Source organism: Pseudomonas sp. MF09156, from assembly GCF_059862305.1.
The window spans coordinates 1-56,470 of sequence record NZ_JCBCUR010000019.1 but is presented as its reverse complement, the minus strand read 5'-3'; the positions used below and the strand labels follow the sequence as shown (position 1 = coordinate 56,470).

56 protein-coding genes (1 of these 56 cut by a window edge) are annotated in these 56,470 nt (G+C 60.6%); 20 read left to right on the top strand and 36 right to left on the bottom strand.

The annotated features are described in order from the left end of the window. Positions 1-75: the end of a pirin family protein gene (locus AC19YY_RS26715; RefSeq protein ID WP_169956494.1), read on the top strand. 792 nt of this gene lie to the left of the window's left edge; only the last 75 of its 867 coding nucleotides appear in the window; the start codon falls outside the window, past its left edge; its stop codon occupies positions 73-75. Positions 76-167: 92 nt separating this feature from the next. On the opposite strand, the gene AC19YY_RS26710 is transcribed toward AC19YY_RS26715, so the two are convergent. The 4 genes from AC19YY_RS26710 to AC19YY_RS26695 all read right to left on the bottom strand — a co-directional run bounded on the left by AC19YY_RS26710 (position 168) and on the right by AC19YY_RS26695 (position 3,895). Then, on the bottom strand, positions 168-896 hold the full coding sequence (locus AC19YY_RS26710; RefSeq protein ID WP_170056982.1) for a dienelactone hydrolase family protein: 729 nt from the start codon (positions 894-896) through the stop codon (positions 168-170). 67 nt (positions 897-963) lie between these two features. Beyond that, positions 964-2,868, bottom strand: a complete 1,905-nt coding sequence (gene htpG / locus AC19YY_RS26705; RefSeq protein ID WP_169956490.1) for a molecular chaperone HtpG — start codon at positions 2,866-2,868, stop codon at positions 964-966. Between the two features lie 89 nt (positions 2,869-2,957). Next, complete coding sequence (locus AC19YY_RS26700) at positions 2,958-3,422, bottom strand: PaaI family thioesterase (protein WP_169956488.1); 465 nt, start codon at positions 3,420-3,422, stop codon at positions 2,958-2,960. Next, positions 3,419-3,895: a PaaI family thioesterase gene (locus AC19YY_RS26695; RefSeq protein WP_172312808.1), complete on the bottom strand. Its 477-nt coding sequence runs from the start codon at positions 3,893-3,895 to the stop codon at positions 3,419-3,421. Before AC19YY_RS26695 ends, AC19YY_RS26700 begins: the two co-directional genes overlap by 4 nt. 158 nt (positions 3,896-4,053) lie before the next feature. Between AC19YY_RS26695 and AC19YY_RS26690 the strand changes: the two genes are divergently transcribed. Then, the gene (locus AC19YY_RS26690) at positions 4,054-4,305 is read left to right on the top strand and encodes a hypothetical protein (RefSeq protein WP_029292691.1); all 252 of its coding nucleotides are present in this window, start codon (positions 4,054-4,056) and stop codon (positions 4,303-4,305) included. A gap of 73 nt (positions 4,306-4,378) precedes the next feature. Here AC19YY_RS26690 and AC19YY_RS26685 read toward each other — a convergent pair whose 3' ends face one another. From AC19YY_RS26685 to sdhC, 12 genes are all read right to left on the bottom strand, one after another. After that, positions 4,379-4,780, bottom strand: coding sequence for an MAPEG family protein (locus tag AC19YY_RS26685; RefSeq protein WP_169956484.1), 402 nt, complete (start codon positions 4,778-4,780; stop codon positions 4,379-4,381). Next, positions 4,777-5,517 (bottom strand): DUF599 domain-containing protein, encoded by a 741-nt coding sequence (locus AC19YY_RS26680; protein WP_169956482.1) that lies wholly within the window; start codon positions 5,515-5,517, stop codon positions 4,777-4,779. Before AC19YY_RS26680 ends, AC19YY_RS26685 begins: the two co-directional genes overlap by 4 nt. 199 nt (positions 5,518-5,716) lie before the next feature. After that, positions 5,717-7,030 (bottom strand): branched-chain amino acid transport system II carrier protein, encoded by a 1,314-nt coding sequence (brnQ, locus tag AC19YY_RS26675; RefSeq protein ID WP_169956480.1) that lies wholly within the window; start codon positions 7,028-7,030, stop codon positions 5,717-5,719. Between the two features lie 416 nt (positions 7,031-7,446). Beyond that, on the bottom strand, positions 7,447-8,328 hold the full coding sequence (sucD, locus tag AC19YY_RS26670) for a succinate--CoA ligase subunit alpha (RefSeq protein WP_057438865.1): 882 nt from the start codon (positions 8,326-8,328) through the stop codon (positions 7,447-7,449). After that, entirely contained in the window at positions 8,328-9,494 is a 1,167-nt protein-coding gene (gene sucC / locus AC19YY_RS26665; protein WP_003233235.1) for an ADP-forming succinate--CoA ligase subunit beta, read from the bottom strand. Before sucC ends, sucD begins: the two co-directional genes overlap by 1 nt. A gap of 202 nt (positions 9,495-9,696) precedes the next feature. Next, a complete protein-coding gene (lpdA, locus tag AC19YY_RS26660; protein ID WP_169956478.1) occupies positions 9,697-11,133 on the bottom strand; it encodes a dihydrolipoyl dehydrogenase in 1,437 nt (478 codons plus the stop codon). 99 nt (positions 11,134-11,232) lie between these two features. After that, the gene (odhB, locus tag AC19YY_RS26655; protein ID WP_170056980.1) at positions 11,233-12,459 is read right to left on the bottom strand and encodes a 2-oxoglutarate dehydrogenase complex dihydrolipoyllysine-residue succinyltransferase; all 1,227 of its coding nucleotides are present in this window, start codon (positions 12,457-12,459) and stop codon (positions 11,233-11,235) included. Positions 12,460-12,503: 44 nt separating this feature from the next. Then, complete coding sequence (locus AC19YY_RS26650) at positions 12,504-15,335, bottom strand: 2-oxoglutarate dehydrogenase E1 component (RefSeq protein ID WP_169956474.1); 2,832 nt, start codon at positions 15,333-15,335, stop codon at positions 12,504-12,506. Between the two features lie 260 nt (positions 15,336-15,595). Beyond that, positions 15,596-16,300 (bottom strand): succinate dehydrogenase iron-sulfur subunit, encoded by a 705-nt coding sequence (locus tag AC19YY_RS26645; protein ID WP_169956472.1) that lies wholly within the window; start codon positions 16,298-16,300, stop codon positions 15,596-15,598. Between the two features lie 11 nt (positions 16,301-16,311). Continuing rightward, positions 16,312-18,084, bottom strand: coding sequence for a succinate dehydrogenase flavoprotein subunit (gene sdhA, locus AC19YY_RS26640; protein ID WP_076963916.1), 1,773 nt, complete (start codon positions 18,082-18,084; stop codon positions 16,312-16,314). Between the two features lie 3 nt (positions 18,085-18,087). Beyond that, positions 18,088-18,456, bottom strand: coding sequence for a succinate dehydrogenase, hydrophobic membrane anchor protein (gene sdhD / locus AC19YY_RS26635; RefSeq protein WP_029292670.1), 369 nt, complete (start codon positions 18,454-18,456; stop codon positions 18,088-18,090). Next, the gene (gene sdhC / locus AC19YY_RS26630) at positions 18,450-18,824 is read right to left on the bottom strand and encodes a succinate dehydrogenase, cytochrome b556 subunit (protein ID WP_003172804.1); all 375 of its coding nucleotides are present in this window, start codon (positions 18,822-18,824) and stop codon (positions 18,450-18,452) included. The genes sdhD and sdhC overlap by 7 nt, the downstream gene beginning before the upstream one ends. A 364-nt stretch (positions 18,825-19,188) precedes the next feature. On the opposite strand from sdhC, the gene gltA reads away from it, so the two are divergent. Then, positions 19,189-20,478 (top strand): citrate synthase, encoded by a 1,290-nt coding sequence (gene gltA / locus AC19YY_RS26625; RefSeq protein ID WP_003222994.1) that lies wholly within the window; start codon positions 19,189-19,191, stop codon positions 20,476-20,478. 244 nt (positions 20,479-20,722) lie between these two features. Here gltA and AC19YY_RS26620 read toward each other — a convergent pair whose 3' ends face one another. The 3 genes from AC19YY_RS26620 to AC19YY_RS26610 all read right to left on the bottom strand — a co-directional run bounded on the left by AC19YY_RS26620 (position 20,723) and on the right by AC19YY_RS26610 (position 23,806). Continuing rightward, positions 20,723-22,381, bottom strand: a complete 1,659-nt coding sequence (locus tag AC19YY_RS26620) for a cation acetate symporter (RefSeq protein WP_133714242.1) — start codon at positions 22,379-22,381, stop codon at positions 20,723-20,725. Beyond that, a complete protein-coding gene (locus AC19YY_RS26615; protein ID WP_029292656.1) occupies positions 22,378-22,689 on the bottom strand; it encodes a DUF485 domain-containing protein in 312 nt (103 codons plus the stop codon). Before AC19YY_RS26615 ends, AC19YY_RS26620 begins: the two co-directional genes overlap by 4 nt. A gap of 265 nt (positions 22,690-22,954) precedes the next feature. Beyond that, the gene (locus tag AC19YY_RS26610; protein WP_170042643.1) at positions 22,955-23,806 is read right to left on the bottom strand and encodes a glycine betaine ABC transporter substrate-binding protein; all 852 of its coding nucleotides are present in this window, start codon (positions 23,804-23,806) and stop codon (positions 22,955-22,957) included. 273 nt (positions 23,807-24,079) lie between these two features. Between AC19YY_RS26610 and AC19YY_RS26605 the strand changes: the two genes are divergently transcribed. Beyond that, positions 24,080-25,633, top strand: a complete 1,554-nt coding sequence (locus AC19YY_RS26605; protein WP_500605118.1) for a glycoside hydrolase family 17 protein — start codon at positions 24,080-24,082, stop codon at positions 25,631-25,633. Positions 25,634-25,712: 79 nt separating this feature from the next. Here AC19YY_RS26605 and AC19YY_RS26600 read toward each other — a convergent pair whose 3' ends face one another. After that, on the bottom strand, positions 25,713-26,081 hold the full coding sequence (locus tag AC19YY_RS26600) for a hypothetical protein (protein WP_170042641.1): 369 nt from the start codon (positions 26,079-26,081) through the stop codon (positions 25,713-25,715). Between the two features lie 237 nt (positions 26,082-26,318). On the opposite strand from AC19YY_RS26600, the gene AC19YY_RS26595 reads away from it, so the two are divergent. The 3 genes from AC19YY_RS26595 to AC19YY_RS26585 all read left to right on the top strand — a co-directional run bounded on the left by AC19YY_RS26595 (position 26,319) and on the right by AC19YY_RS26585 (position 29,058). Next, positions 26,319-27,617: a serine/threonine protein kinase gene (locus AC19YY_RS26595; protein ID WP_170042640.1), complete on the top strand. Its 1,299-nt coding sequence runs from the start codon at positions 26,319-26,321 to the stop codon at positions 27,615-27,617. Then, positions 27,610-28,398 carry an MlaA family lipoprotein gene (locus AC19YY_RS26590; RefSeq protein ID WP_169956463.1) on the top strand — a complete coding sequence of 263 codons (789 nt, stop codon included), beginning with the start codon at positions 27,610-27,612 and terminating at the stop codon, positions 28,396-28,398. The genes AC19YY_RS26595 and AC19YY_RS26590 overlap by 8 nt, the downstream gene beginning before the upstream one ends. A gap of 189 nt (positions 28,399-28,587) precedes the next feature. After that, the gene (locus AC19YY_RS26585; protein WP_170056978.1) at positions 28,588-29,058 is read left to right on the top strand and encodes a hypothetical protein; all 471 of its coding nucleotides are present in this window, start codon (positions 28,588-28,590) and stop codon (positions 29,056-29,058) included. Between the two features lie 3 nt (positions 29,059-29,061). Here the strand turns inward: AC19YY_RS26585 and AC19YY_RS26580 are convergent, their stop codons facing one another. Then, positions 29,062-29,976 (bottom strand): DUF808 domain-containing protein, encoded by a 915-nt coding sequence (locus AC19YY_RS26580; RefSeq protein ID WP_169956457.1) that lies wholly within the window; start codon positions 29,974-29,976, stop codon positions 29,062-29,064. Positions 29,977-30,110: 134 nt separating this feature from the next. Here AC19YY_RS26580 and AC19YY_RS26575 point away from each other — a divergent pair, with 134 nt between their 5' ends. Continuing rightward, positions 30,111-30,716 carry a TetR/AcrR family transcriptional regulator gene (locus AC19YY_RS26575; RefSeq protein WP_029292641.1) on the top strand — a complete coding sequence of 202 codons (606 nt, stop codon included), beginning with the start codon at positions 30,111-30,113 and terminating at the stop codon, positions 30,714-30,716. Between the two features lie 203 nt (positions 30,717-30,919). Continuing rightward, positions 30,920-31,378 (top strand): REP-associated tyrosine transposase, encoded by a 459-nt coding sequence (locus AC19YY_RS26570; protein ID WP_169956455.1) that lies wholly within the window; start codon positions 30,920-30,922, stop codon positions 31,376-31,378. A gap of 117 nt (positions 31,379-31,495) precedes the next feature. Here AC19YY_RS26570 and AC19YY_RS26565 read toward each other — a convergent pair whose 3' ends face one another. Further along, positions 31,496-31,936, bottom strand: a complete 441-nt coding sequence (locus AC19YY_RS26565) for a GlcG/HbpS family heme-binding protein (protein WP_170056975.1) — start codon at positions 31,934-31,936, stop codon at positions 31,496-31,498. A gap of 268 nt (positions 31,937-32,204) precedes the next feature. On the opposite strand from AC19YY_RS26565, the gene gcl reads away from it, so the two are divergent. The 9 genes from gcl (at position 32,205) to AC19YY_RS26520 (ending at position 43,042) form a co-directional block, all read left to right on the top strand. After that, entirely contained in the window at positions 32,205-33,980 is a 1,776-nt protein-coding gene (gene gcl, locus AC19YY_RS26560) for a glyoxylate carboligase (RefSeq protein ID WP_500605117.1), read from the top strand. A 10-nt stretch (positions 33,981-33,990) separates the two neighbouring features. Then, complete coding sequence (gene hyi, locus AC19YY_RS26555; RefSeq protein ID WP_169956451.1) at positions 33,991-34,773, top strand: hydroxypyruvate isomerase; 783 nt, start codon at positions 33,991-33,993, stop codon at positions 34,771-34,773. Between the two features lie 149 nt (positions 34,774-34,922). Continuing rightward, positions 34,923-35,813, top strand: coding sequence for a 2-hydroxy-3-oxopropionate reductase (locus AC19YY_RS26550; RefSeq protein WP_500605116.1), 891 nt, complete (start codon positions 34,923-34,925; stop codon positions 35,811-35,813). Between the two features lie 168 nt (positions 35,814-35,981). After that, positions 35,982-37,262 (top strand): glycerate kinase type-2 family protein, encoded by a 1,281-nt coding sequence (locus AC19YY_RS26545; protein ID WP_169956447.1) that lies wholly within the window; start codon positions 35,982-35,984, stop codon positions 37,260-37,262. Then, on the top strand, positions 37,252-38,667 hold the full coding sequence (gene pyk / locus AC19YY_RS26540) for a pyruvate kinase (protein ID WP_169956445.1): 1,416 nt from the start codon (positions 37,252-37,254) through the stop codon (positions 38,665-38,667). Before AC19YY_RS26545 ends, pyk begins: the two co-directional genes overlap by 11 nt. Before the next feature lie 120 nt (positions 38,668-38,787). Beyond that, complete coding sequence (locus AC19YY_RS26535) at positions 38,788-39,663, top strand: urea transporter (RefSeq protein WP_170056973.1); 876 nt, start codon at positions 38,788-38,790, stop codon at positions 39,661-39,663. 31 nt (positions 39,664-39,694) lie between these two features. Continuing rightward, entirely contained in the window at positions 39,695-40,519 is an 825-nt protein-coding gene (locus AC19YY_RS26530; protein ID WP_169956441.1) for an ion transporter, read from the top strand. Between the two features lie 93 nt (positions 40,520-40,612). Beyond that, positions 40,613-41,617 (top strand): sulfate ABC transporter substrate-binding protein, encoded by a 1,005-nt coding sequence (locus AC19YY_RS26525; RefSeq protein WP_169956439.1) that lies wholly within the window; start codon positions 40,613-40,615, stop codon positions 41,615-41,617. A gap of 228 nt (positions 41,618-41,845) precedes the next feature. Beyond that, positions 41,846-43,042 carry an MFS transporter gene (locus AC19YY_RS26520; RefSeq protein WP_170042633.1) on the top strand — a complete coding sequence of 399 codons (1,197 nt, stop codon included), beginning with the start codon at positions 41,846-41,848 and terminating at the stop codon, positions 43,040-43,042. Positions 43,043-43,084: 42 nt separating this feature from the next. Here AC19YY_RS26520 and AC19YY_RS26515 read toward each other — a convergent pair whose 3' ends face one another. The 14 genes from AC19YY_RS26515 to phnC form a co-directional block, all read right to left on the bottom strand. Continuing rightward, on the bottom strand, positions 43,085-44,449 hold the full coding sequence (locus AC19YY_RS26515; protein ID WP_500605115.1) for a M10 family metallopeptidase C-terminal domain-containing protein: 1,365 nt from the start codon (positions 44,447-44,449) through the stop codon (positions 43,085-43,087). Between the two features lie 440 nt (positions 44,450-44,889). Next, a complete protein-coding gene (gene phnP / locus AC19YY_RS26510) occupies positions 44,890-45,639 on the bottom strand; it encodes a phosphonate metabolism protein PhnP (RefSeq protein WP_492633574.1) in 750 nt (249 codons plus the stop codon). Beyond that, entirely contained in the window at positions 45,630-46,196 is a 567-nt protein-coding gene (gene phnN, locus AC19YY_RS26505; protein WP_169956431.1) for a phosphonate metabolism protein/1,5-bisphosphokinase (PRPP-forming) PhnN, read from the bottom strand. Before phnN ends, phnP begins: the two co-directional genes overlap by 10 nt. Beyond that, positions 46,196-47,341 carry an alpha-D-ribose 1-methylphosphonate 5-triphosphate diphosphatase gene (locus AC19YY_RS26500; RefSeq protein WP_500605114.1) on the bottom strand — a complete coding sequence of 382 codons (1,146 nt, stop codon included), beginning with the start codon at positions 47,339-47,341 and terminating at the stop codon, positions 46,196-46,198. The genes phnN and AC19YY_RS26500 overlap by 1 nt, the downstream gene beginning before the upstream one ends. After that, positions 47,331-48,053, bottom strand: coding sequence for a phosphonate C-P lyase system protein PhnL (gene phnL / locus AC19YY_RS26495; RefSeq protein ID WP_500605113.1), 723 nt, complete (start codon positions 48,051-48,053; stop codon positions 47,331-47,333). Before phnL ends, AC19YY_RS26500 begins: the two co-directional genes overlap by 11 nt. Further along, positions 48,050-48,859, bottom strand: a complete 810-nt coding sequence (gene phnK, locus AC19YY_RS26490; RefSeq protein ID WP_169956506.1) for a phosphonate C-P lyase system protein PhnK — start codon at positions 48,857-48,859, stop codon at positions 48,050-48,052. Before phnK ends, phnL begins: the two co-directional genes overlap by 4 nt. Next, positions 48,820-49,662: an alpha-D-ribose 1-methylphosphonate 5-phosphate C-P-lyase PhnJ gene (locus AC19YY_RS26485; RefSeq protein ID WP_169956425.1), complete on the bottom strand. Its 843-nt coding sequence runs from the start codon at positions 49,660-49,662 to the stop codon at positions 48,820-48,822. Before AC19YY_RS26485 ends, phnK begins: the two co-directional genes overlap by 40 nt. Then, a complete protein-coding gene (locus AC19YY_RS26480; RefSeq protein WP_169956423.1) occupies positions 49,655-50,731 on the bottom strand; it encodes a carbon-phosphorus lyase complex subunit in 1,077 nt (358 codons plus the stop codon). The genes AC19YY_RS26485 and AC19YY_RS26480 overlap by 8 nt, the downstream gene beginning before the upstream one ends. Beyond that, positions 50,731-51,321 (bottom strand): phosphonate C-P lyase system protein PhnH, encoded by a 591-nt coding sequence (gene phnH / locus AC19YY_RS26475; protein ID WP_172312833.1) that lies wholly within the window; start codon positions 51,319-51,321, stop codon positions 50,731-50,733. Before phnH ends, AC19YY_RS26480 begins: the two co-directional genes overlap by 1 nt. Further along, on the bottom strand, positions 51,321-51,758 hold the full coding sequence (gene phnG / locus AC19YY_RS26470; RefSeq protein WP_169956419.1) for a phosphonate C-P lyase system protein PhnG: 438 nt from the start codon (positions 51,756-51,758) through the stop codon (positions 51,321-51,323). Before phnG ends, phnH begins: the two co-directional genes overlap by 1 nt. Before the next feature lie 11 nt (positions 51,759-51,769). After that, the gene (gene phnF / locus AC19YY_RS26465) at positions 51,770-52,474 is read right to left on the bottom strand and encodes a phosphonate metabolism transcriptional regulator PhnF (protein WP_500605112.1); all 705 of its coding nucleotides are present in this window, start codon (positions 52,472-52,474) and stop codon (positions 51,770-51,772) included. 36 nt (positions 52,475-52,510) lie between these two features. Continuing rightward, complete coding sequence (phnE, locus tag AC19YY_RS26460) at positions 52,511-53,293, bottom strand: phosphonate ABC transporter, permease protein PhnE (RefSeq protein WP_032859104.1); 783 nt, start codon at positions 53,291-53,293, stop codon at positions 52,511-52,513. A gap of 190 nt (positions 53,294-53,483) precedes the next feature. Next, positions 53,484-54,485 (bottom strand): phosphonate ABC transporter substrate-binding protein, encoded by a 1,002-nt coding sequence (gene phnD, locus AC19YY_RS26455; RefSeq protein ID WP_169956413.1) that lies wholly within the window; start codon positions 54,483-54,485, stop codon positions 53,484-53,486. A gap of 32 nt (positions 54,486-54,517) precedes the next feature. Then, the gene (gene phnC, locus AC19YY_RS26450) at positions 54,518-55,351 is read right to left on the bottom strand and encodes a phosphonate ABC transporter ATP-binding protein (protein WP_170056965.1); all 834 of its coding nucleotides are present in this window, start codon (positions 55,349-55,351) and stop codon (positions 54,518-54,520) included. Positions 55,352-55,771: 420 nt separating this feature from the next. On the opposite strand from phnC, the gene AC19YY_RS26445 reads away from it, so the two are divergent. Both AC19YY_RS26445 and AC19YY_RS26440 read left to right on the top strand, forming a co-directional pair. Beyond that, positions 55,772-55,897, top strand: a complete 126-nt coding sequence (locus AC19YY_RS26445) for a hypothetical protein (protein ID WP_262381071.1) — start codon at positions 55,772-55,774, stop codon at positions 55,895-55,897. After that, complete coding sequence (locus AC19YY_RS26440) at positions 55,894-56,061, top strand: DUF6124 family protein (RefSeq protein ID WP_500605111.1); 168 nt, start codon at positions 55,894-55,896, stop codon at positions 56,059-56,061. The genes AC19YY_RS26445 and AC19YY_RS26440 overlap by 4 nt, the downstream gene beginning before the upstream one ends. Positions 56,062-56,470 lie beyond the last annotated feature (409 nt).

The following is a 56,470-nucleotide window of genomic DNA, read 5'->3' as shown; positions in this document are numbered from 1 at the left end:
CGCCAGCGCTGGGCGGCTGGGGATTGGCCGACGGTGCCAGGGGAGACAGGGAGAATTGAGTTGCCTCTGAGATAGCTATCGCGGGCAAGCCCGCTCCCACACTTGGAATGCATTCCAAAATGTGGGAGCGGGCTGCCCGCGATGGGGCCAACTCAGGCGCTAAATATTCAGCCCTTGAACACTTCATCCAACAAATTATGCATCGCCTGGAACGCCCGCCCGGCAGTCTTGGCGTCGTACATCATCTTGCCCGGCACATTCGCCTGCGGGTCAGTGAACGAATGCACCGCGCCACCGTAGCTCAGCAATTGCCAATCCACCCCGGCCGCGTTCATCTCATCTTCAAAGGCAGGCAACTGCTCCTTGGGCACCAACGGGTCAGACGCACCATGCAGCACCAGCACCGAACCCTTGATGCGCTTGGCATCCGCCGGGTTTGGCGTGTCGAGGGTGCCATGGAACGACACCGCTGCCTTCAGCGACGCCCCGGTACGTGCCAGCTCCAGTGAACAGCAACCGCCAAAACAGAAGCCAAAGGTCGCCAGCTTCGAGGTATCGACCGCGGCTTCGGCCTGACCTTGCAGTTGCGCAAAAGCCGCCTGCATGCGCTTGTTCAGCAAGCCACGGTCATTTTTCAACGGCATCATCGCGGCGCCAGCTTCATCGCCATTGGACGGGCGCACCTGTTGCCCGTACAGATCGGCGATCAACACCACATAGCCCTTGCCGGCCACGGCCTTGGCGATCTCTTCGGCGCCTGCGCTGACGCCCATCCAGTTCGGCGCCATCAACAGGCCCGGCAGCGGGTCCGTGTGGCTGGCATCGAAGGCCAGGCGGCTTTCATAAGACTGGCCATCAATCTGATAGACCACGGAACGCACGGTGACTTGGCTCATCATTTTCTCCAGTTGATATGCACGAGAACGAAAAACCCCGCCGAAGCGGGGTTTTCTTGCAGCGTTGTTAAACCGACAGTTCAACCAACAGCTTGTTCAGTCGGCGCACGTAGGCGGCCGGGTCTTTCAAGCTGTCCCCTGCGGCCAGGGCCGCCTGGTCGAAGAGGATGTGCGACAGGTCGCCAAAACGCTCTTCACTCTGCTCGCCGTCGAGTTTCTCGATCAGCGGGTGAGCCGGGTTGAATTCGAAGATCGGCTTGGAATCCGGCACCTTCTGCCCGCTGGCTTCAAGGATCTGGCGCATCTGCATGCCCAGGTCCTGCTCGCCGATGGCCAGGATCGCCGGGGAGTCGGTCAGACGGTGGGAAACCCGCACTTCGCTGACGGCATCGCCCAGTGCGGTCTTGATGCGCTCAACCAGGCCTTCTTTGGCCTTGGCCACTTCTTCGGCTTCTTTCTTCTCTTCTTCGGAGTCCAGGTTACCCAGGTCCAGGTCACCACGGGCCACGTCGACGAAGGACTTACCGTCGAACTCGCTGAGGTAGCTCATCAGCCACTCGTCGATACGGTCGGTGAGCAGCAGCACTTCGATGCCTTTCTTGCGGAAGACTTCCAGGTGCGGGCTGTTCTTGACCTGAGCGTAGGTTTCGCCGGTCAGGTAGTAGATCTTGTCCTGACCTTCCTTGGCGCGCGCCAGGTACTCGGCCAGGGACACCACCTGCTCGCCGTCCTCGCCTTGAGTCGAGGCAAAACGCAGCAGGCCGGCGATTTTTTCCTTGTTGGCGAAATCTTCTGCCGGGCCTTCCTTCATGACCTGGCCGAAGTTTTTCCAGAAGCCCTTGTATTGCTCAGGCTCGTTCTTCGCCAGTTTTTCCAGCATGTCCAGCACACGCTTGGTCAGCGCCGACTTCATGGAATCGATGATCGGGTCTTTCTGCAGGATTTCCCGCGACACGTTCAGCGACAGGTCGTTGGAGTCAACCACGCCCTTGATAAAGCGCAGGTACAGCGGCAGGAAGGATTCCGCCTGATCCATCACGAATACGCGCTGCACATACAGCTTCAGGCCTTTCGGCGCTTCGCGCTGGTACAGGTCGAACGGAGCGCGGGCCGGGACGTACAGCAGCGAGCTGTATTCCAGCTTGCCTTCGACCTTGTTGTGGCTCCAGCTCAGCGGATTTTCGTAGTCATGGGCGATGTGCTTGTAGAACTCCTGGTACTCCTCGTCCTTGACCTCGGTACGCGGACGGGTCCACAGGGCGCTGGCGCGGTTGACCACTTCCCATTCCTGGGCAGGAGCCTCTTCGCCTTCGGCCGCCGCTTGTTCTTTCGGCAGTTCGATGGGCAGCGCGATGTGGTCGGAGTACTTCTTGATGATGTTGCGCAGGCGCCAGCCATCGGCGAATTCGTCTTCACCGGACTTCAGGTGCAGCACGATGCGGGTACCGCGATCAGCCTTGTCGACGGTGGCGATTTCAAATTCGCCCTCGCCTTTGGAAGACCAGTGCACGCCTTCGCTGGCGTCGAGACCGGCGCGGCGGCTGAACACTTCAACTTTGTCGGCGACGATAAAGGCCGAGTAGAAGCCCACGCCGAACTGGCCGATCAGGTGCGAATCTTTCTTCTGATCGCCCGAGAGGTTCTTCATGAAGTCGGCGGTGCCGGATTTGGCGATGGTGCCCAAATGGGTAATCGCGTCTTCACGGCTCATGCCGATGCCGTTGTCTTCGAGCGTGACGGTCTTGGCGTCCTTGTCGAAGCTCACACGGATTTTCAGTTCTGCGCCACCTTCCAGCAACTCAGGCTTGGACAGGGCTTCGAAACGTAATTTGTCGACAGCGTCAGAGGCGTTCGAGATCAATTCGCGAAGGAAGATTTCCTTGTTGGAATACAGCGAATGGATCATGAGGTGCAGCAGTTGCTTCACCTCGGTCTGGAAGCCCAGGGTTTCCTTTTGAGTTTCCACACTCATGGTCATCAAACTCCAATTGGATGGCAGTGGCCGCGCCCTAGAGGGTTGGCGGCGGGTTGTCATCAAAGTTGGGGGCTAAGACCAGGATTTCAAGGGTGGCCCTGCTCCTGAATCTTGAAATGCGCGCGAGCGGTAGCGATGGGCTCGGCAGGGGTGCTCTGCCAGGCAGTGATCGCCACATTGGCCACCCGCCGTCCCTGGCGCCACACCTGGCAGGTTGCGTAGGTGTCGCGAAACTGCCCGGCCCGCAAGTAATCCAGGGAAAAATCGACGATCTTCGGCAGGCCTGTTTCAACCCGTGGGGTGCCTGTAGCCACCCATAGATGAAAGGCCGCCGACAACTCCATAAACCCTGCGATCACCCCGCCATGGATGGCCGGCAATATCGGGTTACCAATATTGTCCTTGTTCGCCGGCATGCGGAACAACAACTCATCCCCCAGTCGCGTGCACTCGACGCCGATCAGGCGGGCATAGGGAATCAACTCGAGCAACGCCTTATAGTCGCCGCGTTGGTGGGCCTGCTGCATCCGGGTCTTGAATTGATGGGTCATGCCTGTTCTCCCTTGATGCTGCTGCCCAGCCCCTTGGTGCCCTTCAATCGCTTGCCCATGCGCATGAACGTGCCCACTACATGGGCAATCGGCTGCTGGGGATCGTCCTGGTAAGCAAAGCCCCGGGTGAAAATCACATCGGTGGTCACCCGATAACATTGGGCAAAGCCAAACACCGTCTTGTGCGGCTCGGCCGGGTGCATGTAGTCAATGCGCAGATCCAGGGTCGGGCAGACCTCGAACTCCGGCAGCACGCACAGGGTGGCCATGCCACAGGCGGTGTCCATCAGCGAGGTCAAGGCGCCGCCATGGATGATCCCGGTTTGCGGATCGCCGACGATCTGCGGGCTGTAGGGCAGGCACAAGGTCATGCCCTCGGTGTTTGCATCATGTACCTGGATCCCCAGCACCTGACAGTGGCGCAGGGCTGAGACAAAACGTGCGGCACGCTCTAAAAGGGGGCTATCGGTCATTGGGTAAAGACTCTTATTAGTAGTGATCCGGCGAAACAAATACCCCGGAAGAAAGTTCCTTGGCAAAACGGCTTATATATCTGTGGGATTAAAGGAACTAATGCGTGCACCCCATGCTCGAAAGGCCAGTAGATATCTTCAATAAGGAGAAACACCCCATGCGCAAGACTTTCGCTGTTTCCTTGATGTTGGCTGCCGCCCTTGGCCTCGCTGCCTGCGATAAAAAATCCGAGGACAAAGCTCAGGATGCCAACCAGCATGCTGAACAAGCTCAGGAAAAAATGAGCGAAGCTCAGGATAAAGTGAACGACGCTGCAAAAGAAAACGCCGAAGCCGCCAAAGCCCAAGCTGAATCTGACGCTGCCGCCGCTAAAGAAGCTGCACCCGCTACACCTGCAACCGGTTCCTGATACCGCGGTTTAAATACCATGTTGCAAAAGAAAGCCCGCTTAATAGCGGGCTTTACTTTGCGCGAGACTTTTATCAGATCAGCAAAGTGCGAAATGTCGGACTAAGCATCAACAACAGCGAACACAGCAACCCCACCAGCCACACCAGGCTGCGTTGCCACGCCAAGTCCGCCCAATAACACGCAAGATAGACTACCCGCGCAATCACAAAGATGATCGCCAGCCAGTCAATCAGGTAGCCCTGAGTCTGGGTGGTATGGGCCATCAATACCCCCACCGCAAACAAAATAAACGCTTCAAAACTGTTTTGATGAGCAGCCACCGCCCGCGCGCCAAAGCCGGTCAGTTGTGCCTGTTGATGGCGAGGCAGATGGTTGTCATACCCGCCCTGCTCTTTCATGGCCTTGCCCACCGGCATGCGCGCCACGAAAATCAGCAACGCGCTGATAAACACACACCAGAACGGAATACTCACGATGTTGCCTCCTTGTTCGCTTCAGGCATCGGTGCCTCTGTAGGGGTATAGACCATGACTTCCAGAACGTCGGAATGAAATTCACGCCGATACAACACCAGCACCACCCCGCTGCTCATCAGCATGAACAGCCAGGGGCTGACAAACCAGGCGAGCATGGTCATCCCGAAGTAATAGGAACGCAGGCCGAAGTTGAACTGGTTGGCGGCCATGGAGATCACCCGCGCCGCCCGCGAGGCAAACGCCTTGCGCTCCTGCTCGGAGACGTGGCGTTCACCGACCATCGGCGCTGAGCCAATCAGGATGGCGGCGAAGTTGTACTGGCGCATGCACCAACTGAAGGTAAAGAAGGCATAGACAAACACCAGGGCCAGGCACAGCAGCTTGATCTCCGACATGCCCTGGGATGCCTGCTGCACCATGGGAATGTCCGCCAGCAGCGACACCGCGCGCTCCGAGGCCCCCAGCACGGTGAGGATACCGGCGAGAATGATCAGGGTGCTGGAGGCAAAGAACGAGGCGTTGCGCTCCAGGTTGCCGATCACGCTGGCATCGGCGATGCGGTTGTCGCGCAGGAGCATGCGGCGCATCCAGTCTTCGCGATACAGGTGCAACACACTGGCGAGGCAGGCAGTGTCACGGGCTTTCCAACTGGCGTAGCGGGTGTATCCGCCCCAACAGATGACAAACCACAGCGCAGCAAGCAGGTGGATCAGGTTGGCTTCGACAAATGACATGCGGGTCCTCTAAACAATAGGGCTGGCTCACTCGGACAATGTGGGGCTTGCCTGCTCCCACACTGACCGTGTTCCTGATCTGGAAAACTCATAACCCCTTCGACGTTAGCCTGCAAAAAAAGACACCGCCGAGCGCCCATAAAAAATGCCCCGGATCGATAGATACGGGGCATTTCGATGTCAGCGTGTAACGAACGCTTTAAGCGATGGCTTCGCTGCGCTTGCCGAGCATGCGGTCGACCCCGAATGCAGCCACCAGGGTGATCACACAAGGCACCAGCCAGGCCAGGCCTTGTTCGCTCAATGGCAGGTTCGCCATTTGAGTGGGCATCCAGCCAGCCAGGCCTGCGCCCTTGAGTGCGTCAATGGTGCCGAAGATGAACGAAACTAGCATCACCGGGCCAAGGATACGGCCATGCTCATGCCAGAAATCCTTGCAGAAACTCAGGGCGACCAGAACGATGCACGGCGGGTAGATCGCGGTCAGGACCGGGATCGAGAACGCGATCAGCTTGGTCAGCCCCAGGTTGGACACCAGCAGCGAGAATGCGGCGAGGATCACCACCAGCGTCTTGTAGGACAGTGGCAACACCCGGCTGAAGTACTCGGCGCAGGCACAAGTCAGGCCCACGGCTGTTACCAGGCACGCCAGGGAAATCAGCACCGCGAGGAAGCCGCTGCCCAGGGAACCGAAGGTATGTTGTACGTAGGCGTGCAGTACCGCTGCGCCGTTGGCTGCACCGGCGGCCACTTCATGGCTGCCCGAACCGAGGCGGAACAGGCTGATGTACACCAATGCCAGGCCGAGGCCGGCAATCAGTCCGGCAATGATCGCGTAACGGGTGATCAGCTGTGGCGATTCAACGCCACGGGAGCGGATGGCGTTGACGATCACGATGCCAAACACCAGTGCGCCCAGGGTATCCATGGTCAGGTAACCATTGATAAAGCCCTGGGAGAACGGTGCGGCGACGTACTCTGGCGTAGCAACGCCAATATCACCCGCAGGCAGGGCAAAGGCCGCGATGCCCAAGACCGCCAGCGCGATGATCTTCAGCGGCGCGAGGAAGCGGCCGACGGTATCCAAAAGTCGCCCTGGGTACAGGGAGATGAAGAACACCAGCAGGAAGTACACCGAGCTGTAGAGGAACAGTGCCAGCGGGCTTTCGCCGGTCAGTGGCGCCAGGCCGACTTCAAAGGAGACTGTTGCGGTACGTGGCGTGGCGAACAGCGGGCCGACTGCCAGGTAGCACGCTGCAGCCAGGATGCCACCGGCGACCTTGCCGATAGGGCTGCTCAATGCGTCCATGCCACCGCCGACCTTGGCCAGGGCGATGACCGTGACCACCGGCAGGCCGACTGCAGTGATCAGGAAGCCCAGCGCTGCCATCCAGACATGGGGCCCGGACTGCAAACCGACGATAGGCGGGAAGATGATGTTACCAGCGCCCACGAACAGCGCAAAAGTCATAAAGCCCAACGCCAGGATATCCTGGCCTTTCAACACTTTCATTTGAGGAAATACCACACTACTGAATCGGAATTTAGAGGGGGATTCCCTATGGATGAGGGAAATACTGCCGGCCCTTATGGGGACCGACCGGTCTAGCACGCGGCTTCCTTTTGGGATGCGGGCGCATAAAGAGGCGGCAAGAGTACCGAATTTGTCTGACAAACGCACTGTTGCAGGGCGGACTGTCCGATAAGCGACACTTTGATGTCGCGTTTTCATACTTAACTTGGTAATAGAAACAAATGTGGGAGCGGGCTTGCTCGCGAATGCGGTGGGTCAGCACCGAATGTATCAACTGATACACCGCATTCGCGAGCAAGCCCGCTCCCACATTTTGATCTTCAGCAACCTGCAGAATGCACAAAGGCCACCCGAAGGTGGCCTTTGTGTGGTGAAGCGTCAGTTAAGCGCGAGGCTTACTTGATCGCCCAGCCAGTCAGCTCGGACAAAGCCTTGCCGATGTCTGCCAGCGAACGCACGGTTTTTACGCCTGCGTCTTCCAGGGCAGCAAACTTCTCGTCCGCAGTGCCTTTGCCGCCAGAGATGATTGCGCCAGCATGGCCCATGCGCTTGCCCGCAGGGGCAGTCACACCAGCGATGTAGGAAACAACCGGCTTGGTCACGTGTGCCTTGATGTAGGCAGCCGCTTCTTCTTCAGCCGAACCGCCGATCTCACCGATCATTACGATCGCTTCGGTCTTCGGGTCTTCCTGGAACAGTTTCAGGATGTCGATGAAGTTCGAGCCTGGGATCGGGTCACCGCCGATGCCGACGCAAGTCGACTGACCGAAACCGGCGTCAGTGGTCTGCTTCACAGCTTCGTAGGTCAGGGTGCCGGAACGGGAAACGATACCGACTTTGCCTGGCAAGTGAATGTGACCTGGCATGATGCCGATCTTGCATTCGCCTGGAGTGATCACGCCTGGGCAGTTAGGGCCGATCAGGGTAACACCCAGCTCGTCGCACTTAACTTTAGCGTCCAGCATGTCCAGGGTAGGAATGCCTTCGGTGATGCAAACGATCAGCTTGATGCCGCCGAATGCTGCTTCCAGGATGGAATCCTTGCAGAAAGGAGCTGGAACATAGATCACGCTGGCGGTGGCGCCAGTTTGAGCAACAGCTTCTTTCACGGTGTTGAACACTGGCAGGCCCAGGTGCTCGGTACCGCCTTTGCCCGGAGTTACGCCACCGACCATCTTGGTGCCGTATTCGAGGGCTTGCTGGGTGTGGAAGCTACCTTGCGAACCGGTAATACCCTGGCAGATAACTTTGGTGTCTTTATTGATCAGGACGCTCATTATTTGCCCTCCGCAGCTTTGACAACTTGTTGAGCAGCGTCGGTCAGGCTGGTAGCAGCGATGATGTTCAAACCGCTTTCTGCCAGTACTTTAGCGCCCAGTTCAGCGTTGTTACCTTCAAGGCGTACAACAACCGGGATTTTCACGCCGACTTCTTTCACTGCACCGATGATGCCTTCGGCAATCATGTCGCAACGAACGATGCCGCCGAAGATGTTGACCAGTACTGCAGCGACGTTGGAGTCGGACAGGATGATCTTGAACGCTTCGGTAACGCGTTCTTTGGTGGCACCGCCGCCTACGTCGAGGAAGTTGGCTGGCTTGCCGCCATGCAGGTTGACAATGTCCATGGTACCCATGGCCAGGCCAGCACCGTTGACCATGCAACCGATGTTACCTTCCAGGGCTACGTAGTTCAGTTCGAACTTGGCAGCGTGCGCTTCGCGCGGATCGTCTTGCGACGGATCGTGGAAAGTCTTCAGCTTAGGCTGACGGTACATGGCGTTGGCGTCGATGTTGATCTTGGCATCGAGGCAATGCAGATCGCCGTCAGCCTTGATCACCAGCGGGTTCACTTCCAGCAGGGCCAGATCGTGATCCTGGAACAGTTTGGCCAGACCTACGAAGATCTTGGCGAACTGGGCAACTTGCTTGCCTTCCAGGCCCAGCTGGAAAGCCAGCTCGCGACCCTGGAATGGCTGAGCGCCAACCAGTGGGTCGATAGTGGCTTTCAGAATTTTTTCTGGGGTTTCGTGAGCGATCTTCTCGATGTCCACGCCACCTTCGGTGGAAGCCATGAACACGATGCGACGGCTCGAACGGTCAACGACAGCGCCCAGGTACAGCTCTTTAGCGATATCAGTGCACGATTCAACCAGGATCTTGGTGACTGGCTGGCCATTGGCGTCAGTCTGGTAAGTCACCAGACGCTTGCCCAGCCACTGCTGTGCGAAGGCCTTGGCGTCTTCTTTGCTGCGAACCAGCTTAACGCCGCCCGCTTTACCGCGACCACCAGCGTGGACCTGGGCTTTGACAACCCATTCAGTGCCGCCGATTTTGTCGCAAGCTTCTGCTGCTGCTTCCGGGGTGTCTACTGCGTAGCCCTTGGAAACTGGCAGGCCGTACTCAGCGAACAGCTGCTTACCCTGATACTCGTGAAGATTCATGCTTTTTACCGTCTTCGTTAGGTACTGCGCATTCGGCGCTGCGCTCATTATGAGTGCCGCGCCACCTGTGACTGCTGCTTGCCCAACTTCGCCGCCCTAGGGCCGGCAAAGCTGCGCAAGACTGCGTCCAGCGGATATTCCGCGGTGAGTCTTGCGCGCAAGGCTCACGACGGGCAACCGCCGTGGTTTCTTATTATCTCGCTTAGCGCTTCTTCTTGTTGGCAATGTGGATGGCATGGCCATTCACTGCCAACGCGGCTTCGTGCAGCGCTTCAGACAGGGTCGGATGGGAGAAAACCATCATGCCGATGTCTTCGGCGCTGGTGCCGAATTCCATACCGATAGCGCCCTGCTGAACCAGTTCTGCTGCGCCTGGGCCAATTACGTGGACACCCAGTACGCGGTCAGTCTTGGCATCAGCGATGACTTTGACAAAACCGCCAGTGTCGTTCGCTGCCATGGCACGGCCAGAAGCGGCAAACGGGAAGGTGCCGACGTTAACTTCAACGCCTTCAGCTTTCAACTGCTGTTCGTTCTTGCCGACCCATGCAATTTCCGGGTGGGTGTAGATAACCGAAGGGATCAGGTCGTAGTTCATCTGGGTCTTGTGACCCTTGATGCGCTCAACCACCATGATGCCTTCTTCGGATGCCTTGTGTGCCAGCATCATGCCGCGAACCACGTCACCGATGGCATAGACGCCAGGCACGGTGGTAGCGCAGTGATCGTCGACGTGGACAAAACCACGCTCGTCGATGGTCACGCCGCTGTCAGAGGCCAGCAGATCAGCGGTCACTGGACGGCGACCAACGGCAACGATCAGTTTGTCGAAAGTGATGGTCTGTTCGCCATCCTTGTCGGTGTAGGTCACGACAACTTCTTCGCCGTTGACTTTCGAACCGGTCACGCGTGCGCCCAGCTTGATGTCCAGACCTTGTTTGGTCAGGGTTTTCAGCGCTTCTTTGGACACCGCGGTGTCGGCAGCCAGCAGGAACGTGTCCAGGGCTTCCAGCACGGTCACTTGCGAACCCAGGCGGGACCAGACCGAACCCAGCTCCAGGCCGATTACGCCAGCGCCAATCACGCCCAGGCGTTTCGGTACCGATTGGAATTCCAGGGCGCCGGTCGAATCGACGATCACGTTCTGATCAACAGGAGCCGGTGGAATGTCGATTGGACGCGAACCTGGAGCCAGGATCACGTTCTCGGCTTCGATGATTTCGGTCGAACCGTCTGGCTTGGTGATTTCAACTTTCTTGCCGGCCAGCAGTTTGCCGTGACCTTGCAGGGAAGTGACGCCATTGGCCTTGAACAGGGTAGCAACGCCAGAGGTCAGGCCTTTGACGATGTTGGCCTTGCGGCCGACCATTGCTGGCACGTCCATGGTCACGCCAGCGTGGTTGATGCCGTGGATGGCAAAACCGTCCTGGGCTTCGTGGAATTTCCAGGAGCTGTCCAGCAGCGCCTTGGAAGGAATGCAACCGACGTTCAGGCAGGTACCGCCCAGGGCCAGTTTGCCTTCCTTGTCAGTGTATTTTTCGATGCACGCAGTCGAGAAGCCCAGTTGTGCGGCCTTGATGGCGGCCACGTAGCCGCCAGGGCCCGCACCGATCACTACAACGTCAAATTTCTGTGTCATGAAAATAGATCCTCTATTTGCGACAAGCTTTTAGCTCCAAGCTGCAAGCCAAGCTGATTTTTCCTACAGCTTGTAGCCCGCAACTTGAAGCTGCTTCTATCAGATATCCAGGAGCAGGCGAGCCGGGTCTTCCAGCAGATTCTTGATGGTCACCAGGAACGTAACGGCTTCCTTACCATCGATCAGGCGGTGATCGTAGGACAGCGCCAGGTACATCATCGGACGGATCACGACCTGGCCGTTGATGGCCATCGGACGCTGGATGATGTTGTGCATGCCCAGGATCGCAGCTTGCGGCGGGTTGACGATCGGGGTCGACATCATCGAACCGAAAGTACCACCGTTAGTGATCGTGAAGGTACCGCCGGTCATCTCGTCGATGGTCAGCTTGCCGTCACGGGCTTTCTTGCCGAAGCCAGCGATGCCGCCTTCGATTTCAGCCAGGCTCATCAGTTCGGCGTTACGCAGGACCGGTACCACCAGGCCACGGTCGCTGGAGACGGCAACGCCGACGTCTGCATAACCGTGGTAAACGATGTCGCTGCCGTCGATGGAAGCGTTGACTGCCGGGAAACGCTTCAGCGCTTCGGTGGCCGCTTTCACGAAGAACGACATGAAGCCCAGGCGCACGCCGTTGTGGGACTTCTCGAACAGATCCTTGTACTTCGAACGCAGGGCCATGACTTCAGTCATGTCGACTTCGTTGAAAGTGGTCAGCATCGCCATGTTCGACTGTGCTTCAACCAGGCGCTTGGCCACGGTGGCACGCACACGGGTCATTGGCACGCGCTTCTCGGTGCGGTCGCCAGCGGCGAACACAGGCGCAGCGGCAGCCGGGGCAGCAGCCTTGGCAGGTGCGGCAGCCGGAGCGTTTTTCTTGGCTTCAACAGCAGCAACCACGTCTTCCTTGGTCACACGGCCGTCTTTGCCAGTGCCTTTGATGGAAGCCAGGTTGATGCCGTTTTCTTCAGCCAGCTGACGCGCAGCCGGTGCAGCGATTGGATCTTCACCACCAGCAGCCGGAGCGGCAGCAGCAGGTGCAGCAGCCGGAGCAGCAGCAGCGGCGGCTGGAGCGGCGGCGGCAGCGCTGCCCGCTTCGATCGAGCCCAGTACCTGGTTGGACAGGACGGTTGCACCTTCTTCGGCAACGATGGCGCCCAGGACGCCGTCGGCTTCGGCCAACACTTCCAGGACGACTTTGTCAGTCTCGATGTCGACGATCAGGTCGTCACGCTTGACGGCCTCGCCTGGTTTCTTGTGCCAGGTGGCAACGGTGCCATCGGCAACCGATTCCGGGAATGACGGGGCTTTGATTTCGATAGCCATTATCTGTGGGTCCTTAAAATTCGGTTTCAGTCAGCGCGAAGGCGTTAAACAGTGAAAGCATCTTGCAGCAGTTTTTCCTGCTGCTCGGCGTGCATCGACGCATAACCACACGCAGGTGCAGCAGAAGCATCACGACCGGCATACTCCAGGCCCAGGGCCTTGTTGTGGTTGCCGATGCTGCGACGCAGGTGATGCTGGCTGCTGTACCACGCGCCCTGGTTCATCGGTTCTTCCTGACACCACACCACATGGGTGAGGTTGGTGTAAGGCGCAATGGCCTCCATCAGGTCATCTTCCGGGAACGGGTAAAGCTGCTCGATACGCACGATGGCGATGTCTTCGCGGCCTTCGGCACGACGTTTTTCCAGCAAGTCGTAGTAAACCTTGCCGCTGCACAGGATCAGGCGAGTGACCTTGGCTGCATCCAGGGTGTCGATTTCCGGAATAACGGTCTGGAACGAACCATCGGCCAGATCTTCCAGGGTCGAGATGGCCAATTTGTGACGCAACAGCGATTTCGGAGTCAGCACTACCAGCGGCTTGCGCAGCGGGCGGATCACCTGGCGACGCAGCAAGTGGTAGATCTGGGCCGGGGTAGTCGGCACGCACACCTGGATATTGTGCTCGGCGCACAACTGCAGGTAACGCTCCAGACGGGCCGAGGAGTGCTCAGGACCCTGACCTTCATAACCGTGTGGCAGCAACATGGTCAGACCGCACAGACGGCCCCACTTGTGCTCGCCGCTGGTGATGAACTGGTCGATAACCACCTGGGCACCGTTGGCGAAGTCGCCGAACTGGGCTTCCCAGATCACCAGCGCGTTAGGCGTGGTGGTCGAGTAACCGTATTCGAACGCCAGTACGGCCTCTTCGGACAGGAACGAATCGTACAAGTCGAAACGTGGCTGGCCTTCATACAAGTGCTGCAACGGGATGTAGGTGCCCGCGTCTTTCTGGTTGTGCAATACCGCGTGACGGTGCGAGAACGTACCACGGCCGATGTCCTGGCCGGTCATGCGGATCGGGTGACCTTCGAACGCCAGGGTCGCGTACGCCATGGTTTCAGCGTAACCCCAGTTGATCGGCAGGCCGCCGGCTTGCATCTTCTGACGGTCTTCGTAGATCTTCGCAACCTGGCGCTGTACCACGAAGCCTTCCGGGATTTCCAGCAGCTTGGCGGACAGTTCCTGCAGGGTTTTCAGATCGAACGAAGTGTCGTGGCGCGCAGTCCAGGCGTGGCCCAGGTATGGACGCCAGTCCACGAACAGCTCTTTGTTCGGTTCTTTGACCAGGCTTTTTACTACATGCAGACCGTTGTCCAGCGCGTTGCGGTACTCATCGATTTTCGCCTGAACACGCGCTTCATCCAGCACGCCGGCCTTGGTCAGGCTTTCGGCGTACAGCTCACGGGTGGTGCGCTGCTTGGAGATCTGCTGGTACATCAACGGCTGGGTGCCGCTAGGCTCATCCGCTTCGTTGTGACCGCGACGGCGGTAGCAAACCAGGTCGATGACCACGTCACGCTTGAACTGCATGCGGTAGTCAATGGCCAGTTGGGTCACGAACAATACGGCTTCCGGATCATCCCCATTCACATGGAGGATCGGCGCCTGGATCATCTTGGCAACGTCGGTCGCGTACTCGGTAGAGCGTGCGTCCAGCGGATTGCTGATGGTGAAACCCACCTGGTTGTTGATGACGATGTGAATGGTACCGCCGGTCTTGAAGCCGCGAGTCTGCGACATCTGGAACGTTTCCAGGACCACGCCTTGACCGGCGAATGCCGCGTCACCGTGGATGGAAATCGGCAGAACCTTCTCACCGGTGGAGTCGTTGCGACGATCCTGGCGAGCACGTACCGAACCCTCGACCACTGGAGAAACGATTTCCAGGTGGGATGGGTTGAACGCCATGGCCAGGTGGACTTCACCACCGGTGGTCATCACGTTGGACGAGAAGCCCTGGTGGTATTTAACGTCACCGGAACCCAGCTCGACCTTCTTCTTGCCTTCGAACTCGTCGAACAGCTCGCGCGGGTTCTTGCCGAAGGTGTTGACCAACACGTTCAGGCGACCACGGTGAGCCATGCCGATCACGATTTCCTTGGTGCCGTAGGAACCGGAACGCTGGATCAGCTCGTCAAGCATCGGAATCAGGCTCTCGCCGCCTTCCAGACCGAAACGCTTGGTGCCCGGGTATTTGGTGCCCAGGTATTTTTCAAGGCCTTCGGCAGCGGTGACGCGCTCAAGCAGGTGGCCACGTACATCGGCAGACAGCACCGGACGGCCACGCACGCCTTCCAGGCGATGCTGGAACCAGTGGCGCTGCTCGGAATCGGTGATGTGCGTAAATTCAGCGCCGATGGTGCGGCAATATGTCTGCTGCAACGCTTCGTGAATTTCGCGTAGGCTCGCTTCCTCTTTGCCGATGAACAGGTCGCCGGCACGGAAAATCGTATCAAGATCGGCATTGGTCAAGCCGTAGTGATTGATCGACAGGTCTGCAGGTGCAGGACGCTGCCACAGCCCCAGCGGATCAAGCTGGGCTGCCTGGTGGCCACGCATACGGTAGGCCTGGATCAGTCGCAATACTTCAACTTGCTTCTTCTCGTGCTCACTGCTCACGCTCCCGGCGGAAACCGGCTGGGCGCGGCGCTGGTTCTTTGCCAGCAGCACAAATTGATCGCGAATTGTTGCATGCGATACATCGGTGGCAGCGTTGCCGTCTGAAGACAACGTCTGAAATTTGGTGCGCCATTCTTCTGGCACAGCGTTAGGGTCGTGCAGGTAGAGCTCATAAAGCTCTTCCACATAGGCAGCGTTACCACCTGAAAGATAGCCGCTGTTCCACATGCGCTGCATCACGCTTTCTTGCATGCTTGGTCACCCTCGATTTGGGGACACCACCGGCGAAAACACCGAGTTTGCTTGCAAAAGGCCAAGTGCAGCGACCAAAACAAGCCACTTAGGATCACGCTGATAGTTCGGGTACCAACCCGAATGCCCCTGCTTGTCTCATTTCTTCAAAATAAGAGCTGCGGCTTTGTAAGTCGCTGCTCAAGTTAAAACTACGGCGCCGGTTGAAGCCTGCGCCGTAGCATTTACGGGCACAACGGTCCTGCTTTTACTACAACGTCTTACACGCCGCTTTGCAGCAGCATGTTCCGGATGTGACCAATGGCCTTAGTCGGGTTCAGGCCTTTGGGACATACGTTGACGCAGTTCATGATCCCGCGGCAGCGGAATACGCTGAACGGGTCATCCAGTGAAGCCAGACGCTCGGACGTCTTGGTGTCACGGCTGTCTGCCAGGAAGCGATAGGCTTGCAGCAGTGCAGCTGGACCCAGGAACTTGTCCGGGTTCCACCAGAAGGACGGGCAAGAAGTCGAGCAGCAAGCGCACAGGATGCACTCGTACAGACCATCGAGCTTCTCGCGCTCTTCCGGGGACTGCAGACGCTCGATGGCCGGAGCCGGCGTGTCGTTCTGCAGGAATGGCTTCACCTTCTCGTATTGCTTGTAGAAGATGCTCATATCGACGACCAGGTCACGGATAACCGGCAAACCTGGCAGTGGACGTACAACGAGCTTGTTCTTCTTGACCACGGCCGACAGCGGCGTGACACAAGCCAGGCCGTTTTTGCCGTTGATGTTCATGCCGTCGGAGCCGCAGACACCTTCACGGCAAGAGCGACGATAGGAGAAACCTTCGTCCTGCTCTTTGATCAGGGCCAGCACATCCAGCACCATCAGGTCTTTACCACCGGTATCGACCTCAAATTCCTGCATGAACGGCGCAGCGTCCTGATCAGGGTTGTAGCGATAAACACTGACTTTCAACATGGCAGCCACCCTTAGTAAGTCCGAATCTTCGGTTCAAACGTCGGAACCGTCTTCGGCGAGAAGTTCACGGCACGCTTGGTTACGCGCTTGTCACCCGGGAAGTACAGGGTGTGGCACAACCAGTTTTCGTCATCGCGATCTTCAAAGTCTTCACGAGCGTGGGCACCACGGGATTCTTTACGAACCTCGGCGGCAATCGCAGTCGCTTCAGCCACTTCCAGCAGGTTTTGCAGCTCAAGGGCTTCGATACGAGCGGTGTTGAACGCCTGGCTCTTATCGTTGATCTTGACGTTGGCGATCCGCTTGCGCAGGTCAGCCAGCTGGGCAATACCCTTCTGCATGTATTCGCCAGTACGGAATACACCGAAGTAGTTCTGCATGCAGCTTTGCAGCTCGCGACGCAGGGTTGCTACGTCTTCGCCATCAGTGCGCTCGTTCAGCGCGTTCAGGCGAGCCAGGGCAGCCTCGATATTGGCGTCGGTCGCGTCATCGTATTCGATGCCGTCGGTCAGGGCTTTTTCCAGGTGCAGGCCGGCAGCGCGGCCGAATACCACCAGGTCGAGCAGCGAGTTGCCGCCCAGACGGTTGGCACCGTGAACCGATACGCAAGCCACTTCGCCTACAGCGAACAGACCATGGATGATCTCGTCCACGCCTTCGGCGTTCTGGGTGATCGCCTGGCCATGAATGTTGGTCGGCACGCCGCCCATCATATAGTGGCAAGTTGGAACTACTGGTACTGGAGCAACTACCGGGTCAACGTGTGCGAAAGTCTTGGACAGTTCGCAGATACCTGGCAGGCGGCTGTGCAGCACTTCTTCGCCCAGGTGATCGAGCTTGAGCATCACGTGGTCGCCGTTCGGGCCGCAACCGTTGCCGGCGATGATTTCTTTAACCATCGAACGGGCAACCACATCACGACCGGCAAGGTCCTTGGCGTTCGGAGCATAACGCTCCATGAAACGCTCGCCGTGCTTGTTGATCAGGTAACCGCCTTCACCACGGCAGCCTTCTGTAACCAGTACACCGGCGCCGGCGATGCCGGTTGGGTGGAACTGCCACATTTCGATGTCTTGTACCGGAACGCCTGCACGCAGGGCCATGCCAACGCCGTCGCCGGTGTTGATCAGGGCGTTGGTGGTCGAAGCATAGATACGACCTGCACCGCCAGTCGCCAGAACGGTAGCCTTGGCGCGGATGTAGGTGGTTTCACCGGTTTCGATGCAGATAGCGATCACGCCGACGAATGCGCCGTCCTGGTTCTTCACCAGGTCAACTGCGTAGTACTCGTTCAGGAACGTGGTGCCGGCTTTCAGGTTGCCCTGATAAAGGGTGTGCAGCAGTGCGTGACCGGTACGGTCGGATGCCGCGCAGGTACGGGCAGCCTGGCCGCCTTTACCGTAATCCTTGGACTGGCCGCCGAATGGACGCTGGTAGATACGCCCCTGTTCGGTGCGGGAGAACGGCAGACCCATGTGGTCCAGCTCGAATACCGCAGCCGGGCCTTCCTGACACATGTACTCGATAGCGTCCTGGTCACCGATATAGTCGGAACCCTTGACGGTATCGTACATGTGCCAGCGCCAGTCATCGTTCGGATCCGCAGAAGCGATGGCGCAGGTGATGCCACCCTGGGCCGATACGGTGTGGGAACGGGTCGGGAACACCTTGGTGATCACGGCTGTCTTGTGACCGCCCTGGGCCAGCTGCAGTGCAGCGCGCATGCCGGCGCCGCCACCACCAATAATGATGGCGTCAAAAGAAATCGTTGGAATGTTAGCCATGAATCAGATACCCCAGAGAATCTGCACACCCCAGACGAAGTAAGCGAACATCGCGACGCCGCATACTGCCTGGAAAAGGAAACGTACTGCAGTCGCGGACTTGCCCAGCGCCATCGGCGTCAGGTAGTCGGTCGCGATGGTCCACATGCCGACCCAGGCGTGAGCGCCCAGGGCCACAAGGGCGAGCAGACTGAAGATACGCATCCCGTTGTGGGAGAACAGACCGTGCCATTGGGCGTAGCCAATGCCAGGGTTTGCAACGAGGTACCCGATCAGGAAAATGAAATAAGCCGCGAGAACGACCGCAGACACTCGTTGTGCCATCCAGTCATAGAGGCCCGAACGCGAAAGGTTCGTAACGCTGGTTACCATATCCAAACTCCTGCCAGAACGATCAGCACCACGGAAATGGCGATGATGATTTTCGAGCCCAGGCGGCCGCCTTCCAGCGTCTCACCGATGCCCATGTCCATGATCAAGTGGCGCACACCGGCTACCAGGTGATACAGCAGAGCGGACAGGAGGCCCCATGCTACGAACTTGGCCAGCGGGCTGGTCAAGCATGCCTTCACCTCGGCGTATCCTTCCTCGGAACCCAGGGATTTGCTCAATGCATAAAGCATGATGCCCAAGCCCAGGAACAGGATGATGCCGGAAACACGGTGCAGGAACGACGTAACGCCGGTGATGGGGAGTTTGATGGTCCTTAGGTCTAGGTTTACAGGTCGTTGGCTATTCACGGCTTTTTTTCACACTGAAGAGCCCCTAACAATCAGGGCAAAGTTGTTGGGGAGTGCACTGGTCAGGTAAGCACCACCCAGGGAGTGCGACCCCCAATGAAAGCAAGCCCAAAAGCCCTTGGCGGTCGGTGGCCGAGTATAGACAGTTAGGCTACTAATGACAACGCGCGCTCCTCACCCTAATAGCTGATTGCGCTGACGGGATAAAAGGCGTAAACGGCAGGCAATTTCGAGGAAAAAGTACGGTTAAAGCCTTCTGGGGCAAGACTTTAGGCAAATTGACATCTGGATTTATATCAATATAGTGGTGCGGGCCCTGCGTGGGGGGTCTGTCTGATGATTTGAAGCATAAATAGGAGGCCACATGGCTGACAAAAAAGCGCAGTTGATCATCGAGGGCGCAGCCCCCGTCGAGCTGCCCATTTTAACCGGCACCGTTGGTCCCGATGTTATCGACGTACGGGGCCTGACGGCCACGGGCCGTTTCACTTTCGACCCAGGCTTCATGTCGACCGCTTCTTGCGAGTCGAAGATTACCTATATCGATGGCGATAATGGCATTTTGCTACATCGCGGCTACCCGATCGAACAACTGGCCGAGAAATCGGACTACCTGGAAACCTGCTACCTGCTGCTAAATGGCGAATTGCCAACAGCCGAGCAAAAGGCCCAGTTTGTCAGCACCGTGAAGAACCACACCATGGTTCACGAGCAGTTGAAGACCTTCTTCAACGGCTTCCGTCGCGACGCCCACCCGATGGCCGTCATGTGCGGTGTAGTCGGCGCCCTGTCGGCCTTCTATCACGACTCCCTGGACATCAATAACCCGCAGCATCGCGAAATCTCCGCGATCCGCCTGGTTGCGAAGATGCCCACCCTGGCCGCAATGGTTTACAAGTACTCCATGGGCCAGCCCATGATGTACCCGCGCAACGACCTGACGTATGCGGAAAACTTCCTGCACATGATGTTCAACACCCCGTGCGAGATCAAACCGATCAGCCCGGTGCTGGCCAAGGCCATGGACCGGATCTTCATCCTCCATGCCGACCACGAACAGAACGCCTCGACGTCCACCGTGCGTCTGGCAGGCTCCTCGGGTGCCAATCCGTTCGCCTGTATCGCCGCCGGCATCGCCGCACTGTGGGGCCCTGCCCACGGCGGTGCGAACGAAGCCGTATTGACCATGCTCGATGAAATCGGCGATGTGTCCAACATCGACAAGTTCATCGCCAAGGCCAAGGACAAGAACGATCCGTTCAAGCTGATGGGCTTCGGCCACCGGGTCTACAAGAACCGCGACCCGCGCGCCACCGTCATGAAGCAGACCTGCGACGAAGTGCTGAAGGAACTGGGCATCAACAACGATCCGCAACTCGAACTGGCCATGCGCCTGGAAGAGATCGCACTGACCGACCCGTACTTCATCGAGCGCTCGCTGTACCCGAACGTCGACTTCTACTCGGGGATCATCCTCAAGGCGATCGGCATTCCAACCAGCATGTTCACCGTGATCTTCGCCCTGGCGCGGACCGTGGGCTGGATCTCCCACTGGAAAGAAATGCTCTCCAGCCCGTACAAGATTGGCCGCCCGCGCCAGCTGTACACCGGCTACGAGTCGCGTGACATTACCAAGCTGGAAGACCGCAAGTAAGCATTCAACTGCTTAGCTGCATTGAGAACGGCCTCCCTTAGTGGAGGCCGTTTTTGTTTGTGCTGCCTTACAGACCGCTTTCGCGAGCAAGCCCGCTCCCACAGTTGACCACATTTCAAAGGATGAACGCGGTCAACTGTGGGAGCGGGCTTGCTCGCGAAAGCAATAGCCCAGGCAACACAGAACCCCAGGCAAAAAAATACCCCGGCCTTTCGACCGGGGCATTTCTTATTGAGCTACAAGCTTAGTGGTTAACCGCCCCGCTCGCCCCCAGACCAGTCTGCGAACGCACAAACTGCGGGAAGTACAGCGCACGCTCTTTCACCGCCGCCGCCGACTTGTCGGTGATGGAGAAGAACCAGATACCCACGAACGCGATGATCATCGAGAACAGCGCCGGGTATTCGTACGGGAAGATCGCTTTTTCATGGTGCAGGATCGAGACCCAGATGGTTGGACCCAGGATCATCAAGCCAACAGCGCTGACCAGGCCCAGCCAGCCGCCAATCATCGCGCCACGGGTGGTGAGGTTCTTCCAGTACATGGAAAGCAGCAACACCGGGAAGTTACAGCTGGCAGCAATGGAGAACGCCAGGCCGACCATGAACGCAATGTTCTGGCTTTCGAACAGGATACCCAAGCCAATCGCCAGGACTGCCAGGGCGATAGTGGTGATCTTCGACACGCGAATCTCATCCTTCTCGTTGGCCTTGCCCTTCTTGATCACGCTGGCATACAGGTCATGGGACACCGCCGAAGCACCGGCCAGGGTCAAGCCGGCAACCACCGCGAGGATGGTGGCAAACGCCACGGCCGAGATGAAGCCCAGGAAGATACTGCCGCCCACCGCGTTGGCCAGGTGCACCGCCGCCATGTTGTTACCGCCCAACAGAGCGCCTGCTGCATCCTTGAACGCCGGGTTGGTGCTGACCAGCAGAATCGCGCCGAAGCCGATGATAAAGGTCAGGATATAGAAGTAGCCGATGAAGCCTGTGGCATACAGCACGCTCTTGCGGGCTTCTTTAGCGTCACTCACGGTGAAGAAGCGCATCAGGATATGTGGCAGGCCAGCGGTACCGAACATCAGGGCCAGGCCCAGGGAGAACGCCGAGATCGGATCTTTCACCAGGCCGCCAGGACTCATGATCGCCTCACCTTTAGGGTGAACCTTGATCGCCTCGGAGAACAGCATGTTGAAGTCGAAGTTGACGTGCTTCATCACCATCAGCGCCATGAAAGAGGCACCGGACAGCAGCAGCACTGCCTTGATGATCTGCACCCAGGTGGTGGCCAGCATGCCGCCGAACAACACATAAAGGCACATCAAGATACCCACCAGGATCACCGCCACATGGTAATCAAGGCCGAACAGCAGTTGGATCAGCTTGCCCGCGCCGACCATCTGCGCGATCAGGTAGAACGCCACCACCACCAGCGAACCGCAAGCCGACAGGCTGCGGATCTGGGTTTGCCCGAGGCGGTAGGACGCCACGTCGGCAAACGTGTACTTGCCCAGGTTACGCAGGCGCTCGGCGATCAGGAACAGAATGATCGGCCAGCCCACCAGGAAGCCGATCGAGTAGATCAGGCCATCGTAGCCAGAGGTGAACACCAGCGCGGAAATCCCCAGGAAGGACGCCGCCGACATGTAGTCGCCAGCAATCGCCAGGCCGTTCTGGAAACCGGTGATCTTGCCACCAGCGGCATAGTAGTCGGCCGCCGAGTTGTTACGTTTGGACGCCCAGTAGGTAATGCACAATGTTGCGCCGACAAAGGCGACAAACATCAGGATCGCCGCAATGTTCAGCGGTTGCTTGTGCACTTCACCGGTCAATGCGTCCGCCGCCCAAACGGCAGGAGCAAAAAGCGAAGCGCCGAATACAGCCAATAGACGACGGATCATTGCGCAGCCTCCTTGAGAATCGCATTGTTCAGGTCGTCGAATTCGCCATTGGCGCGTCGCACGTAGATGCCTGTGAGAACGAAGGCCGAGACAATCAGCCCGACCCCGATAGGGATTCCCCAGGTTATGGACGATTCAGGACTGATCTTGGCGCCCAGGACTTGCGGTCCATAGGCGATCAACAGGATAAATCCGGAGTACAGCCCAAGCATGATCGCCGAGAGAATCCAGGCGAACTTTTCCCTTTTTCTCACCAGCTCCTTGAAGCGCGGGCTGTTTTGAATCGAGAGGTAAATGCTGTCGTTCATTGTTTTTATCCTCGCAGCACAGCTTTTTTATTATTGGAACGTATCCACTGTATGCGGCTGCAGGACAGGTTCCAGACGACCTTAGTCTTAGAACCAGTGTAGCGAGGGTTTGGCAGGGGCTAGAAACAATTGCGCGAGCGAGCTTATGTGGCAGCGGGCTTGCCCGCGATGGCGGTGAATCAGTCAGGTACCCATCAACTGACCCACCGTAATCGCGGGCAAGCCCGCTCCTACACAAAGTGCGTTCCCACCGTTTTTGGGGGTGTTACGGAGCGGTCCACTCGGCCACACGCTCAGGGTGTTTGGCCACCCAATCCTTGGCCGCCACATCAGGCTTGGCACCTTCCTGGATGGCCAGCATGACTTCGCCGATTTCATCCTTGGAGGCCCACTGGAATTTCTTCAGGAACGCCGCGACTTCCGGGGCTTTCTTTTCCAGGCCCTTGCTGCCGATGCTATTAACCGTCTCGGCGGCGCCATAGATGCCTTTGGGATCATCAAGAAAGCGCAGTTTCCACTTGGCGAACATCCAGTGCGGCACCCAGCCGGTCACTGCGATGGAGTCTTGCTTGTCTTCGGCACGGGTCAATTCGGCGATCATTGCCGCCCCGGAACTGGCTTGCAGCTTGTAGTCCAGGCCGTATTGCTTGATGGCTTCGTCGGTCTTGAGCATCACGCCTGAACCGGCATCGATGCCCACGATCTTGTTTTTGAAGGTGGTGTCGGTCTTCAAGTCCTCGATGGACTTGGCCTTGACGTACTCCGGCACGATCAAGCCGATCTTCGCATCCTTGAAGTTGGGGCCATAGTCGACCACCTTGTCCTTGTTCTTGGTCCAGTACTCACCATGGGTCACCGGCAGCCAGGCCGAAAGCATGGCGTCGAGCTTGCCGGTGGCCACGCCCTGCCACATGATCCCGGTGGCAACCGCCTGCAGTTTCACGTCATAGCCGAGCTTTTGCCTGATCACTTCAGCCGCCACGTGGGTGGTGGCGACACTGTCCGACCAGCCGTCCACATAGCCGATGCTCAGGGTCTTGCTGTCGGCGCTGGCCAGTGTGGAACCCATCGCAACTACCAACGTGGCAGCTGCGCCCAAGAGTCGTCGCATCTTCATAGTGCTTCCCCGAAAGTGCTGCGCCCGGCGGATGCCGAGCGACGTCAACCTGTTGTCAGGTGGTGCCTTTGGATCATCAACCTGCCGCCCCTGCGGACCTGCTCTGACTACGACCTCAGCGGAGCAAGAAACGACATCACAAAGCCAGCAGGACAATTTGTAGGAACTCGCGTCAAAATCCCGCTCGAACTTTGCATGTCAAAATTATGCGGCTCCACTGAAAACCGGCAAATGCAGGTAAGATGCGCGCCTTTGCTCCTACACGGCCTGACCATGACCGCGACTGCCCGTTTCCCCTTCCTGCCTTATATATTTGCCTTGCTGCTCGGCCTGTTCGCACTCGGTGGCTACTGGTATGGCCTCGGCCAGCCAGTGGTACTGCCGGATGTGGCCAGCGCCAGCCACAAGCTGCAATGCGCGTCCTACACGCCCTTCGACAAGGACCAATCGCCGTTCGACCAGCCGTTCAAACTGCGCCCCGAGCGCATGGACGCCGACCTGGCACTGCTGGCCACGCGCTTTGAGTGCATCCGCACCTACTCCATGACCGGCCTCGAAGCCCTGCCGGACCTGGCGCGCAAACACGGCCTGAAGTTGATGATCGGTGCCTGGATCAACAGCAACCCGGTGGACAATGCCAAGGAAGTCGACCTGCTGATCGCCTCGGCCAACGCCAACCCTGACGTGGTCACGTCGGTGATCGTCGGCAATGAAGCGCTGCTGCGCAAGGAAATCACCGCCACGCAACTGGTGAAGCTGATCGAAAAGGTCAAAAGCCAGATCCAGCAGCCGGTCACCTACGCCGACGTCTGGGAGTTCTGGCTGCAACACCCGGAAATCGCCCCGGCGGTGGATTTCCTGACCATCCACCTGTTGCCGTATTGGGAAGATGACCCTGCCGGCATCGACCAGGCCCTGCGCCATGTCGGTGATATCCGTCAGACCTTCGGCAACCGCTTCGCCCCCAAGGACGTGATGATTGGCGAAACCGGCTGGCCCAGCGAAGGCCGCCAGCGGGAAACCGCCGTGCCGAGCAGAGTCAACGAAGCCAAGTTCATTCGCGGTTTTGTCGCCATGGCCGAAGCCAATGGCTGGCACTACAACCTGATCGAGGCCTTTGACCAACCGTGGAAACGCGCCAGCGAAGGTGCGGTTGGCGGTTACTGGGGCCTGTTTGACGCCGATCGCCAGGACAAGGGCATCCTCGCAGGCCCAGTCACCAACGTGCCGTACTGGCCGCTATGGCTGGGCGTTGGCGGGCTGATCCTGCTGGGCACCCTGGCGCTCGGCGGACGGGTTCGCAGCACCCGGGCCGCGCTGTTGCTGCCGCTGTTGGGTGCGGTCGCGGCGGGTTCGATTGGCAGTTGGGCCGAACTGACCCGGGTGACCGCGCGTTTCACTGATGAATGGATCTGGGCCGGGCTGTTGCTGGCCCTTAACCTGTTGGTGCTGGCCCATGGGGCCCTGGCCTTGAGCGCTCGCCAGGGTTGGCGCGACCGGGCTTTCGCCTGGCTGGAGCAACGCGCCGGCTGGCTGATCGCATTTGCCGGGTTCGCCACGGCGGTGATGATGCTGGCGCTGGTATTCGACCCGCGTTACCGCAGCTTCCCCAGCGCCGCCCTGCTACTGCCAGCCCTGGTTTACCTGTTGCGCCCGGTCAACGGGCCACGCCGGGAAATTGCCCTGCTGACCTTCATCATCGGTGCCGGCATTGCCCCGCAGCTGTATCGCGAAGGCTTGATGAACCAGCAGGCCCTGGGTTGGGCGCTGGTCAGTGGGTTGATGGTTGCAGCCTTGTGGCGTTGCCTGCGGGTGCGCAACGCCTGAGATCGCTATCGCACCGCTCCCACATTTTGATCTGTGAATACATTCAAATGTGGGAGCTGGCTGCCTGCGGTTGGCCCTATCAGACAGCCCGAGCCGCCCTGACCAACCGCAACCCGGCAATCACCAACGCAAACACCGCAAAATTGGTGTTGTACAACGCCAGCGCCGGAATCCCGAACGCCAGCCCCAGCACCGCCAAGCCCCATCCCGCGCGGCCGGGCAGCAAAAACGCGAGCACCGACGTGACCAGCGCCGCCCAGCCCATGACCTTGAAGTGGATCATCAGCCCCAGGTTGGCCCGCAACTGGCACTCCCAGCGGCTGGCGTCCTCGGCGCAGATGCCCACCCACTGCCCATCCTCCATAAACCCATAACGGGCGCCATAACTGGCAGCCAGCCATAACGGCAAGGCCAACAGCAGCAGAATCAGCGGCAAACGAGGGGACATAAGGGCACTCCGATAGGCGAAAACGGCGCCCAGCTTAATCTCCCCGGGGCCATTGGCAAGGGCTGCACACAGATAACTATTCATCAAAGCGTGCCAAAGTGTATCGTCTGGCTACTATTAGCTCGATTCCTACGCTTATTTCCGATATTTAGTGCCGATGGCTGGCACTTCGGCGATAGCGCGGTGGTCATAGCCTGCGAACTTCATTCAGCACGTTTTCCTCTTAGGGATTTAGTCATGCTCCGTTCCTTGCGCTGCGCTGCCCTGTTGGGTGGCCTTTTTTTGAGTGCGTCAGCACTGGCGGTCGATGTCGATCCGGCCAGCTATGGCTACCCTTTGACCAACCCGTTCGAGGCGACCATCGCCACGACACCACCGGACCTGCGGCCGGATCTGCCATCCATCGATGACATCAACCAGTCCGACTACACCCTGACCATGCGCCCGGAGCGTGAATTCAGCCTGCCCGACAACTTCTGGCCGGTGAAGAAGCTCACCTACCGCATTGCCAAGCAAGACCGCGCCGCGCCGCTGATCTTCCTGATCGCCGGCACCGGTGCACGCTTTGACAGCAGCCTCAACGAATACCTGAAAAAGCTGTACTACAAGGCCGGCTACCATGTCGTCCAATTGTCATCGCCCACCAGCTTCGACTTCATCAGCGCCGCCTCGCGCTTTGCCACGCCCGGCATCACCCAGGAAGACGCCGAGGACATGTACCGCGTGATGCAGGCCGTACGCGCGCAAAACGCCTCGTTGCCCGTCACCGACTTCTACCTCACCGGCTACAGCCTGGGCGCGCTGGACGCAGCGTTCGTCAGCAAGCTGGACGAAACCCGCCGCAGCTTCAACTTCAAGAAAGTGTTGCTGCTCAACCCGCCGGTCAACCTCTACACCTCCATCACCAACCTCGACAAACTGGTGCAGACCGAGGTCAAGGGCATCAACAACAGCACCACCTTCTATGAACTGGTGTTGAACAAACTGACCCGCTACTTCCAGCAAAAAGGCTACATCGACCTCAACGACGCCCTGCTCTACGACTTCCAGAGCTCCAAGGAGCACCTGACCAACGAGCAGATGGCGATGCTGATCGGCACCTCGTTCCGCTTCTCGGCGGCGGATATCGCCTTCACCTCGGACCTGATCAACCGCCGCGGCCTGATCATCCCACCCAAGTACCCGATTACCGAAAGCACCAGCCTCACGCCGTTCCTCAAGCGTGCGCTGCAATGTGATTTCGACTGCTACCTCACCGAACAAGTGATCCCGATGTGGCGCGCCCGCTCCGACGGCGGCAGCCTGCTGCAACTGATCGACCAGGTCAGCCTGTACGCCCTTGAGGATTACCTGCGCGACAGCCCGAAAATCGCCGTGATGCACAACGCCGACGACGTGATCCTCGGCCCCGGCGACCTGGGCTTCCTGCGCAAGACCTTCGGCGATCGCTTGACCGTCTACCCACTGGGCGGCCACTGCGGCAACCTCAATTACCGCGTCAACGCCGACGCCATGCTGGAGTTCTTCCGTGGCTAAACATCTCCTGCTTCTTGCGGCCTTACTCTGCGCAGGCGTTGCCCACGCGGACAACAGCAAGGCTCACGCACCGACCGTGGTCGACCAGGATGGCTTCAAGGAGCCCTTGAGCAAACTCAAGTTCAACCCTGGCCTGGACCAGCGCGAGTTCGAGCGCTCGACCCTCAACGCCCTCAACGTCTACGACCCGCTGGAGTCGTGGAACCGTCGGGTGTACCACTTCAACTATCGCTTCGACCAATGGGTATTCCTGCCGGTGGTCGACGGTTATCGCTACGTCACCCCAAGCTTCCTGCGCACCGGCGTCAGCAACTTCTTCAACAACCTGGGCGATGTGCCCAACCTGATGAACAGCCTGCTGCAACTCAAGGGCCACCGCTCCCTGGAAACCACCGGCCGCCTGCTGGTCAACACCACCCTCGGCATCGCCGGCCTGTGGGACCCGGCCACCGCCATGGGCCTGCCGCGCCAGAGCGAAGATTTCGGCCAGACCCTGGGCTTCTACGGCGTTCCCGGCGGCGCCTACCTGATCCTGCCGATCCTCGGCCCGTCCAACCTGCGCGACACCGGCGGCCTGTTGGTGGACTACACCGCAGAAACCCAGATCAACTACCTCAACGTCGCCGAAGTCAGCTCCAACCACCCGGAAATCTGGGCCCTGCGTGCGGTGGACAAGCGCTACCAGACGAGCTTTCGCTACGGCCAGATGAACTCGCCGTTCGAGTATGAAAAAGTGCGGTATGTGTATACCGAGTCGCGTAAGTTGCAGATTGCCGAGTAACTTTATCAAGCGTGCAAAAAAGGCCATCGAAACGTTCGATGGCCTTTTTTTCAACCGTCAGCAGCCCCCCCCTCGGAACCAGTTCGTACACCCTTGCCACTTAAAGTCCAGGCCCCCATGCAGATAAGCCCGACACAAAACAGGCTGACCACACTCTGCCCACCTCGAACTTTCCAGTGGAACTTCAACATGACGATATCGGTTTCCCAACCCCCCATCACGGCACCCAGCACCCCCGCTACTCCCGCCGCAGAGTCCCAAGCCTCAACAAAACCTTCTCTGGACGCCCCCAGAGGCGCCTATGGTCGACCGGCCGGCGATGATCGCAGCGCAGGACAAATCTTCAAGGACACGCCGATCCTCAAGGACATCCTCAAGCAAGACGGTCCTTTCGCGAGCAACTTCATCAATCAGCTCAAGCAGCAAACCGGCGATTGGGGCGCAGCCAATCGAAACCCCGACTCACGCGCCAACGCCGCCTATAACCTGGCGCAAGTGGCAACCTACATTGATGGCCGCGAAGGCTTGGAGCGTCAGGGCCCGAGCCAGCAAAGCGATCAGCACGTTCAGGGTTTCGGCCAGTTCGGCAGTGTTTCAGCAGGCTCGGAAGCGCAACTGCTCAAGGCATTCAGCGAAAAAGGTTACAGCGCGTTGCAATAGCACCTAACCCCTCAAGGCACGCCACGCCTTGCTCGCCACCGACACCAGCGCCAGCACCACCGCCCCGGCGATGATCCCCGCGATGGCATTGAGCAAGGTCGGCATCAGCCAGCTGATGCCACCGATGCTCTGGCTCACACTCTCAATCCAGTGATGCACCACCGGCACGCCGTGGGTCAGGATGCCGCCACCGACCATGAACATCGCCGCCGTGCCGATCACCGACAGGCTTTTCATCATGTACGGTGTGGTTCGTACAAACCCGTTGCCGATATCGCGCACCAGTTGGCCGGGCTTTTGCGCCATCCACAGGCCCAGGTCGTCGAGCTTGACGATACCGGCGACCAGGCCGTACACGCCGATGGTCATGACCAGAGCGATGCCCGACAGCACGATAACTTGCTGCATCAACGGTGCATCAGCCACGGTGCCCAGGGTGATGGCGATGATTTCGGCAGAGAGGATAAAGTCGGTGCGGATCGCGCCCTTGATCTTGTCTTTCTCGAACGCCACCAGGTCGGTTGCGGGGTCGGCCACGGCTTCGACCAACTGGGCATGTGCAGCCTGATCATCGGCCTTGCTGTGCAGGAATTTATGGGCGAGTTTTTCAAAGCCTTCGAAACACAGATAAGCGCCGCCGAGCATCAACAGTGGCGTGACCGCCCATGGCGCGAAGGCGCTGATCAATAGCGCGGCGGGAACCAGGATCAGCTTGTTGATAAACGAGCCCTTGGCAACGGCCCACACCACCGGGATTTCCCGCTCGGCGCGTACACCAGAAACCTGCTGCGCATTGAGCGCCAAGTCATCCCCCAGCACCCCGGCGGTTTTCTTGGCGGCCATTTTGGTCATCAAGGCCACGTCATCGAGGACGGCGGCGATGTCATCGATCAATACCAACAAGCTGCTTCCTGCCATGAATCGGACGTCCTAAATGTGGGATATTTCGCAGCATAGCGTGGTACAAAGCGTCGCGGGCAGATTCTTGAGGCGCGCGGATCGCCGGTGCTACCATGCGCAACCGCCTGTCCTGGCAAGGAATCATCTGGTCTATGAGCACCATTCGCGAGCGCAACAAAGAACTGATCCTGCGGGCTGCCAGCGAGGAGTTTGCCGACAAGGGCTTCGCCGCGACCAAAACCAGCGACATCGCCGCCAAGGCCGGGCTGCCCAAGCCCAACGTTTATTACTACTTCAAGTCCAAGGACAACCTCTACCGCGAGGTGCTCGAAAGCATCATCGAGCCAATCCTGGCCGCCTCCACTCCCTTCAACCCGGACGGTGACCCCAAGCAGGTGCTGAGCGGCTATATCCGCTCGAAAATCAGCATCTCCCGCGACCTGCCCTTTGCCTCGAAAGTGTTCGCCAGCGAAATCATGCACGGCGCCCCGCACCTGAGCCCCGAGCAGGTGCAGCAACTCAACGCCCAGGCCAAGCACAATATCGATTGCATCCAGAGCTGGGTCGATCGCGGCCTGATCGCCGCCATTGATCCTCATCACCTGATGTTCAGCATCTGGGCAGCGACCCAGACCTATGCAGACTTTGACTGGCAGATCTCGGCGGTGACCGGCAAGGCCAAGCTGGATGAGGCCGATTATGAAGCGGCGGCGCAGACGATTATTCGGTTGGTGTTGAAGGGGTGTGAGCCGGACTGATGGACTGTGGTGTGGCTATCGCAGGCAAGCCAGCTCCCACAGGTCCCGTGCCAGACACAAAATGTACAAACACCGAAAGTCCACTGTGGGAGCGGGCTTGCCCGCGATAGCATCGCTCAGACACATCCTGCCAAAAGCCTGCTCACCCAACTCAGCCTCCCAGATCTAGCCTCTCAGAACACCTTCTGGAGAGGGGCAATGGAATGCCTGACCTACCTGCATCAAACCGCCTGCGCATCGGGCGCTACAACGAACCTAATCAAATCTATCACCTCACCACCAATACACTGGATCGCACCCCGATATTCGAGGATTTCAGATTAGGTCGATTGGTGGTTCAGCAATTCATAATCGCTCAAAGGCAAGGGTTAGCGACTTCGCTGGCCTGGGTAGTCATGCCTGATCACTTCCATTGGCTGATTTCACTGGATAAGGGCTCTCTGGCCGATTTGATGCGCCAGGTGAAATCCAAGAGCACCCGGGTGGTCAATGCAGTAGCTGGTCGACAGGGACGCCTGTGGCAACCCGGCTTTTATGATCATGCTGTGCGCCGGGAAGAAAGCCTTGAAGGCATCGCTCGATACATCGTCGCAAATCCTCTAAGAGCAGGACTTGTCAAAAAATATGGTGACTACCCGCTTTGGGATGCCATTTGGCTTTGACTTGAGACCTATTCGCCTGCATCGCAGGCAAGCCAGCTCCCACATTTTTACCGAGTTCACAGGTCAAAATGTGGGAGCGGGCTTGCTCGCGACGAGGTTCTTACAAGCCCGGAGAAATCAAGCACTCACCCCCGCATCCGCCAACAACCCCACCCCTTCAATCGCGCTGATCGCGCATTGCTCATCAATATCCGACGTATCCCCACTGATCCCGATCGCCCCCAGCACCACCCCCGCCTGATCCCGAATCAACACCCCGCCCGGCGCCGGCACCACGCCGCCCTGCCCCAGGCTGTTCAGTGCAGCGATAAATGCCGGCCGTTGCTGGGCATCCAGCGCCAGCAAACGCGAGCCCTTGCCCAGGGCAATCGCGCCCCAGGCCTTGCCGATAGCAATTTGCGGGCGCAGCAGGCTGGCGCCGTCTTCCCGTTGCAGGGTGATCAGGTGCCCGCCGCTGTCGAGCACTGCGATGGTCAGCGGTGCAGCGGCAATGGTGCGGCCTGCGGTGATGGCCTGGCTGACCAGGTTGACTGCGACTTTCAAGGTTAGAGCGCTCATGGGTGCCGTCCTTATCTTGTTATTGAGAAAGCCTTGGGGCTCTGATTGATCAGAAGCCGGATGCAACAAATAGAACACAATAGATTTATTTTTTGTATACAATATTTCGAAACATACGCACCACACGTCGAAATACTCCCGCTAAAAAGCCTTCCGACGAATGCACAGGCCCGAGAATAAAATGGATTGACCTGCGTAGCTCGCCGTGAATACACTTTGAAGCAACACCACTTGTATACAATTACAAAACGCAAGAGGCACCAAAACCATGAGCAAAATGAGAGCAATCGAAGCCGCTGTCCTGGTGATGCGTCGTGAGGGTGTAGATACCGCCTTCGGCATCCCAGGCGCTGCGATCAACCCGTTGTATTCGGCCCTGCAAAAGGTCGGCGGCATCGATCACGTCCTCGCTCGCCACGTGGAAGGCGCTTCGCACATGGCCGAGGGGTATACCCGCACCAAGGCCGGCAATATCGGCGTGTGCATCGGCACTTCGGGCCCGGCGGGCACCGACATGGTCACCGGCCTGTACAGCGCCTCGGCCGATTCGATCCCGATCCTGTGCATCACCGGGCAAGCGCCCCGTGCCCGCATGCACAAGGAAGACTTCCAGGCCGTGGACATCACCAGTATCGTCAAGCCAGTGACCAAGTGGGCAACCACCGTGCTGGAACCTGGCCAGGTGCCGTATGCGTTCCAGAAAGCCTTCTATGAAATGCGCTCCGGCCGCCCCGGCCCGGTGCTGATCGACTTGCCATTCGATGTGCAGATGGCCGAGATCGAGTTCGACATCGACGCCTACCAGCCACTGCCCCTGGCCAAGCCACTGGCCACGCGGATCCAGATCGAGAAGGCCCTGGCGATGCTCGATCAGGCCGAGCGCCCGCTGCTGGTCAGCGGTGGCGGCGTGATCAATGCCGACGCCAGCGAACTGTTGGTGGAATTCGCCGAGATGACCGGTATCCCGGTGATCCCGACGCTGATGGGCTGGGGCACCATTCCCGACGATCACCCGCTGATGGTGGGCATGGTCGGCCTGCAAACCTCGCACCGTTATGGCAACGCTACGATGCTCAAGTCCGACGTGGTCCTGGGTGTCGGCAACCGTTGGGCCAACCGTCACACCGGCTCGGTGGAGGTGTACACCGAGGGTCGCAAGTTCATTCACGTCGACATCGAACCGACGCAAATCGGTCGGGTGTTCACCCCGGACCTGGGCATCGTGTCCGACGCCGGTGCCGCGCTGACGATGTTTATCGAAGTGGCCCGCGAGTGGAAAGCCGCCGGCAAGCTCAAGGACCGCAGCGCCTGGCTGCACGATTGCCAGCAGCGCAAAGCCACCCTGCACCGCAAGACCCACTTCGACAACGTTCCGGTTAAGCCGCAACGGGTGTACGAAGAGATGAACCAGGTGTTCGGCAAAGACACCTGCTACGTCAGCACCATCGGCCTGTCGCAGATTGCCGGTGCGCAGTTCCTGCACGTCTACAAGCCACGCCACTGGATCAACTGCGGCCAGGCCGGCCCGCTGGGCTGGACCATCCCCGCTGCGCTGGGCGTGGTCAAGGCCGACCCGAGCCGCAAGGTAGTGGCGCTGTCCGGCGACTATGACTTCCAGTTCATGATCGAAGAGCTGGCCGTGGGCGCGCAGTTCAAGCTGCCGTACATCCACGTGGTGGTGAACAACTCCTACCTGGGGCTGATCCGCCAGGCCCAACGCGGGTTTGAAATGGACTACTGCGTACAGTTGTCTTTCGACAACCTCAACGCCCCGGAACTCAACGGTTATGGCGTCGACCACGTTGCCGTCGCCGAAGGCCTGGGTTGCAAGGCCCTGCGTGTGTTCGAGCCGGGCCAGATCCAGCCCGCGCTGCGCAAGGCCCAGGAAATGATCGAAGAGTTCAAGGTGCCGGTGATTGTCGAGATCATCTTGGAGCGCGTGACCAATATTTCCATGGGCACCGAGATCAACGCCGTCAATGAATTCGAAGATCTGGCACTGGTGGGCAACGACGCACCCACTGCCATTTCATTGCTCGATTAAGGAGAACCCCATGCCGCGTTTTGCCGCCAACCTGTCCATGCTGTTCACCGAACAGGACTTTCTCGCCCGCTTCAAAGCCGCCGCCGATGCCGGTTTCAGCGGGGTGGAATACCTGTTCCCCTATGAGTTCAGCTCCGCCGAAATCAAGGCGCAGCTCGACGCCCACGGCTTGACCCAAGTGCTGTTCAACCTGCCGGCCGGTGACTGGGCCAGCGGCGAGCGCGGCCTGGCCTGCCACCCGGACCGGGTCGAGGAGTTTCGCGCTGGGGTCAACCTGGCCATCGCCTACGCCCAGGTACTGGGCAATACCCAGATCAACTGCCTGGCGGGGATTCGCCCTGCCGGCGTGGACGACGCCACCCTGGAAAAAACCTTCGTCGCCAACCTCAAGTACGCAGCCGACAAGCTGCAAGCGGTGGGCATCAAGCTGGTGATGGAAGCGATCAACACCCGCGACATTCCCGGCTTCTACCTGAACAACACCGCACAGGCCCTGGCGATTCGCGAACAGGTGGGCAGCGCCAACCTGTTCCTGCAGTACGACATCTATCACATGCAAATCATGGAAGGCGACCTGGCCCGCACCATGGCCACGCACCTGGATCAGATCAACCATATCCAGCTGGCGGACAACCCGGGGCGCAACGAGCCGGGCACCGGTGAAATCAACTACCGGTTCCTGTTCGAGCATCTGGAGCGCATTGGCTATCAGGGTTGGGTCGGCTGTGAGTACAAGCCGTTGACCACTACCGAGGCTGGTCTTGGCTGGCTCAAGAGCCATAACGCGATCTGACCAACACCATAAAAACCTGTAGGAGCTGGCTTGCCTGCGATGCAGACACCTCGGTGTATCAGGCATACCCAGGTGGCGCCATCGTAGGCAAGCCAGCTCCCACGGGGGCAGTGCAAAACCTGCATAACGAATAAAAAGAGGACTTCATCATGGCTAAAATCGGCTTTATCGGCACCGGCATCATGGGCCAACCCATGGCCGCGAACCTGCAGAAAGCAGGTCACCAACTGTTCCTCTCCGAGCACCACGGCAAGGCGCCCGCCGAGCTGGTCGCCGCCGGTGCCGTGGCCCTGGCCAACCCGCAGCAAGTGGCCCAGGAAGCGGAATTCATCATCGTCATGGTGCCCGATACCCCCCAGGTCGATGACGTGCTGTTCCGCGCCGACGGCGTAGCGGCTGGCCTGTCGCCGAACAAAGTGGTGATCGACATGAGTTCGATCTCGCCCACCGCCACCAAGGCCTTTGCCGCCAAGATCAACGCCACTGGCGCGCAGTACCTCGACGCACCGGTGTCCGGCGGTGAAGTCGGCGCCAAGGCCGCGACCCTGAGCATCATGGTCGGTGGCGAGCCGCAGACCTTCGAACGCGCCCTGGGCCTTTTCCAGAGCATGGGCAAGAACATCACCCTGGTGGGTGGCAATGGCGATGGCCAGACCGCCAAGGTGGCGAACCAGATCATCGTTGCCCTGAACATCCAGGCGGTGGCCGAAGCGCTGCTGTTCGCCGCGAAAAACGGCGCCGATCCGGCCAAGGTCCGCGAAGCGCTGATGGGCGGCTTCGCCTCCTCGAAGATTCTCGAAGTGCATGGCGAGCGGATGATCAAGGGCACCTTCGACCCGGGTTTCCGGATCAACCTGCACCAGAAGGACCTGAACCTGGCCCTGGCCGGCGCCAAGGAGCTGGGGATCAACCTGCCCAATACCGCCGGCACCCAGCAAGTGTTCAGCACCTGCACCGCGATTGGCGGCGGCAACTGGGACCATTCGGCGCTGATCAAGGGCCTGGAACATATGGCGAATTTCTCGATTCGCGATAAGTAACGTCCCCTTTTGGAATGCAATCCCTGGTAGGAGCTGGCTTGCCTGCGATAGCGGTCGTTCAGTGACAGATTAATCGCCTGACACACCGCCATCGCAAGCAAGCCAGCTCCCACATTTGGCCCTCATTCCACGTTGCAAACCCAATAACAAGAACCCGGGAGCCCGCTTATGTCGGTCGATCCGCAACACCTGCTTCGCGAGCTGTTTGCCACAGCCATCGACGCTGCCCACCCCCGGCAAGTCCTCGAACCTTATCTGCCCGCCGACCGCAGCGGCCGCGTGATCGTGATCGGCGCGGGCAAAGCTGCAGCCGCCATGGCCCTGGTCGTGGAAAACAGCTGGCAGGGCGAGGTTTCGGGACTGGTGGTCACACGCTACGGCCACGGCGCGCCCTGCCAGAAAATCGAAGTGGTCGAAGCCGCGCACCCCGTGCCCGATGCCGCTGGCCAGGCCGTGGCCAAGCGCGTGCTGGAACTGATCAGCAACCTTGGCGAAGACGACCGTGTGATCTTCCTCCTGTCCGGCGGCGGTTCGGCGCTGCTGGCGTTGCCGGCGGCGGGTATCACCCTGGCCGACAAACAAGCCATCAACAAAGCCCTGCTCAAATCCGGCGCGACCATCGGCGAGATGAATTGCGTGCGCAAGCACCTCTCGGCGATCAAGGGCGGGCGACTGGCCAAGGCCGCCTGGCCGGCCACGGTCTACACCTACGCGATTTCCGATGTGCCGGGCGACCAGGCCACGGTGATTGCCTCCGGCCCGACCGTAGGCGACCCGAGCACCTCGCAACAGGCCCTGGCGATCCTCAAGCGTTACCAGATCGAAGTGCCAGCCTCGGTGCGCAGTTGGTTGCAGAACCCGGAGTCAGAGACCGTCAAACCCGGTGACCCGTGCCTGGCGCGCAGCCATTTCCAATTGATCGCGCGACCGCAACAGTCCTTGGAAGCGGTGGCGGTCAAAGTGCGCCAGGCCGGCTTCAGCCCGCTGATCCTCGGCGACCTGGAAGGCGAAGCGCGGGATGTGGCCAAGGTCCACGCCGGCATCGCCCGGCAGATCGTGCAGCACGGCCAGCCGCTGGCGGCGCCCTGCGTGATCCTCTCCGGCGGCGAGACCACCGTGACCGTGCGCGGCAATGGCCGTGGCGGACGCAACGCCGAGTTCCTGCTGAGCCTGACCGACAGCCTCAAGGGCCTGCCAGGCGTGTACGCCCTGGCCGGTGATACCGACGGCATCGACGGTTCCGAAGACAACGCCGGGGCAATCATGACCCCCACCAGCTACGCGCGCGCCGAGGCCCTGGGCCTGTCGGCCAGCGATGAGTTGGACAATAACAATGGCTACGGCTATTTCGCGGCACTCGACGCGCTGATCGTCACCGAGCCGACCCGTACCAACGTCAACGACTTCCGCGCCATTTTGATACTTGAGACTGCTGCCCATGACGCCTGACAAGAAAGTCAAAATCCTCGCCACCCTGGGGCCAGCCACCGACGGTATCGATGACATCCGCGAGCTGGTGGAAGCCGGGGTGAATATCTTCCGCCTGAACTTCAGCCATGGCGATCACGCCGACCATGCCCAGCGCTACCAGTGGATCCGCCAGGTCGAGCGCCAGCTCAATTACCCGCTGGGGATCCTGATGGACCTGCAAGGGCCGAAGCTGCGGGTCGGGCGTTTCGCCGAGGGCAAGGTGCAACTGGTGCGTGGCCAGGCGTTGCGCCTGGACCTCGACCCCACGCCGGGCGACCAGCGACGGGTCAACCTGCCCCACCCGGAAATCATCAAGGCCCTAGAACCGGGCATGGACCTGTTGCTCGATGACGGCAAGCTGCGCCTGCGGGTGATTACCAAGCATGCCGATGCGATCGACACCACGGTGTTGAATGGCGGCGAACTGTCCGACCGTAAAGGGGTGAACGTCCCACAAGCCTTGTTGGAGCTCAGCCCACTGACCGCCAAGGACCGCCGCGACCTGAGCTTCGGCCTGGAACTGGGTGTGGACTGGGTGGCGCTGTCGTTTGTGCAACGCCCCGAAGACATCCGTGAAGCGCGCGAACTGATCGGCGACAAGGCGTTCTTGATGGCGAAGATCGAGAAGCCCTCGGCGGTGCGCCACCTGCAGGAAATCGCCGAGCTGAGCGATGCGATCATGGTCGCCAGAGGCGATCTGGGTGTGGAAGTGCCGGCCGAAAGCGTGCCGCAAATCCAGAAAGACATCATCAGCACCTGCCGCCAACTGGGCAAACCGGTGGTGGTGGCCACGCAGATGCTCGAATCCATGCGTTTCTCGCCGGCCCCGACCCGCGCCGAAGTCACGGACGTGGCCAATGCCGTGGCCGAGGGCACCGATGCGGTGATGCTCTCGGCCGAAACCGCGTCCGGCGAATACCCGCTGGAAGCCGTGCAGATGATGAGCAAGATCATCCGCCAGGTGGAGAACGGCCCGGACTACCAGACCCAACTGGATGTAAGCCGGCCCAAGGCCGACGCCACCGTGTCCGATGCCATCAGCTGCGCGATCCGCCGGATCAGCAGCATCCTGCCGGTGGCGGTGCTGGTGAACTACAGCGAGTCGGGCAGCTCCAGCCTGCGCGCGGCGCGGGAGCGGCCGGCGGTGCCGATCCTCAACCTCACGCCGAACCTGTCCACCGCGCGCCGCTTGAGCGTGGCCTGGGGCGTGCATTCGGTGGTCAATGACCGCTTGCGGCAGGTGGACGAGGTGTGTTCCACAGCGCTGGAAATCGCCCAGGCCCAAGGCATGGCGCAGCGTGGGGATACGCTGTTGATCACTGCGGGGGTGCCGTTTGGGCAGCCGGGGTCGACCAACTCGCTGCGTATCGAGACGTTGATCTAGCGTCTGTTCGGGCCTTATCGCGGGCAAGCCCGCTCCCACATTTGACCGTGTTCGCAGATCAAAATGTGGGAGCGGGGTTGCTCGCGATGGGGGCAACTCGGTCTTACTGACTTACCCACCATGCCCAACCCAACCTGCCCCGACTGGGCCGAAGCCCTGCTCAACGGCTTCAGCCAGATCTTCCTGCAACGCCACCCGCTGTGTGGCCTGCTCTGCCTGCTGGCGATCCTCGCCTGCGCCCCGGCCCTGCTCGGCGGTGCGCTGCTGGGCGGGGTCGCCGGCCTGCTCACGGCCCAGCGCCGCGACTATCCCAAGGCCGAGCGCCAGGCCGGGCTCTATAGCTATAACGGTGTGTTACTGGGGCTGCTGATCGGCCAGCACTTTGCCTGGTCAGCATTGCTGCCGCCGCTGATCCTGGCGTGCGGCGGCCTGAGTGCGATCCTGACCCGGCAATGGGTCAAGCGCATGGCCCATGGCGATGACCTGCCCGCCTATACGGTGCCCTTCGTCGGGTTAGGCTGGCTGCTGCTCGGCACGGTCTCACCGGCCACCCTGCCCCTCATTGCCGCCACTCCCCTGGACTGGCTGAGCGCGCCACTGGTCGGGCTGGGCCAGGTCGTGCTGCTGGATCGACCGCTGGCCGGCCTGCTGATCGCCCTTGGCCTGCTGTTGGCCAGCCCTCGCGCGGCGCTGTGGGCGATGCTCGGGGCCGGCAGCGGCGTGGCGCTCGGCCTGCTGCTCGACGATCCCGCCGGCGCCCTGCTCGGCCTGCACAGCTATAACCCGGCACTTGCCGCCCTGGCCCTCAGCCACTACCGGCGCCAACCCTGGCTGCCGTTGCTCGGCATCCTCCTGGCCAGCCTGCTTGCCCCGGGTTTTGCCGGCCTGCACCTGGCGCCGCTGACTGCACCGTTTATCCTCGCCTGCTGGTTGGTGCGCGCGACGTTGCGCCTGCGGCACAGGGTCAACGTGGACAGCCCGTTCGAATCCCCCTAGGCTTCGCACACCTACGATTCAGGCGGACTTCATGGACAGCAACAACGACTGGCGCCAGCGGCTCTACGTCATGGTATTTCAGAGCGACACGGTGGCCGGGCGGCGTTTTGACGGCATCTTGCTGCTGATCATCCTCGCCAGCCTGGTGATCGTGATGCTCGACAGCATCGACCAGATCCACCAGAACTACGCCGATGTGCTGGCCTATATCGAGTGGGGCTTCACGCTGATTTTCCTCATCGAGTACGGCCTGCGCCTGTATTGCTCGCCCAAACCGTTGCGGTATGCCTTTAGTTTCTACGGGCTGGTGGACTTGCTGGCCATCGTCCCCGGCATCCTGGCCCTGTACTACAGCGACGCCCAGTACCTGCTGATTATCCGCATCATCCGCATGTTGCGGATCTTTCGGGTGCTCAAGCTCGGCCCCTACCTCAAGCAGGCCAACTACCTGATGTCGGCGCTGCGCGGCAGCAAGCAGAAGATCGTGGTGTTCCTGGTCAGCGTCTGCACCCTGGTAACGGTGTTCGGCACCCTGATGTACGTGATCGAAGGCCCGGAGCACGGCTTTACCAGCATCCCCAAGGGCATCTACTGGGCTATCGTGACCCTGACCACCGTGGGGTTTGGCGACATCGTGCCCAAGACCCCGCTGGGCCAGGTGATCTCCTCGCTGGTGATGATCACCGGCTACTCGATCATCGCCGTGCCCACCGGGATCTTTACCGCCGAACTGGCCAACGCCATGCGCGGCGAGCAACTGCAACACGACTGCCCGGTGTGCCAGAAAAGCAGCCACGAACCCAATGCGGCCTTCTGTTCACGCTGTGGCAACGGGCTCTATAAAAAAGTGGAATAAGCAAAGTTCTTTTTAATCTTTAAGCGTCTATGCCGCCCCGGCTATAGTCGTGGGCTATAAGCCACTACCTTCTCGAACAACAAGGAATGAGCAGTGAAAAAACTTGTTAGCGCTTCGCTCCTGGCCGCAGGCCTCGCACTGTCTGTCGGCGCCCAGGCCGCCTCGACCACCCTGCTCAACGTCTCCTATGACGTGATGCGTGACTTCTACAAGGACTACAACGCGGCGTTCCAGAAGCACTGGCAAGCCGAACACCCGAACGACAAGCTGACCTTGCAGATGTCCTTCGGCGGTTCCAGCAAACAGGCGCGCTCGGTCATCGACGGCCTGCCGGCTGACGTGATCACCATGAACATGGCCACCGACATCAACGCCCTGGCGGACAACGGCAAACTGGTGCCCGACAACTGGGTCACCCGCCTGCCGAACAACAGCGCACCGTTCACGTCCGCCACCGTGTTTATCGTGCGCAAGGGCAACCCCAAGGCCCTCAAAGACTGGCCAGACTTGCTCAAAGATGGCGTGCAAGTGATCGTGCCCAACCCCAAGACCTCCGGCAACGGGCGCTACACCTACCTGTCGGCCTGGGGCTACGTGCTCAAGAACGGCGGCGATGAAAACAAGGCCAAGGACTTTGTCGGCAAGCTGTTCAAGCAAGCTCCGGTGCTCGATACCGGTGGCCGTGCCGCGACCACTACCTTCATGACCAACCAGATCGGCGACGTGCTGGTGACCTTTGAAAACGAAGCGGAAATGATTGCCCGTGAATTCGGCCGCGACCAGTTCGAAGTGATCTACCCAAGCGTCTCTGCCGAAGCCGAGCCGCCGGTGTCGGTGGTCGACAAAGTGGTCGATAAAAAGGGCACCCGTGCAGTGGCCGATGACTACCTGAAATACCTGTGGTCGGCCGAAGGCCAGGAAATTGCAGCCAACAACTACCTGCGTCCACGGGACCCGAAGGTACTGGCCAAGTACACCGATCGCTTCCCGAAAGTCGACTTCCTGTCGGTGGAGAAGACCTTTGGCGACTGGCGCACCGTGCAGAAGACCCACTTCAATGATGGTGGAGTCTTCGACCAGATCTACAACGGCCAGTAACTGACCGGACACGCTCAACAATGTGGGAGCGGGCTTGCTCGCGACAGCGGTGTATCAGCCAGGTATTTCTAACCTGATACGCTGCCATCGCGCGCAAGCCCGCTCCCACTTTGGGTTGTGCGCAAGACATTAATGCCAGGCATGTCTGAAATCATCAGTAACACTTACCTCGTCCCTCGCCTACCCTTTACCCTTCGCATCCTCCTTCCCCGTTTTAACGAGAACACCATGACCGCTACTCCGCCCGCGACCGCCACCATGACCCGTGGCATGGTGCTGCTGTTCGCGTTCTGCTGCGGCGCTATCGTCGCCAATATCTACTACGCCCAACCGATCATTGAACTGATTGCCCCGGACATCGGCCTGACGCCGGCCATGGCCAGCCTGATCGTGTCCCTGACCCAGATCGGCTACGCCCTGGGCCTTTTTTTCCTGGTGCCGCTGGGCGACCTGTTGGAAAACCGCCGGCTGATGATCATCACCACCGTGGTCGCCATTGCCAGCCTGCTGGGCGCGGCCTTTGCCGAGCAGCCGAACCTGTTCCTGCTGGTGTCGTTGCTGATCGGCTTCAGCTCCGTGTCGGTGCAGATTCTGATTCCCCTGGCCGCGCACCTGGCGCCCGCCGAATCCCGTGGCCGGGTGGTGGGCAGCATCATGGGCGGCCTGTTGCTGGGCATCCTGCTGGCACGGCCGGTGTCCAGCCTGGTGGCTGACCACTTCGGCTGGCGCGCGATGTTCATGGCGGCGGCGGCAATGATGGTCCTGATCAGCGTGGTACTGCTGTTGACCGTGCCCAAGCGCCAGCCGGATCACAGCGCCAGCTATGCCCAGTTGCTGCGTTCGTTGGGCACCTTGCTGCGCGAACAACCGTTGCTTCGTCAACGGGCGTTCTACCAGGGTTGCCTGTTTGCGGCCTTCAGCCTGTTCTGGACCGCCGTGCCCCTGGAGCTGTCGCGTAACCATGGGCTGAGCCAAAGCGAAATTGCCCTGTTTGCCCTGGTCGGTGCCCTCGGCGCCATTGCCGCCCCTATCAGCGGGCGCCTGGCCGATGCTGGCCATACCCACCGCGCCTCGCTGCTGGCGATGCTGTTTGCCGCACTGAGTTTTCTGCCGGCGTTTATCCACCCGATCTACAGCGTGATTGGCCTGGCGGTGACCGGCGTGGTCCTGGACTTCTGCGTGCAGATGAACATGGTCCTTGGCCAGCGCAGCATCTACGCCCTCGACGCCCATAGCCGCAGCCGCCTGAACGCGCTGTACATGACCAGCATTTTCATCGGCGGCGCCTTCGGCTCAGCGATTGCCAGCAGCGTGTATGAGCACGGCGGCTGGCTTGGGGTGATCGTGGTGGGCAGCCTGTTCCCGCTGGTGGCGCTGTTGCGGTTCTTGAGTGTGTCTCGGGCGGCATCGGCGGTGAGCGCCTGACGTTCGACACGACGCCAGTACGCTCGGGCCCCGGCCTGGGGTTCACCGGTGGATCTTCTCCAACATGCGCAAGAGCGACTGGAACATGGTGAGGGTTTGCTGGAGAAAACTCGCTACCGTCGCAAGGAGCGAAGCGCTGGTTCCTGGCTCCGGTACGGGGGCCGGCGTAGGCGTAGGTCGCGGCGACGGAGTGGGCGCCTGCCCTCCCGTCACGATATCGGCCTGTGCGATTTTGCCGGTGGTGATCACCAGCAGATCAGGTTTGCCATTGCCGTTCATATCAATCGCCAGACTGCCACGCCCGGTACTCTCCTGGTAGCTGAGCACCGCATTGCCGGGCTGCCCGGTGAATTGACTGGAGAACGTGAGGCTCTTGATACCGGCTTCTCTCAGGGCCCCGGACACATCGATCTTGTCGGTACCACTGGTAAAATCCGCGATCCGATCAGGGTTGCGCGGCGTGGAGTCACTGGCCTTGTCGTAAACGAAAGTGTCAGCGCCCTCCCCCCCGCGCAGCCTGTCTGCCCCGGCGCCGCCCTTGAGGCGATTGTCCGCATCATTGCCCGTCAGCACATCATTGCCAGAACCGCCGACGGCATTTTCCAGGGTCACACCCTTGGCGATGGAGACGTTACCGTGCAGGCCGCCGACGTCCGAGAATGATTCTGCATTGAGGTCGATCTTCTGGTTCTGCCCATACCCGGAAAAATCCAGGGTGTCATTACCGCCCCCGTCCCACACACAAAACAGCGCCGCCTCGCGTGCATTCTTGAGGCTCAGGACGTCACGCCCGGTATTGGAGTTGAAGCCGTAGGTTGTGTCTGTGCTACGGGTTTTGTGGTTGGCCCCATACATTTTCTGAATCGCCGCGATGTCATGCATCATCGGTGCCGAGGGCATCAGCCCCCGGAAATCATGACCGGCGTGCTTGGTCTCGGCCCAGTAACTCATGACCGTGCCGGCCCGGGTGTCCTGCGCGAACGTCGCATCCCTTTCGTACGTCCCCCCGCCGTTGTACTCCCCGGGGTGGGCCAGCCCCAGGCAATGGCCGATCTCATGCACCATGGTGGTGTTGAAATAACTCCCTTCCTGAGGTGCATGTGCCGCCCGGCGTGTCCCGATCATGGCGCGCGCGCCGGAGTTATGCCGATCAGGACCCCATGCCACGCCACTTTCCATGCGATTGGAACCAGTGACTTGAATCGATCCATCTGCCTTGCGCGCATTTTCATGAAAGCTGATATCGGCTACGTCCTGCCAAGCCTCCATGGCCCGGCGGGCACAGCCTTTCTGTGGTTCGGTGAACCCGCGAAGATTGAAAGAAACCTGGGTCTTGCCGTCCCGGTCTCGATCGTAAAAGCGCATACCACTGCGCGTCAGGTGCCTTGCGACCTGATCGGTATTCAAGGAGCGTTTTCCACGGACGTAAAACTGCGCCTTGGACGGCGGGTCCGTTTCTGCTGGATGGTGAGCTGGGTGAGTACCTGCGTGGCCTATCTGACACATGGCGATCTCCGAAACGATTAGTGGCTGGAGTAACAGCGCCCAACATCAGTGAAAACTGCCTGGACCACCGTCATCTGCGGCTAATCTTTCATGCAGGAAACCTGCCTTGCCACCTGGGTTTTAAGTCTGATTGAAACGTTTTGGCCTGCTGTGGGATTTGCTCACAAAACACATGGACTCTTACACTCCGGCCCCGTGAATCGACCTCGAAAAAACCCGTTCAAGTGGCTGACGGCGATAAAAAAATGCCAGCAAAAGCCGAATGCCCTATGGAGCATGTTTTCCATCCCGAGAAATATCCGCTCGCCATTTTCAGCGTAACCGCAATGTTCCCCCTTGAGCTAGAGCACCCGCCCATCCCAACCCACCGTCACATGCGGCGGCAGTTCACTGCGATGCTGCAACAGCCAGGCATCCAGGGTGTGCCCGACGTGGGTCAGTACGCCAAGCTCGGCGCCGCACGCGTCGATGCATTGCAGGGCCAATGTCAGGTCATTGTGATTGCGCGGCGCCTGGGGTTGCGGTGGCATCGAGCAGTCGATGACCAGCACGTCCAGGGGCTCGCGCCGCAGCCAGTCGACGGTCGCCGGGGGCAGCCCCGTGGTGTCGGTCAGGTAGGCCAGGCGCCGCCCCTGCCCTTGCAGCAGGTAGCCGAAGGTCGGCTTGGAATGTTGCAGGGGCATCGCGGTGACCGCCAGTTCGCCAAATTGCCGGGTCTCGAACTCGGCAAAGGGCTGGCTGAAATCGAGGATGCCGGGGTGTTTGTAGAGGTCCGACAGGCCCTCGGGGTCTGCCGGGCCATGCACCGGGATGATCAGGCCCTGGCCCCAGCGCAGATGCAGCAGGCCCTGGGCATGATCGGCGTGGTAGTGGGTCTGCAAAATGCCGTTGAAACTGCGGGGCGGGAAACGCTCGGTCAGGTCCGTCAGGCCGCTGTCGATCAACCAACGCTGGTCGCCGCATTCGATCAGCGCGCTGCACTCGCGGCGGCGCAAACGCTCATCGCTGCGCGCCAGGACGCAGGCCGCGCATTCGCAGCCATACACCGGGACTTGGCGGGCGTCGCCGGTGCCCAGCAGGGTCAGGCGCATGCCGAGTGCCCCTCGTCCAGACACTCGAGCAACCGGGCGACGGTGTGCGCCAACGGCCCGGAGTTATCCAGCAGCAATACCCCGGGCGCGGCCTGCAGGCTGTCGCGAAACTGCGCATTGCGTGCCAGGCGCGCGTCGATTTCTGCCACCGACTCACGCCCCCGCGCCAGCAAGCGTTGGCGCAATACCGCCTGGTCCACGGTCAGCAAGACCACCAACAACGTCGGATAACGCGCGCGGGTTTGCGCCAGATGGCCACGGGAGCCATTGACCAGCACATCGTCGCCAGCCGCCAGCCAGTCGTCGATCTGCCGTGGAATGCCATAAGACAAGCCATTGGCATGCCAACTGAGGGCAAAGCCGCCCTCGGTCTGCAGCGCGGCGAATTGCTCGGGGCTCACACCCTGGGCGGCCTCGCCCACCGCTTCGGCCGAACGGGTGATGACCCGTCGCACAATGCGGCAACCGCGCTCGGCCAATGGCCCGCGCGCGGCATCCAACAGGCTGTCCTTGCCCGAACCCGATGGCCCGATGAGATAGATCAACCTGCCCGCCATCAAAACACCCTCTTGGCTTGTCGCCAGACTTGTTGGACTACCGGCAGCCCGCCCTGGGCCCTGGCTTGCACCAGGTCCGCGCGCAGGTCCAGGGCAATTTCCCCGCGATCCCTGAGGCCCGCCGCGTGCGCAGGGGCCTGGCTGATCATTTGGATCGCCTGGGGCAGATCGCAGTCATTGTCCTGGGCCGCCAGGGCAAAGGCCGCTGGCAACAGGCTAGCCGGGTAGTAGTCACTGGAAAGTATATCCAGCAATCCTTCCGCGGCCAGGCCGGCGGCGGCCACATTACCCGAGTGGGACCCGCCACGCACCACGTTCGGCGCGCCCATCAGCACTTTCATGCCCAATTGCCGGCATCCGCGCGCCGCTTCCAGGGTGGTGGGGAACTCGGCGATGTTCATGCCGTAGCGCGCCGACTCCTCGACATGGGCCAGGGTCGCGTCGTCATGGCTGGCCACCGACAAGCCACGCGCCAGGCAATGCTCGACGATGGCGGCGCGGTAGCGGTCGCTGTAGGTCTTGGAGTTGGCCATTTGCAGCACCACGAACGCATCCATGGTTGCCTCGTCCAGGTGGTACTTGCCCATGTAGTACTCGCGGTACTTGGACTGCAGCACAAACTGGCGCTGGCCCGGCGAGTGGTCCATCACCGACACCAGTTGCACCAGCGGGTTTTCCACCAGATCGCGGAACACGCTCAAGGTGTCCGGGTGGCACAGCTCGCAACGCAGGTGCAGGCGGTGTTCGGCGCGGGTCAGGCCGGCCTCTTGCGCCGAGGCAATGGCATTGAGCATCGCCGGCAGTTTCTGCATGCGATTGCCCTTGGGGTTCACGTCGCCGATGGACACCGCATCAAACACCGTGGTGATACCGGCCGCGATGATCTGCGCGTCATGGCTGAGCACCGCCGAGGTCGACGGCCAGTCCACGCCGGGGCGCGGGGTCATGTGTTTTTCCAGGTTGTCGGTGTGCAACTCCACCAGCCCCGGCAGCAGGAAATCACCGCCCAGGTCCTGGGCCTGGGGCAGCTGGCTGCGGCCTTCGGCGAGGTCGACGATCACCCCATCACGCAGCACCAGGCTGCCGAAAAATACACGATCAGCGGTAACCAGCTGGGCATTACTGAGGATCTGTTCAGCGGGCATCGGCGTAGTCCTCATCGGTGATCACAGCGGGAGTCATGTCTAAATGGCGGTCAGCCACCGCCTCACGGGCGGCACGGTCATGGAAGATGCCGATCAGTGCGGCACCGTCGGCCTTGGCTTCGTTGATCAGTTCCAGGACAACCTGGCGGTTGCGGTCATCCAGGGAGGCTGTCGGTTCGTCCAGCAACATCACCGGCCAAGCCACCATGAAGCCGCGCGCGATATTGACCCGCTGCTGCTCGCCCCCGGAGAACGTGCCCGGCGCCAGTTGCCACAGGCGCCGGGGGATATTCAGGCGCGCCAGCAAATGCTCGGCACGGGCCTGGGCGTCAGCCTTCGTCCAGCCACGGGCCAGCGCGGGCTCCATCACCACATCCAGGCAGGCAACCCGGGGGATCACCCGCAAAAACTGGCTGACATAGCCCAGGGTCTGCTGGCGTACCTGGAGAATGTCCCGGGGTGCAGCGCCCACCAGTTCCAGCCATTGCCCGGCATGCCACACGCGGATGCTGCCTCCGGCCGGCAGGTAGTTGCCATACAAGGTGCGCAGCAAGGTGCTTTTACCGGCACCCGACTGGCCGTGCAGCACCAGGCATTCACCGCCCTGCACACTGAACGCCACCCCGCGCAGTACGTTGAGCACCACGCCGTTCTGCTGGTGCAAGGTGAAGGTTTTCGAGAGGTCGCGGACCTCGATCAAGGCACTTGTCATGGCTGCAATACCGAGGACACCAGCAGTTGAGAGTAAGGGTGCTGTGGATCGTCGAGGATCTGGTCCGTAAGCCCGGTTTCTACCACCCGCGAGCGACGCATCACGATCAGGCGATCGGCCAGCAGGCGCGCCACCGCCAGGTCGTGGGTGACGATCACCACCGCCAGGTCCAGCTCGCGCACCAGGCCGCGCAGCAGGTCGAGCAGGCGCGCCTGCACCGACACATCGAGCCCACCGGTGGGCTCGTCCATAAACACCAGGCGCGGGCTGGAAACGAGGTTGCGCGCGATTTGCAGGCGCTGCTGCATGCCGCCAGAGAAAGTGCGCGGCAGGTCGTCGATGCGCTGCGGGTCGATCTCCACCTGGCCCAGCCAATCCAGGCCGGCGCCGCGCAGTTGCTGGTAGTTGCGCACGCCCTGGGCCATCAGGCGCTCGCCAATGTTGGCGCCGGCCGACACGCCCATGCGCAGGCCGTCGCGGGGGTTCTGTTCAACGAAACCCCATTCGGTGCGCAACAAGGTGCGGCGTTCGGCTTCGCTGGCGCTATAGAGGTCCAGCCATTCGCCGTCCTTGCTGCGATAGCCGACGCTGCCGGCCTGGGGCGGCAAGCGCCCGCTCAACAGCGAGAGCAAGGTGGATTTACCCGAACCGGACTCGCCGACAATCCCCAGCACTTCGCCGGGGTACAGATCAAAACTCACCTCCTGGCAGCCCTTCTGCGGGCCATACAGCAGGGACAGGTCGCGCACTTGCAATAACGGCTGGCTCACTGGTTGTTCTCCTTGACCCGTTGGGCGCAGTACCAGGTGTCGGAACACACAAAACTCTGGGTCCCGGCGTCATCGAGAATCAGCTCGTCGAGGAACGATTCATGGCTGCCACAGATGGCGCAGTGGTGTTCCCATTTCTGCACCTCAAAGGGGTGGTCCTCGAAGTCCAGGCTGCTGACCTGGGTGTACGGCGGCACCGCATACAGACGCTTTTCGCGGCCGGCACCGAACAGCATCAGCGCCGGGCTCATGTCGAGTTTCGGGTTGTCGAATTTGGGGATCGGCGAGGGGTCCATCACATAGCGCTCGTCGACCATCACCGGGTAGGCATAGGCGGTGGCGATGTGGCCGAAGGTGGCGATGTCTTCGTAGAGTTTTACGTGCATCACCCCGTAATCGTTGAGGGCGTGCATGGTGCGGGTCTCGGTTTCCGAAGGCTCGATAAAGCGCAGCGGCTCGGGGATCGGCACCTGGTAGACCATGATCTGCCCGGCCTGCAGCGGGGTTTCCGGGATGCGGTGGCGGGTCTGGATCACCGTGGCGTCGGGGGTGGCTTCGGTGGTGGCGATGCCGGCAGTGCGCGCAAAAAAGCGCCGGATGGACACGGCGTTGGTGGTGTCGTCGGCGCCCTGATCGATGACCTTGAGCACGTCGTCGGCGCCGAGGATCGCCGCCGTCAATTGCATGCCGCCGGTGCCCCAGCCATAGGGCAGCGGCATCTCGCGGCCACCGAACGGCACTTGGTAACCGGGAATCGCCACGGCCTTGAGCAAGGCGCGACGGATCATGCGTTTGGTCTGTTCGTCGAGGTAGGCGAAGTTGTAGGCGGCGTCATTCATGGCGAGTGCCCTCGGCCGGTTGGCGCAGTTTGCGGATCAGTTCCAGTTCGGCCTGGAAGTCCACGTAGTGCGGCAGTTTTAGGTGCGAGACAAAACCGGCGGCCTCGACGTTGTCGCAGTGGGCCAGCACGAATTCTTCGCGCTGGGCCGGCGAGACGATCTCTTCGCTGTACTCCTCGGCACGCAGCGAGCGATCCACCAGGGCCATGCCCATGGCCTTGCGCTCGGCATGCCCGAACGCCAGGCCATAGCCCCGGGTGAACTGCGCCAACTCGGTGGCCGAGCCGACAAACTGGTTGACCATCTCGCACTCGGTGACTTCGATGCTGCCCAGGCAAATGGCAAAGCCCAGCTCCTCGGGATCGATCCAGACCTCTACGTCACCGATACGAATCTCCCCGGCAAACGGGTGATTGCGCCCATAGCCACGCTGGGTCGAATAGCCCAGCGCCAACAAAAACCCTTCATCGCCACGGGCCAGGGCTTGCAGGCGTTCGGCACGGCTGGCGGGGAACTCCAGCGGGTCGCGGGTGATGTCAGCGACACGGGCGTGGTCGTCGGCTTCGTGCTTGATCAGGCCTTCCTTGGCCAGCAACCCCAGCACCCGTGGACACGGTTCGAGTTGCGCATCCGCCGTGGTCTGCGGGCCTGGATACTCACCCTCGGCCAGCAGTGCGAAATCCAGCAGGCGATGGGTGTAGTCGAAGGTCGGGCCGAGCAACTGGCCGCCGGGCACGTCCTTGAAGGTGGCCGACAACCGCCGGCTCAACGACATCTGCGCGGTGTCGATCGGCAGGCTCGGGCTGAAACGCGGCAACGTGGTGCGGTAGGCGCGCAGCAGGAAGATCGCTTCTACCAGGTCCCCCGCCGCCTGCTTGATTGCCAGCGCGGCCAGCTCTTCGTCGTACAGCGAGCCTTCACTCATCACCCGCGCCACGGCCAGGGGCAGTTGCTGGCGGATCTGCTCGACGCGCAGCTCCGGCACGGCCGGGTCGCCCCGGCGTTTTTTCGCCAGCAGGCGGTGGGCATTGTCGATGGCCTGTTCGCCACCCTTGACGGCTACGTACATCAGGCGTGCTCCTGTGTGATGCGGCTGCTGCGCGGTAGGCCGAGCAGGTGATGGCCGGCGCTGAACAACACGTCCAGGCCACGGGGGAAGGCTTCACGGCGCTGGCGCTCCAGCCAGAACACCGGCGGCACAGGCACCTGCACCCGGCGCTGGGCCTGGATGCCCGGGCCGCGCCAGAGCAAGGCGCGCCCGGCGTCCAGGGCGGTAAGCTGGACCAGCAAGGTGCAGGACTGGTCCGGGTAGCGATCATTGCCGTGGTCGAAGCCGCTCAGGTCGAGCAGGTCCGGCTCGCCGAGCAAGGCAAACGCAGCCTCCTCCCGACGCGCGACCAACGGGCAGCCGCAGTGGAAGGCCAGGTTGGCGCGGATCAGCGGCGTGTCGAAGCCAGGTGCCAGCCACAGCGGCGTGTCGACATCCAGCAGCGCCAGGCACAAGGCATAGGTGGCGGGCGCCAGGCCATCGAGGTGCGGGGCTGCCGGCAAGTGCTGGAGCAAACCCGGCTCGGCCAAGGCCTTGAGCGCCGCGCGAAAACTGCGCTGGGCATCCAGTACCGGGTCGACAAACGCCGGTTGCAATAATTGAGCGTGCATCAGTTTTCTCCTCGCACCAGGGTGAAGAACTCGACCTTGGTGGCCGCGGTGTCGGCTTCTTTTTGCGCGCGACGCCGGGCCTGGGCCTGGGCCAGGGCGCTAATCAAATCCGTGAGCCAAGGGCTCGGCTGCGCGTTTTGCAGATGGGCATCGGCCAGGGCCGCCAGTTCGGCGTGGACCTTGTCGCGCCCCGCCAGGTAGCTGTAGCCGGTGCGGCCATCGGCCAGGCGCACCACACAGCGGGTCACCGTCATTTCGCCGACGTTGAACGGCGCGCCATTGCCGCCCATGCGCCCGCGCACCAGGGTCATGCCGATTTCCGGGGCGCGGATCAGTTGGTACTCGGCGTCCTTCAATGCCGCTTCGTGGGGTTGCAGTTCATTGAGCTGGGCGCGGGCAAGTACGCCAATCCAATGCTGACGCGGGGACAGATTCATCGGGGTCTCCATCAAGTCACCACCTGGTACTGGAAGCGATCCGAACGGCTGGTGGACTGCGCCAGCTCCACCGGGCGGCCATCGCGATCGCGGGAAAGGGTGAATACGGTCAAGGCCGGCAAGTGCCGGGGCATCATCAGCAGCGCGGCTTCATCACGGTTGGGCAGGCGCGCACCGATCAGGCTCAGGGTGCGGGTCAGCGGCAGGTCGCGCTCGCGCAGGTACTGGCGCAGGGAGCCGCCGTTGTAGTGCGCCAGCAACGGCGCGTGGCTGGCGCAGTAGCGATGGCGGATCAGGCTGACGGGGTGCTGGTCGAGCTTGCGCAGGGTTTGCAGCTCGATCATCGGTGCCATTTCGGCGATGCCCAGGTGCTGCGCTTCTTCGCGGCTGGCGTAGCAGTAGCGGCGCTTGAGCAGCAGCGCCTGCACGCCATGCCCCAGGGCCGACAGCGATTGGCTGTAGGCGGTGTCGGCGCCCATCGGGTAGATCAGCGGCCGGTCCAGCACCTGGGTGCCTTTGCCCTGCTGGCGCAGCAGGCTGCCTTCGAACACCAGTTCATCAATGGCGCGGCGCAGGGTGTGCCGGTTGACGCCAAAGCGTTCGGCCAACTGCAGCTCGCCCGGCAGGAACTCCCCGGCCTGGTAGCCGCTGAGTTCGCGGCGCAGGATATCGGCGAGTTCGCGGTACACCGGCTCATCTTGTCTAGACAACTGCATGCTTAAAAAAAAGCGCCCGCAGGCACCCCTCCAAGGTCAGATAAACCGCTTGCGCAGGCGCTGGGACAGCACGTCGATCAGGCTTACCACCACGATGATCACCAGCAGCACCGCGCAGGTCTGCACGAACTGGAAGGCGCGGATGTTCTCCCACAAGATCACGCCGATGCCGCCCGCGCCGACCATGCCCACCACCGTCGCCGAGCGCACATTGGCCTCGAAGCGGTACAGCGCGTAGCTCACCCACAGCGGCATGACTTGCGGGATCACGCCGTAGATCACCTCTTGCAAGGCGCTGGCACCGGTGGCGCGCACCCCTTCCACCGGGCCTGGGTCGATGGCCTCGACGGCTTCGGCAAACAGCTTGGCAAGTACCCCGGTGGTGCTGATCCACAGGGCCAACACACCGGCAAACGGACCAAGCCCGACCGCCACCACGAACAACATGGCAAACACCATTTCGTTGATCGAACGGAAGGCATCCATCACCCGGCGCAGGGGTTGGTGAATCCACCAGGGGGTGATGTTGTCGGCGCAGAGGATGCCCAGGGGCACCGAGCAGACAATCGCCAGCACCGTGCCCCAGAGGGCGATTTGCACGGTGACGATCATTTCCTTGAGGTAGGAGCGCCATTCGTGGAAGTCCGGCGGGAAGAAGTCGGCGGCGAAGGTCGCCATGTTTCCCGAGTCGCGGTACAGCGCCAGCGGGTTCATTTCTGCGCCTTTCCAGGCCCAGGCCAGCAGCACCAGGAACAGGCCCCAGCCGAGGTATTGCGGCCAGGTTCTTTTACCCACGGCTTCAGCGTGCAAGGTCGTCATGGATCACTCTCGATAATGGTTGGAGCTGGGCCTATGTGTGTGTGTGTGGGAGCGGGCTTGCTCGCGAAAGCGGTGTGTCATTCAACACATCCAGCGACTGACTCACCGCTTTCGCGAGCAAGCCCGCTCCCACACAAGCCCGTTCACACATAGGCTCAGTTCACACATAGGCTCCGGTCCCACAGGGGGGTTAGCCGTTGGCGGCGGGTTTCTTGTCCAGCTCGCTCAGGCGCTGTTGCAGCGTGGCCAGGTCGGCGTCGATCTGCGCCAGCTTCTTGGCTTTATCTGCCTCGGCCAGCTTGCTGTCGGCACTGATGGTGGTGCGTTGCTTGAACAGTTCCAGCTGGCGGATCGGCAGCAACTGGTCGTCAGTGGACGCGAGGAACTTGCCCAACTGCATGTTCTTGAGCACCGCCTTCTCTTCATCGGTGTCGCCGTAGCTGAAGATGAAATCGCGGATCTTGCTCTTCTCGCTGTCAGTCAGGGCCTTGCTCCACACCAGCGGGTCGGCGGGGATCAGCGGCGACTTCCAGATCACCTTGAGTTGGGCGGCCTTGTCCGGCTGGGTCACTTCCAGGCGGTCCCAGCTTTCGGTGTTGAAGGTGGCCACGTCCAACTGCCCCTTGGCCACGCTCAGTGCGTTGACTTCATGGCTGGAATTGAGCGTGCGCTTGAAGGCGGTGGCGGCATCCACATTGTTCTTGGCGAACACGTAGTAGCCCGGCACCAGGTAGCCCGAGGTGGAGTTCGGGTCGCCATTGCCGAAGGTCAGGTTCTTGGCGTTCTTGAGCATGTCTTCGACGGAGTTGAGCGGGCTGTCCTTGCGTACGATCAGCAGGCTCCAGTAGCCGGCGGCGCCGTTGGCAGCGGCGGTCTGGGCGAAGATCTCGCCGTTGGAGCGGTCCACCGCCTCCATCGCTGCCTTGTTGCCGAGCCAGGCCACATCGACCTTGTTAAAGCGCATGCCCTGGATCAGGCCGGCGTAATCGGAGGCGAAGGTGGCGTTGATGGTCAGGCCGGTCTTCTTGTGCATGTCATCGAGGAACGGCTGCCAGATGCTCTTGAGGTTCTGCGAAGACTCGGTGGACATGATGCCGAAGTTGATAGCCTTGTCGGCGGCCTGGGCATTGCCCATGGCGACGCTGGCCAACAACACGGCAGACAGGAAAACATGACCGATACGGTTCAACATGCAGGCGACTCCTAGGGATCGTGAGTGGGGGTTCAAGCGCGGGCCAGGGCCAGGCGCTGGGGCAGTTCGGAACGGCGCGGCGGTTCGCAAAACATCAGGCTGGTGTCGACGTCGGCACCGTACAGGTCGTTGAGAAACTGGCTGCTCATCTCGCGGCCCTGCCCATCGAAATGAATGCGCCCGCCCTTGAGCGCCACGGCGCGCGGGCAATAACGCATGGCGTAATCGACTTGATGCAGGGTCACCACCACGGTCTTGCCGTCGCGGCGGTTGATATCGGCGAGGATCTCCATGACCTTGCGTGCCGACTCCGGATCCAGGGAGGCGATGGGTTCGTCGGCGAGGATCACTTCGGCACGCTGGGTCAACGCCCGGGCAATCGCCACCCGTTGTTGCTGGCCACCGGACAGGGTCGAGGCGCGCTGCTGGGCCAGGTCCGCCAGGCCGACGCGTGCCAGGGATTCCATGGCAAACTGCTTTTCCTCGGTATTGAACAACCCGAGGTTGCCGCGCCAGCGCGGGACCCGGCCCAGGCAACCGAGCAGCACGTTGTCGATCACACTCAGGCGATTGACCAGGTTGAACTGCTGGAAGATGTAGCCAATATCCGCGCGCAACCGCCGCACCTTGCCATTCAACCGCCCACTGGCCTGCACCTCCCGGCCCAGCACCTTGACGCTGCCGCCGTTGCCCTTGTCGCAACAGGCCAGCCCCGCGAGGTGGCGCAATAACGTGGACTTGCCGGAGCCGGACGCACCGATCAGGGCGACCATCTCGCCGCTGGCGATGGTGAGTTCGAGGTCGACCAACGCGGTTTTCTTCGCAAAGGTCTTGTTCAGGCGATCGACATGGATAGCGGGATTCATGGGCTTCTCTGTCTGGTTTGAACAGCCTTGCGGGGCTGTGTTTGAGTTCAAACGACAGTAGGCGCGGGAGGTGTCAGGGCTATGACTTGCACATGACGGCAGGGGGGCGGTTTGATGAAGGTTTTATGAAAGGTTGGAACAGCCGAAGGACAATTCCCATGCATATGAGGATCATTCCCTACGGTTCATCATTTAACAGGCACACATCATGCTGGGCGAGCTGTACGCAGGAGGGCCCAGCCCTGCCGGGTCTCCATTCCTCGGGCGTCGCCCTTTTTCACGCAGCTATATGGCGGCTGTGCGCGGGGCACCTTCGGGTGCGCCGGGGTCCTGGAGTCCGGTCTTCCACACCGGCGTACAGTCGCCACCCATCCATGTGGAAGTGATTGTGGCGGCTCCTTTAACTCCAGGAGCAACCGTATGAAAAAAGTCACGCCTAGCCCGGCCTACTCCCTGAACGACAGCAAACTCCACGAAGCGGCACAACGTGCGTTCAAGCAATACGCACTGCATTCGCAGCCGGTCTCAGCACCGAAGAGGCGTTGAGCAACGCCTGTGAAATGCTCGAGTCGGCGGCGGTCAGTGCGTACGACTGCACCGAGCATCTTGAAGGCTCGAGCCGTAAGCAGGTGATGGCGGTGGTGCAATTGATCGAGATGGCGCAGTTGTTAGTCGAGGTAGCGTTGCACCGGGAATGCCCGGCGGCCTGACGGCCAAGTAAATCCCTGTGGGGGCTGGCTTGCTTGCGATGGCCATAGGTATCTACACAACTCTCTTCTCGGTCTGTGTACATATCCATTGCTGCGGTTACGGCCACTTAGGGTTCCGCCCTTACGGCGGGTCACTTTGGAAAAGAGCCGGAGTGCCGGCCCAGCCCAAAGTAACCAAAGGGCTCTTGCCCCACCACTCGGCACCTCGCCTAGGCTCGGTGTGCCTAAGATCAAAATCACAAGCAAAGCGAGGCGGCCTGACAGCCGACCTGATCATCGAGGCGTGCGCGGACTCCTGTGGGAGCTGGCTTGCCTGCGATGGCGGTGTATCAGTCGATAAATGTATTGGCTGATACACCGCCATCGCAGGCAAGCCAGCTCCTACAGGGGAATGTAGCTTCGCGCTCTG

Coding starts and splice junctions, on each gene's coding strand:
- AC19YY_RS26710 (WP_170056982.1), bottom strand. CDS start 896: ATGAGCCAAGTCACCGTGCGTTCCGTGGTCTATCAGATTGATGGCCAG.
- htpG (WP_169956490.1), bottom strand. CDS start 2,868: ATGAGTGTGGAAACTCAAAAGGAAACCCTGGGCTTCCAGACCGAGGTG.
- AC19YY_RS26700 (WP_169956488.1), bottom strand. CDS start 3,422: ATGACCCATCAATTCAAGACCCGGATGCAGCAGGCCCACCAACGCGGC.
- AC19YY_RS26695 (WP_172312808.1), bottom strand. CDS start 3,895: ATGACCGATAGCCCCCTTTTAGAGCGTGCCGCACGTTTTGTCTCAGCC.
- AC19YY_RS26690 (WP_029292691.1), top strand. CDS start 4,054: ATGCGCAAGACTTTCGCTGTTTCCTTGATGTTGGCTGCCGCCCTTGGC.
- AC19YY_RS26680 (WP_169956482.1), bottom strand. CDS start 5,517: ATGTCATTTGTCGAAGCCAACCTGATCCACCTGCTTGCTGCGCTGTGG.
- brnQ (WP_169956480.1), bottom strand. CDS start 7,030: ATGAAAGTGTTGAAAGGCCAGGATATCCTGGCGTTGGGCTTTATGACT.
- sucD (WP_057438865.1), bottom strand. CDS start 8,328: ATGAGCGTCCTGATCAATAAAGACACCAAAGTTATCTGCCAGGGTATT.
- sucC (WP_003233235.1), bottom strand. CDS start 9,494: ATGAATCTTCACGAGTATCAGGGTAAGCAGCTGTTCGCTGAGTACGGC.
- lpdA (WP_169956478.1), bottom strand. CDS start 11,133: ATGACACAGAAATTTGACGTTGTAGTGATCGGTGCGGGCCCTGGCGGC.
- odhB (WP_170056980.1), bottom strand. CDS start 12,459: ATGGCTATCGAAATCAAAGCCCCGTCATTCCCGGAATCGGTTGCCGAT.
- AC19YY_RS26650 (WP_169956474.1), bottom strand. CDS start 15,335: ATGCAAGAAAGCGTGATGCAGCGCATGTGGAACAGCGGCTATCTTTCA.
- AC19YY_RS26645 (WP_169956472.1), bottom strand. CDS start 16,300: ATGTTGAAAGTCAGTGTTTATCGCTACAACCCTGATCAGGACGCTGCG.
- sdhA (WP_076963916.1), bottom strand. CDS start 18,084: ATGGCTAACATTCCAACGATTTCTTTTGACGCCATCATTATTGGTGGT.
- sdhD (WP_029292670.1), bottom strand. CDS start 18,456: ATGGTAACCAGCGTTACGAACCTTTCGCGTTCGGGCCTCTATGACTGG.
- gltA (WP_003222994.1), top strand. CDS start 19,189: ATGGCTGACAAAAAAGCGCAGTTGATCATCGAGGGCGCAGCCCCCGTC.
- AC19YY_RS26620 (WP_133714242.1), bottom strand. CDS start 22,381: ATGATCCGTCGTCTATTGGCTGTATTCGGCGCTTCGCTTTTTGCTCCT.
- AC19YY_RS26615 (WP_029292656.1), bottom strand. CDS start 22,689: ATGAACGACAGCATTTACCTCTCGATTCAAAACAGCCCGCGCTTCAAG.
- AC19YY_RS26610 (WP_170042643.1), bottom strand. CDS start 23,806: ATGAAGATGCGACGACTCTTGGGCGCAGCTGCCACGTTGGTAGTTGCG.
- AC19YY_RS26605 (WP_500605118.1), top strand. CDS start 24,080: ATGACCGCGACTGCCCGTTTCCCCTTCCTGCCTTATATATTTGCCTTG.
- AC19YY_RS26600 (WP_170042641.1), bottom strand. CDS start 26,081: ATGTCCCCTCGTTTGCCGCTGATTCTGCTGCTGTTGGCCTTGCCGTTA.
- AC19YY_RS26595 (WP_170042640.1), top strand. CDS start 26,319: ATGCTCCGTTCCTTGCGCTGCGCTGCCCTGTTGGGTGGCCTTTTTTTG.
- AC19YY_RS26585 (WP_170056978.1), top strand. CDS start 28,588: ATGACGATATCGGTTTCCCAACCCCCCATCACGGCACCCAGCACCCCC.
- AC19YY_RS26580 (WP_169956457.1), bottom strand. CDS start 29,976: ATGGCAGGAAGCAGCTTGTTGGTATTGATCGATGACATCGCCGCCGTC.
- AC19YY_RS26575 (WP_029292641.1), top strand. CDS start 30,111: ATGAGCACCATTCGCGAGCGCAACAAAGAACTGATCCTGCGGGCTGCC.
- AC19YY_RS26570 (WP_169956455.1), top strand. CDS start 30,920: ATGCCTGACCTACCTGCATCAAACCGCCTGCGCATCGGGCGCTACAAC.
- AC19YY_RS26565 (WP_170056975.1), bottom strand. CDS start 31,936: ATGAGCGCTCTAACCTTGAAAGTCGCAGTCAACCTGGTCAGCCAGGCC.
- gcl (WP_500605117.1), top strand. CDS start 32,205: ATGAGCAAAATGAGAGCAATCGAAGCCGCTGTCCTGGTGATGCGTCGT.
- hyi (WP_169956451.1), top strand. CDS start 33,991: ATGCCGCGTTTTGCCGCCAACCTGTCCATGCTGTTCACCGAACAGGAC.
- AC19YY_RS26550 (WP_500605116.1), top strand. CDS start 34,923: ATGGCTAAAATCGGCTTTATCGGCACCGGCATCATGGGCCAACCCATG.
- AC19YY_RS26545 (WP_169956447.1), top strand. CDS start 35,982: ATGTCGGTCGATCCGCAACACCTGCTTCGCGAGCTGTTTGCCACAGCC.
- pyk (WP_169956445.1), top strand. CDS start 37,252: ATGACGCCTGACAAGAAAGTCAAAATCCTCGCCACCCTGGGGCCAGCC.
- AC19YY_RS26535 (WP_170056973.1), top strand. CDS start 38,788: ATGCCCAACCCAACCTGCCCCGACTGGGCCGAAGCCCTGCTCAACGGC.
- AC19YY_RS26530 (WP_169956441.1), top strand. CDS start 39,695: ATGGACAGCAACAACGACTGGCGCCAGCGGCTCTACGTCATGGTATTT.
- AC19YY_RS26520 (WP_170042633.1), top strand. CDS start 41,846: ATGACCGCTACTCCGCCCGCGACCGCCACCATGACCCGTGGCATGGTG.
- phnP (WP_492633574.1), bottom strand. CDS start 45,639: ATGCGCCTGACCCTGCTGGGCACCGGCGACGCCCGCCAAGTCCCGGTG.
- phnN (WP_169956431.1), bottom strand. CDS start 46,196: ATGGCGGGCAGGTTGATCTATCTCATCGGGCCATCGGGTTCGGGCAAG.
- AC19YY_RS26500 (WP_500605114.1), bottom strand. CDS start 47,341: ATGCCCGCTGAACAGATCCTCAGTAATGCCCAGCTGGTTACCGCTGAT.
- phnL (WP_500605113.1), bottom strand. CDS start 48,053: ATGACAAGTGCCTTGATCGAGGTCCGCGACCTCTCGAAAACCTTCACC.
- AC19YY_RS26485 (WP_169956425.1), bottom strand. CDS start 49,662: ATGAATGACGCCGCCTACAACTTCGCCTACCTCGACGAACAGACCAAA.
- AC19YY_RS26480 (WP_169956423.1), bottom strand. CDS start 50,731: ATGTACGTAGCCGTCAAGGGTGGCGAACAGGCCATCGACAATGCCCAC.
- phnH (WP_172312833.1), bottom strand. CDS start 51,321: ATGCACGCTCAATTATTGCAACCGGCGTTTGTCGACCCGGTACTGGAT.
- phnG (WP_169956419.1), bottom strand. CDS start 51,758: ATGAATCTGTCCCCGCGTCAGCATTGGATTGGCGTACTTGCCCGCGCC.
- phnF (WP_500605112.1), bottom strand. CDS start 52,474: ATGCAGTTGTCTAGACAAGATGAGCCGGTGTACCGCGAACTCGCCGAT.
- phnE (WP_032859104.1), bottom strand. CDS start 53,293: ATGACGACCTTGCACGCTGAAGCCGTGGGTAAAAGAACCTGGCCGCAA.
- phnD (WP_169956413.1), bottom strand. CDS start 54,485: ATGTTGAACCGTATCGGTCATGTTTTCCTGTCTGCCGTGTTGTTGGCC.
- phnC (WP_170056965.1), bottom strand. CDS start 55,351: ATGAATCCCGCTATCCATGTCGATCGCCTGAACAAGACCTTTGCGAAG.
- AC19YY_RS26445 (WP_262381071.1), top strand. CDS start 55,772: ATGAAAAAAGTCACGCCTAGCCCGGCCTACTCCCTGAACGACAGCAAA.